This is a genomic window from Bacillus sp. ISL-45 (genome assembly GCF_018613195.1).
GTDB lineage: Bacteria > Bacillota > Bacilli > Bacillales > Cytobacillaceae > Mesobacillus.
The window spans coordinates 1-40,706 of sequence record NZ_JAGGQQ010000022.1; the positions used below are offsets into that span (position 1 = coordinate 1).

The window sequence follows — 40,706 nt, forward strand, 5'->3', positions numbered from 1 at the left end:
AATTATATGGACTTAATCCGAAGTTGCCTTGGGTTCGGACAAATTCCCTTTGACTTGCTCCGATTTTGTCCGAAGTTGCCCGGGGTTCGGACAAAAGTCCGGCGGTTTCCTCCGATTTTGTCCGAAGTTGCCTTGGGTTCGGACAAATTCCCTTTGACTTGCTCCGATTTTGTCCGAAGTTGCCCGGGGTTTAGACAAAAGTCCGGCGGTTTCCTCCGATTTTGTCCGAAGTTGCCTTGGGTTCGGACAAAAGTCCGGCGGCTTCCTCTGGTTTTGTCCGAAGTTGCCTTGGGCTCAGACAAAAGTCCGGCGGTTTCCTTTAGTTTTGTCCGAAGTTGCCCGGGGTTCGGACAAAAGTCCGGCGGTTTCCTCCGATTTTGTCCGAAGTTGCCTTGAGTTCGGACAAATTCCCTTTGACTTGCTCCGGTTTTGTCCGAAGTTGCCCGGGGTTCAGACAAAAGTCCGGCGGTTTCCTCCGATTTTGTCTGAAGTTGCCTTGGGTTCAGACAAAAGTCCGGCGGTTTCCTCTGATTTTGTCCGAAGTAGCCTGGAGTTCGGACAAAAATCCGGCGGTTTCCTCTGATTTTGTCCGAAGTTGCCCGGGGTTCAGACAAAAGTCCGGCGGTTTCCTCCGATTTTGTCCGAAGTTGCCACGGGTTCGGACAAAAGTCCGGCGGCTTCCGTTGATTTTGTCCGAAGTTGCCTTGGGTTCGGACAAATTCCCTTTGACTTGCTCCGATTTTGTCCGAAGTTGCCTTGGGTTCAGACAAAAGTCCGGCGGTTTCCTCCGATTTTGTCCGAAGTTGCCTCAGGTTCGGACAAAAGTCCGGCGGTTTCCTGCGATTTTGTCTGAAGTCGCCCTGGGTTCAGACAAACCTCCACCGGTTTCCTCTAAACTTGTCCGAAGTCTAACCTACATAGAAATTTAACACGCCCAATAAAAACAAAGCCGCCCAAATTGGCGGCTCTAGTCCTTAACTATTATTTTGCTTAACAACTTGTCCTTCAACTGACACTTTCTTATCGCCGATCGACAGCCAGGTCACGAAGATGAGCATGATCATTGCTCCCATTAGCTGGACGCTTTGGAGCATCGTATCAAACCATATCACTGAAATGACCATAACCGTTAAAGGCTCAACACTTGATAGAATGCTAGTTTCAACTGCAGTAATATAGTTCATGCTGCCTAAGAATAGCAGGAAGGCCAATGTGCCAAAGAAAATCAAGATGGCCATGATAAAAATCATCTTCGGCTGAGCCAAGATGAGCCATTCATTGCTCATCCAAACCCGGTTCATTATTCCCAGGACAATTCCGCCAAACAGCATACTCCAGCCTACAATCACCAGTACGCTCCATTCCTTCATTAAGCGAGCCGGGTAAAGGGTATAGAAAGCAAATGTCAGCCCAACCGCTATTCCCCATAGCAACGCAGCAGGACTGACTAGCAGACTGCTAATGGAACCGTTCGTCAATAACAGAAACAGCCCGGCCAATGTACCAGCTATCCCCAGCATCTGATAGCGCGGCGGCCATTTTTTATGATTAAAAGAGACATAGAGTACAACAAAGATTGGAGAGGAGAATTGCAGCAAGGTTGCTACGACAGCATTGCTTGCTTCAATGGCCATGGTAAAAGTATACTGCAACCCGACCATTCCAAGAATGCTGAATACGATTAGCTGATTCCGCCAGTATGGCGTTTTTGCCACTGTGAAAATATCTTCTTTTTTGATTGCCAGGAACGCCAGGATACTGCTTCCGGCAATCATCATCCGGATTGTCAGAATAAAAGGAACTGATAATTCAGTATTAGCAAGCACCCACTCCGTGATCGACCCCGTCATTCCCCAGAGCATGGCTCCAATGACAATCATGAGTATTCCTTTTAAACGTACCATTGCCACCGCTCCTGTCTTTGACTTGAAATATATATAAATCTACAAGACCGGAAATCTACCTTTCCGGGCACCGTCTATCTCATTAAATATTATCTTACCATAAAAAAACAAATGCCATTCATAAATAGCCATCCAAACTAGAGTTGCTGCACCTTATTTTACCAGTCCATAATCGACAGACACTCTATTAGAATGTCATTACTTTGGGTAAATAATAAAAAACTCAAGGTGGTGGATGAATGAATAGTCAGACCCAATTGCAAACTTTAAAACAATATCGGACTGGCAAGATATTACCGATTGCTGCTCTAGGAATTGCCGGGACACTCTATGCTGTCAAATGGAATCGCCGGCGCAAGACTGCCGCTTTTTCCCACTCAAGGATGCTTAAAAATATTGAGCAGGACTCTAAACATATCAAGCTTGAATGGAAGGGTATGAACAGGCCTTATCGTGTATTTAGAGGTAATGAACTCGTATACGAAGGATTGGAGCCAAAGCTGGTGGACCAAAACCTTGTTCCAGGAACCCTTTACACCTACTGTATAGAAACCCTTGATGACCAAGACAATGTATTGGACAGAATGCGAATCCAAACAACTACAGCAGTTGATTTCAGGGAAAGAGAGAATATTCTTGAGGATTTGCTCATAACAACAATAGTTACTCCTGGTCAAATCAGTTTTGAATGGGAACCGATCGAGGGTGTTACAGAGTATAGTATTTTCAGGAATGGCGTAAAGCTGGAAACAATGACTTCCTGTGCTTTTATCGATAAAGGGATTGATGATCACGAGAATTATATTTACAGGATTGAAGCCAGACGGCCTATGCAGCGTTCCGAACAGGTAAAGTGGGAGCTGAAATCGGTTATCGCCAATGCGGTGGGGGCAATCAAGAAAGATTCTTCCACTGAAATGGCTGCTGATGAGGAATTTACTATCACAAAAAGGATTGGACCAATACAGGAATTGCTGAAATCCCCGCAGGAAAGAAAGCTTAAACCAGGAAACTGGCAGTTTAGGTACACAACTTTTTTAAAAGAAGAATGGCTTAAAAATCCAAATGCCGCATCACAGGAGCAGGTTTTCAAAGGCGACCACCGCTTATTCGATCCTGAGTCCTCTGAATTCAGGACCAGAGGCGACGTATTTATCGACACTGAAAATCCATCTGCCCTTCTTAGCAAGGCTACCGGGAAAACAGAAGCATTTAACAGTGAACAGGAACCTATAGAAACCGCGAGCGCTTCTGACGAAGGAATTCAATTGGAAAAGGTTCTTACAGACGATGACAGAGTCAAGTTTCACCTGAACCATTCTGTCAGCAATCCGCTCGTGGTCTCCCCTGCCATTGACTACCATGTTTGCGGAACCTTTTATAATGACAACGAATATGACCTTGTCGGAATCCACGATCAGGCGCCTGAGCATGAGGTATATCTTAAGGAACCAGGCACAGATGAGTGGCATGTCATCCACCAGGCTCACAGCAAAGGTCTCGAAATGATGGCAGAACCAATGGCCAATCATTACTGGCGCTACTCTACTTTCACTAACTAAAAAAACGGAAAAGCTGACTGCCAGCTTTTCCGTTTTTTCTCTTATAAAAATCTCTTTCGCACATTAGGCGGAGGCAGCATACAGCTGTCCTTCTGGCCGAACCATTTGAATCGGTTTTTGGCAATGAGATCATATACAATATTCCTGATTGGCGCTGGAACGATCATAAACACATAAAGCAGCTTCCATGCTCCGCGCAAATGGCGACTGATCCGCAGTGCAGCGGACGATTTATAATAAACCTTCCCATTCTCGATCAGAATCATGCTGTCCACATCATCAGGCACATTATGTTTCTTCAGCAATTCCTGTCCTGCATCACTCTGGAGCGATGCGAAACGGAACAGCTCTTTGTCGTCACGGTCGAGGATAAATTGGACACTGGCATCACAAAAGTTGCATACACCATCGAATAAGATAACAGGCTGCATGCTTCATCCCTCCTCAATTGAGATTGAGTGATATCTCTATTGTACCATTTATCCTTTTTGAGGAAGATAAAACAACGCTTCAGAATTTTCTCAGGATTTATCTCTGGTTAATTCTTCTCCAGTACGCTACTTCTGACCATGAGCCTGTTTAAGTATTTCATCCCTGCCAAACTGAGGCGCATCCAAATAAAGCTGTACAACAGACTAAAAACAATAACTCCTATCGTAACACTAACACTTATTTTGCTCGAGATCGCAGGACCCAACACCGGAAACTGGAACAAGTACAGCAAGGTTAAGATTCCAGATGCCAGGGAAAGCCCTCCAGTGATTGTAACTGAGGTTTGATTTTTTGCCAGTTTAAATCCGGTACCCAGCGAGACGCCAAGCAATCCTGTCGTAAATACAAAGATAAGCACTTCTGACGGCTGGAGGAAAATTAATAGCATGGCAGTGACCACATAAGTGAGAAAACCAATGCGGGCCGAAATGACAGTCGCCAGAACAATAGGACCTGTAGCTGCAATGCTGAAAGCATAACCAAGTCCTCCGAATAATCCTGCTGATTGAAGAATCGCCGCAATCGCCCCCAGCAGGCTACCGGTGATCAGCTTGACATTCTTGGAACGATGTCCAGGAATGGCTTGATGCTCTTTTTGAAATAAATTGATTAAACCCACAAGCATATCCCCCTGCTTAAATCATCGATTTTGTCTAAGAAAGGCTTCAAACATCCTCTTTGTAAAGGAATCAAATTGGATCCATCTCTAACATGTATTCCTGAAGAAGTATTTCATGTATTATTTTTTCATGGACAATCGCAAACTCGATGCTAACAATCCCCTTTTTATTCCAAAAAATAGCCGATGAACTTTAAATGGTATTAAAGAATCTTGAACAGACCTTTACTATGATATTTTTAACCGATGCATAAACATTATGGCCAGGAATAACGCTTGTGAATTCTGGGTGACTGCCCATTTGCCCCGGGACATCTATCCTATTCTCCTTGCTTTGAATATAGTGTAGAAGCTATGGGAGGTGACTGTGATGACTGGCTTGTATACACATGGTTCCTCACCGCTGGGAGATCTGCAGGAGTGGGAAAAGCAGGCACTTGAAAAATTCTTCGTTAAAATGAGCGATAAAGAAAAGCCCTTCCCATGCATCCCGGCAACGATTGGATTTTCGATGAATCAGCTGCGATATGGATTTGTTGGCAATCCAGGAATGGAAACAACGATTAACGAACTTGCCAGCTTACTGACAAGCTATACAAAGCATTCAAAGGAGATAGGAAATTATACTTCTTTGGTTATTTTTTATGAGACACCTGAATCAATGAAGAATGAATCCGTTGAAGAATTTGAACAATTATTCTGGAATCATTTAAGTGGTCTAAGCACACTGGATGAATTTGATTGGCCAGAGGATATTCCTACTGACCCACATGATCCTATTTGGGAATTTTGCTTCAGTGGCGAGAAATATTTTATGTATTGTGCTACCCCTGCACACAAAAACCGGAAAAGCAGGCATTTTGACGTGATGATGCTTGCGATTACTCCGCGCTGGGTTCTGCAGGAATTTAATAAGTCACAAAGTTATGCAGGGAGAATTAAGGCCCAGGTGAGAGAACGGCTTGCGAAATATGACAGCATTGCGATTCACCCAGACCTGAACACATACGGAGCTGAGGATAATTTTGAATGGCGGCAGTACTTCCTCCGGGATGATGATACTTCTTTATCAAAATGCCCATACCATAGGGTGCTTAGATTCCTTGGCATCGATAAATAAGCGCAGAAAGCTGGCTCCTGCGCTTTATTGTTCATTCAACTGGCTAATGATTTCAGCCGTATTCTTTGTCACTGCTGGACTTTTTACTCACAATCACTCTATATCATGGAAATTACTTCAAATCTCATTGCTAATCATGGTAAACTCTATGAAGATGTTTTTTACATAGGCGAAAACTTGATGAGGAGGATTTTTGTGAAACGGTATTCGCTGTTTTTCTTGATATTCACGTCACTCGTTCTTTCTGCGTGCAGGAGTGATGAACCGGATGAAGAAGTCGGAGCCGAACAACCGGCTAAGGAAGTTGTTAAAAAGGAAGTAACAATGCAGATTAAATCTGAACATTTGAAGAATATAAGTATAGAGGTTACAGAGGAAAGCCTGATGGACCTGGAGCCCGGCTCGATGATGGGCGACCTGACCTATGAAAAGGACATAGAAGACATTGGTTTCAATACACCTGAATTAGACTCCGAGCTAAAAAATCAACTGCCGGCGAAACTCGAAGAACTCGCCAATGGCGCAGCTGACTTGGAGACAATTAAAAAGGGACTCGTTTCCCTGCTAGCCAGTCCACATTATAAACAGATTATCGAAAATGCTAAAGCTTATGAACCGCATTTCGAAGAGCCTTTCCTGCCAGACCCGACAAAGTCTGTAAGTGAAGAAGAGGAAACGAAGGCTTCTGATAAAGCGATCATCCTTCTTGATGCAAGCTCAAGTATGCTTCAACAAACAGATGGCCGTATCAAAATGGAAATCGCAAAAGACGCGGTAAAAAGCTTCGCCAAGACGATTGGCCAGTCCAGTGAGGTTTCACTGCTAGTGTACGGTCATAAAGGCTCCGATTCAGATGCCGATAAAGGAGCTTCCTGCTCAGGAATTGAAGAAGTATATCCTATGGGCAAATACGAAAAAGAAGTTTTCCACGGAGCGGTCGATTCATTTGATAGCAAAGGCTGGACTCCACTTGCAGGTGCCATCCAAAAGGCCGCAAAGATGAGCAGCAGCTATGACGGCAATACAACGATTTACATTGTCAGTGATGGAGCCGAAACCTGTGATGGCAATCCCGTCGGGGCCAGCAAGGATCTGGTGGCCAAGAATGCTGAAACTACAGTGAACATCATCGGATTCGATGTAGATGGTGGAACAGAGAATCAGTTGAAGGCAGTTGCTGAAGCCGGAAACGGAGAATACTTCAAGGCTGACAACCCTGAGGAATTGAAAAATACAATCCAATACGAGTGGCTCCCTTCCACCCTCGACCTGGCATTTGCATTTACAATGGCGCCAGATGGATGGGATATGGTCGCAGAATACAAAGTCGCAGAAAAGTACCCTCTTGAACTTTGGACCGTTGGAAGAAAGGAAGCACATCGGATCATCGACGCAGCCGCCATCATGTCCGAGAAAGGCTGGATCAGCGATGAACAATATTCCGAGTTAAGAGATTGGGGCTTTGAACGCAGTGAAGCCATGAAAGAACTCCATTACGCCATGAGCAAAACCAATCGTGAAAAAGCAGAGACCGAAAGCAAGGAAATCAGGCAAAGAGTCGACGACTGGGTGGAGAAAATGAAAGAACTGAAAAAAGAGCGCGGCGATACGTGGTAATGCGCCTCGTTTTAATTGTACATTTTAAACAAAGGGCCCTCAGATAGAGGGCCCTTTGTTTCGACTTATACTTTGTCCAGCAAGAGTTTCTATTCTCTCACCACACCATGGTTAGTAATCATTAGTTTGATTTTCTTGTATTGTTGTGCACCGTCATAAACAGATTTGTTCACAACCATTTTTTCTCCGTTCAATTTGATCCAGTATTGCCGTTCCTCTGCAAAATTCCCATAAATATTCCTGGTTGCTATACTGATCCCTTTATCTTCAACAATTCCCACTGCAGAATCCACCTTAAAATTTGAATAGAGATAATCCTCATACGCGAACGCCAGTAGAATAATGCAGAAGACCCAAATTACAAAATAGAGTATTTTTTTCATCTTTATCACCTAAAGGTAGTTTGCGTTGAATTAGAAAGAAATACTCTTGAAATTTTGATTGTATGTATATTTCCAACAGGTAAAATATGCTAAAATCACTATGAGCCCACTGGGGAGGATGAGAAGTTTTATGCATGCTGAGCAATTAAAGTCAGAACTGACAAAATTAGATTTTCAAAAACCTGAAACTGTTAAGAGCAAGGATCTTAATCATCTTATTCAACAAATGGTTGAGCATATCGGTTCTACTGACCCCGTACTAAGGGATAAATTGATTTACACTTCATTTTATTATTTAACGAAAGATAATTATTTAAATCATCAACAAATGACATACTTAATCGAAACCTGTCTTGGCAAAAACCACTTATATAAAGGCATTGATCTGACAGACGATGATTCGGTATTCACGAGAGCATTTTCTACCCTTGTGATTGCGCTTATTTTAGACAGGGACCGTGAAGAACGATTTCTTTCGGAAGAATTAGCCCTTAAAGCCATAGAGAGCAGCATTCTTTATTTAAAAGAAGAAGAAGATACTCGAGGATACGTCGAGGAAAAAGGCTGGGCCCATTCTATAGCACACGGAGCTGACCTTTTGGCTGAGGCTATTAAGCACCCATTATTTGACTTATCTTTAGCAAGCGAATGCCTTAATACAATCGGCGGTTGCATCCTAAAAGAAACAGCTTATATCGATGAAGAAGATGAGCGTCTTATCTATGCGGTGATTGCCCTATTAGAAAAGGGGATGAATGAACATCTATTAAAAGAGTGGATTGTGAATCTATCAAACAAAGTAATGGATATTAAAAATACAGCTGGGTATACCCCTTACTTCTTCCGGATGAACACGAATGTAAATCAATTCATAAAATCGCTTTACTTCCGGCTGCTGTTTTTAAACACCGGGATGAATACAAGACAGGAGATTGAACGTATTTTAAAATCTCAAGTCACAGTATAAAGAAATTTTTGGCGACTAAAAAGAACGCAAAGGTGCTTTGCGTTCTTTTCATACTTATAACATTTGTTTGGCCAATGAAATGGTGTCTTTCTTAATCTGCTCTTCGGAAATATTCGGATTGTTGTAACCAATATTATAATAGACCCCATCCTTTTCAAAAGAAAGAGTTCCGTTATAGTACCCTGCGACTCCTTCAGTTATTTGAACTTCATCCCCTAACGACTCGGCGTATTCCACTTTAAAGTTATGGATAGAAATCATAAGAATGATGTTATCTTCTTTGTTTTTTGAAACACTCATAAAATCGACTCTTAACTCTTTCCCATCGTGCTTGAAATCCTCAATCGTCATTTTCAGCGGCATAGCGTCAAAAGGAAGTTCCTTAGGCGGGTATACTTCAAATGGCAATGCATCTAAGCCTACTTTCAAGGATGGTACATTATATAAGATCGGTATTCTTTTCAACTGTTCCTCGGTGGCATTCCCGGTTTGTTCCACTTTCTCGAGTTTACTAGTATCGAGCGCTCCATTTTGTTTTTGCTGGCAGCCGAAAAGCAATAGTATTAGGATTATAGGAATAAATGATAACTTTTTCATTTTTTCTCCCCCTTTACCTTTTAATACGGAAGAACGTTGGAAAAGTTTCAAAATTTACCCAAATACTCAAAAACTAAACAAACATTCTTTCTTATTGTTCCAAACGTTTGCTCCAAAGCCCACCGCCAGGACACTGAAGATACTTCCAATCAAGATAGATTATCATATTTTACCTCAGAAAAAACAAAAAAGCAGGGGAATCCCTGCTTATCTTGTCACAGCCCCGTACTCGGCAGCCAGCTTTTCTCTTAAAAACTTTGCCAGCTCAAGCATGCCAAATTTTCCTGCCTTTGCCTCTGCATCGGAATTGTAGTTCGTATTTGTATTGATATCGTAAGTGAAGATTTCCCCTGCCTCGTTTCTGATGAATTCAATTCCGGCAACATGAATTTTATTTGATTCAAGTACTCTTTTATATTTTTCAATAATGGGATCATTAAAGCCTTCAATTACCTGGAATTTCGGCTTTTCTTCAACCTCTTCACCTACCGGGCAGAACAGGTCTCCAATCTGGCATGCATCAGCCGGGCATAATTCAAAACCTTCCGAAGTATCGACTTTCACTGCATAAACAAACTGGCCGCCGACAAACTCGCATCTGGTAATATAGCTCTCCGGGGACTGGATATATTCCTGAATCAGTGTCACACCATCTACCGGTTCTTCAAAAGAAGGTCCGTCAACATATGCCTTCAGTGCTTCGATTGATTGAAACAGCTGGACCCCAAGACCTTTTCCTGCTCGATTATGCTTCGTGATAAATGCCTTCCCGTCAAATTCCTTCGCAGCATCCAATAGCTGTTTTTTCCCGACAGTCGCAATTGTCCTCGGAGTTTCTACTCCCTGCTTGGCCAGCTCGAGGTATTGCTTGACCTTGCTTACTTCCAGTTCCAGCGCCCGGGATCCGTTGTATACCTTCCTGCCGTTGTTCTCCAGCCACGATAGAACCTGCGCTGTATATTCAGGGGCGAAGCGATGGCCTCTTGTGTGAGAGGAAGCGCTCATCCTGCTGTAAAAAATACCTTCTGGCGGTTCCTTCGATAAATCCAGCAGGCCTTCGTCCAGATGCCATTCCTCAAAAGGAATCCCCAGCTCCTCAAGCCTCTTAGTTAAATGAATGGTCCATTCACTATTTTCATGTATGATGTATACTTTGCTCATTATTTCTTCCTCCCCTTAGTTTAACGTAGATTATACAATCGCTTGCTTTCTTTTTGCCTCAACAAGCGGCATTACTTGTTTTGCGAAACGTTCCATTTCTTCGAGCTGCGGAGAGAATTGCAGTAATAGCAATCCTAAACCGGCATCTTCATACTGCAATATCCGCTCGGCGATTTGTTCTGGTGTCCCTACTAAATTTGGCCTCAGTCCACGGTTTGATACCGAGTAATCCTGGAGCTGAATTTGCTGTTCAAGCTGGGATTTGCTTGTAAAGTCCTTAAAGCCCGCATAGGCACTTGATTCTTTTACAGTCGTGATCCGTTCCAATTCTGCAAATGCTTCTTCTTCAGTATCGCGGCAAATGACATAGGCAGCCATTCCGAACTCTGACAGTCCTGGATTTGACGTGGCAGCTCTGCGGTCTTTCATATCTGTTATTTTCTGTTCAATTTCTTCTACTGTTCCGCCATGCATGACATAGGCATCGCATTTTTCAACAATAGTCTGTTTTCCCTTTGGACTTTCCCCTCCGGCATAAAGAATCGGATTTGGCCGCTGGACTGGTTTCGGGAACAGCTTCGTATCCTTCAGCTGATAAAACTTCCCTTCATAAGAGAAGCTATCTTCACTCCATAGTCCCTTGAGTACATCAATGAACTCCGTAGTCCGCTCATATCTTTCATCATGTTCGGTAAAGATCCCGCCGTACTGACGCGCTTCTTCCTCCCACCAGGCAGAAACGACATTGAGGGTAAATCGCCCGTTGCTGATTTGGTCTATGTTTGCCGCCATCTTTGCTGTGATTGCAGGATTGTGGAAACCCGGCCTAACAGCAGCCATGATCTCGATTTTTTCAGTCACAGAAGCCAAAGCAGCAGCTGTTGTCCAGGCTTCTAGGGAGTCATGCTCCGGGCCTTTGATATCATTAAGATACAATTCGGCGATCAAAGTAGTTGAGTAGCCCCATTCTTCTGCTGACTGAATCACCTGCTTTGCATAATCAAAGGTAGGCGGCATGTTTTCATCCTCTACATTCCTTAGCCATCCGCCAAATATCGGCAGCCAAAATCCATACTTCATCATCATCTCTCCTCTGCTCATTTAAACTCAACTTAACCAACCCGATAAGTTGGTTTTATAGGAAAAACATTAGAGACTTAAAATTAAGCCTCCTAAACACAAAAAGCTCCCTTCTTTAAGAAGAGAGCCATAGAATACTCTCTTCTCATCTTTCAGACAAAATTGTCCGCAGGAATTGGCACAGTATTCTTTCAGAACCTGTTGCCGAGGTTTCGCAGGGCCTTTCCCTCCACCTCTCTTGATAAGAAGACATCATGTATTAAATTTTAGTTTAATAAAGTGATAATATTCTAAATTCAAACAAAAGTCAATTCGTTTATCGAAATATTTTTATATTTCTATCGGAAATCCTGACAGAAATTTATTTACCCTCCGAGATGCCTCTATTAGTCTTTCTGGAGGCTGAACCATAGCGATCCTGACATACCCTTCGCCTTGTTTGCCAAAAGCATCACCAGGAACGACGGCAATCCCTTCTTCCTCAATTAGCTTGAAGGCAAAATCACGGGATTTCCAGCCGGCAGGAATTTTAGCCCACACAAACATCGTTGCCGGAGAATTAGCCACTTCCCATCCGCTGTCCCGAAAACCAGAAACCAAAGCATCCCGCCGTGCTTCATACTGCTTTAGCTGATTCTTCAGGAAAGAATAATCAGAAGTAAGTGCGGCAATCGCTGCTTTTTGGATTGGGTAAAAGATGCCGTAATCGATATGTGATTTAAAGGAAGCAAGAATATCGATGACCTGTGAATTTCCTGCTACATATCCAATACGGCAGCCTGCCATATTGAAAGTCTTTGAGAGTGAATTGAACTCTACTCCAACTTCCTTTGCACCAGGAACGGATAAGAAACTGATTTGCGGGTTATGATCGTAAATCAATTCAGAATAGGCAAAGTCATGTACGACTAGGATATTATGTACTTTGGCGAATTCGATCACCTGTACAAAAAAGCTGGTGTCCGCAAGAGCAGTGACAGGATTTCCAGGATAGCTCAAGATCATCATTTTTGTTTTTTGTAAAATTTCAAGAGGAATCTCATTAAGCTGCGGCAGGAATTGATTCTCCTCCAGCAAAGGCATAGGATAAATAGTTCCGCCTGCGATGGTAACACTCGCTTCATAGATCGGGTAACCTGGATCTGGAACAAGTACAAAATCACCAGGATCAATGATTGCTGTAGCAAGATGCGCAAGCCCATCCTGCGAGCCCATCAGCTGCAGGACTTCACTTGCAGCTTCCAGTTCAACCGAATAACGCTGATGGTAAAAGTATTTTACCGCCTCGTTAAATTCACTGATTCCCTTAAGCGTGTACCCATATTTCCCTGGATTCATCGAATATTTAGCAAGCTCCTCCATGACAAAAGAAGGCGGTCCAAAATCCGGGCTTCCAATACTCAGGTCGATCACATCTTTCCCGTTCATCAAGGCCGCCTGCTTACGGTCAACCACTTCCTGAAAAATACTGGATGTCATTTTTCTAATCTTTTCTGATCCGTAGATTTTCATGGACATTCCCCTTTACTGTTCATTCATTCATGATGTTTTCGTCGAGGTTGATTCATCTGAATTTTTAAAATATAAATTCGATTATAGCATTTTCGTTTGATCAGTTCTAGAAAAAAATAATATGAGCTGCTATCCACCTTAACTTGCAACTGATTAAGCTTTTATTGCGGATAATTCCAGTTGGTGGCGATTTTTAATGTCAGTTTGATTTTTTTTAACATTGATTGAAAGCCTTTTAATACCTGTTACCAACAATTTAATACCAGTTGGGATTTCGGGTAACCGGATAGGTTAGATTAGCGAATATCGATGTTAAAACACAAAAAGAGCTGCCCAGGGCAGCTCTCCACTATTCTCGTGTGATGATTTTGTCGATAATCCCATATTCGAGTGCTTCGTGGGCACTCATGAAATAATCCCTGTCTGTATCCTTTGCGATTTTTTCCACTGGCTGGCCTGTTCTCTCGGATATAATCTTGTTCACATGATCACGCAGCTTAAGGATTCTTTTGGCTGAGATCTCAATCTCCGTCGCCTGGCCCCTTGCACCGCCCAGCGGCTGATGAATCATGATTTCACTGTTTGGCAATGCAAATCGTTTCCCTTTTGTACCGGCAAGCAGCAGCATGGCTCCAAACGATGCGGCCATTCCGATACAGATTGTGCTGATATCGGGCTTGATGTATTCCATCGTATCAAAAATAGCGAAGCCTGCTGTGGTTGAACCTCCAGGACTATTAATATAGATGGAGATATCCTTTTCAGGATTATCTGCTTCAAGAAACAGAAGCTGAGCAATAACGCTGTTTGCCACCTGGTCATTGATTTCATCTCCAAGCATGATGATCCTGTCTTTTAAAAGCCTTGAATAAATATCGTATGAACGCTCTCCACGGTTGGATTGTTCTATGACATAAGGAATTGTACTCACTTTGGTCCTCCCTTTCCTGCTTACGCAGCCATTCTGAAAGTAGAGAGTGGTGAACGGGAGTGCAGAGACATTTCCGGTGAACACGGAGCAAGTGCCGGAATCTCCTGGATATTTTCAAGCAACACAGTGGGATCCTCAGACTGAAGAGATTCGCAAAGCAGGTCTGACAGCAGCTTTTCTTCTTCGTCATTCAGTTCCTGATCCACTTCACGCAGGCTGCCTTCCCTCTCAAGCCTTTTCCTTGCACGATGAAGTGCTGCTTTAACCGCCATTTCTGTTGAGTCCAGCAGTTCGGCAATTTCACGTGATTGAAAACGAAATGCTTCCTTCAGGATAAAAATCACTGCCTGCTTCGGCGTCAATTTGGACATGACCATCTCGACTGTATCCCTTACGCTCCCCTGAGTGAATGAGGCGAGATTTTCTGGTATGCCCGTTATCTCGCGGCTTTGCTTCCTGATTGTATCCACCCATTGGTGATAAGCTATTTTTTTCAGTAAGGCCGCGCTGATTTGAGACGGCTCATAATGGCGAATTGCCTTTACCGTTACTTCCTGGACAAGGTCATCGCCGTCCCAGCTGCTCTTGGTAAGAAAACGGCAATATTGCTGCAGACTTTTATAGTGGATCATGATTCCGGAATCCTCTGCTCTATTCAAACTCCTGAGTTTATTGATCGACATCCTGTTCACTCCTTTGAACCTCTCTGCCCCTTAAACGGCTGGAGGGAGAGAAAAGATACGGCCTTACAAAATAAATTTATTCTTTCTTCAGTATATGCTGGGAAACAACTTAGCCAGCTTTTTCATACCGTTTATTTTTTCTAAGTACTACTGCTAATGGTATTAAAGTTGGTATTAAAGCCAGCAAATAAGTCTAAATGGATTCATCCCTTTTCCGTCTGAGGTCAGAAAAAAACATCACACTTAGTTATGAAATAAATACGCATTAATTATTGTTTTTATATTCTTATCATTAAAGGTATCTTAATCTTTTTGAAGGATTTTGAAATGGATTTGTAAGGCTGTTCGTAAAGATTGTTGTTAAAATCCTAAAGCCGATTTTAACGTATTATAAGGCCATTTTGCAGGTCGGTATTAAGTTGGCATGCTCTTTTCTTACAAAGGAGTCAATTTTGCGAAGAAAAATGGGTCATTTAATTTTATTTTGTAGTCAAAAGCAACAAAGTTTGAGAAAAGAGCCATTTGTAAAAACCAGGCAGCGATTTTACATTCAGAAAAAGTGACGAAACTTATGAAATCAGCCTAGCCATTTAATGGTTTTGCCACTTTATCTATGTCACCCTCATGATTCCCTGTCCCCTTTTTAAACGTCCAGTTCACCAGAAAAATCCCTATGAAAATCAGCGCTCCGCCTGCATACACATACCACTCCACGACTTCATCGAGCAGAACCCAGCCGGTTAGTACGCCAAAAAAAGGCGCGAGGAAAAGGAACGCGCTTGTTTTCCCTGGGTCACCTTCATTTAAAAGGTAAAACCAAATCGCAAACTGAACGATAGATGCCATTATCGCCAGCCAAAATATGACCGTAACTGACACCATATTGATCGTCAGACGCGGAACTTCTAGAGTCACACCCAACAATAATAGGATGCTTCCGCCAAATAGCATTTGATAAGCGGTCAACACCCAGACATTGAAGCGGCTGCCCCATTGTTTGATCAAAATGGTCCCGATCGACCATGACACCGCTGCTCCAAGTCCCAGAAGCGTTCCGGTTGTCAGCTGCAAATGGAATCCGAGCGTAATGAATACACCGAAAAAACCGACAACAGCCCCAATCCACTGAAGAAGCCTGTAACGGATTCCCAGGAATACCGTTCCCATTACCACAACCATCAAGGGATTGGTAAAGGTTAAGATTGAGGACTCTCCAGCAGTGATTGTTCGCAAGCTAAGAAAAATACAGCCCATGACCCCTGCCGTCTGCATCATACCAATCGTGAAAATCCTTCCCCAGTCAGCGAGCTTGTCCGGCTTACTCCTTTTTCTTACAAGTACCGCCATCAGCAACCCGGCAATCGTGAATCTTAATCCAACCAATAGCAAGGGCGAGACATAATTTAAACCAATCTTTCCGACGGTAAAAGAAGAGCCCATGAGAAATGTAGTGACAACAACTAGGACGATGAACATGAGTGGATGAAGATTTGTTTTTTCCATAATGGCCCCCTTTTACAGAAAGTATATTCTGCTTAATAAGTGAATTTCCCTTTAAGATGAAGCCTCGAAAAAACTTAGAGGATTTCCCCTCTAAACTTCTGTTTAAGGTTCAGAAGGTTTCAGTGTTCATTCTCAGGCTTTCGGGCTTAATCGAATCTCATCGCTAGACTTCACATCTGCAAACCAGCGCAATGCTTTATTATGATGGTTGATGATTTGCTGTGCTGTTAGTTCGGAGCTTGTCCAAGTGCTATGTAAATCGGAAACTAAAGTAACTTCATATCCCTTGCTGAATGCACTTCTGCATGTCGTATCAACGCAAATCTCCGTTTGTATGCCAACGAGAAAGAGGTGTTCGATTCCCTTTTTTCTTAACTTCTGGTCCAGGGTTGTTTTTAAAAAGGAGTCCGGGGTAGTTTTTTGAACAACTATTTCTCCCTCTTCCGGGCTAATTTCTGAATGGATTTCCCAGCCATATGTACCGTTTTCCAATGGATATCCGGTTGTTTCATTATGTTGGATATATACGACAGGTATTTTTGCCAAACGTGCCTGTTTGATCAGCGCCTTGATACCTTGCAGCAGTTCATTCCCATTGAAAACTTCTTCTCCTTCCAAAAACATCGTGTTTTGAACATCAATGATGACTAATGCTTTGTTTTCCATTTTCATTCCCCCAGTATCTTCTCCAGCTTCTTTACGTTTTTTTCACTGGCAAAAGCATTAAAATGATTCAAAATTAATCGTCTACATTGTATTTCTATAACCTGATCCCATTCCCCTTTCCCGAAAAGAGAAAACGGTACTTCAACTTAGAAGCACCGTTCAAAATTCACCTTGTTTTTTCAACCAGTTCATTATTTTCAATCGTAATCAGCTTTTTAGCCAAATTTACAAACAAACCGTTCTCAACCACGCCCGGAATCATATTCAGCTTCCTTTCTAATTCCTCAGGTGATTCTATCTGTTTAAAATCGCAGTCGAGAATATAGTTCCCATTGTCAGTAATGATTGGCTGGTTCCCTTTTAGTCTTAATTTCGGTTTACAGCCAATCTCAGCGATTTTCTTCGAGGTCATTTCTGCGCCGAACTTTACGATTTCAACCGGCAGTGGGAAAGTTCCCAATTTATTTGCTCCTTTGGATGAATCTGCGATAACAATAAAGGCAGAAGCAGCATTAGCGATGATTTTCTCCCTTAGCAGTGCCCCTCCGCCGCCTTTAATCAAGTTCAAATCAGCGTCAAATTCATCCGCTCCATCAATTGCGACATCGATCCCTTCCACATCCTTAAAATCCACAAGCTGGATACCATGCTCCACAGCTAGTGCAGCAGTTTGCTCCGATGTTGGGATTCCTTTAATCTTTAGACCGTTTCTCACTAACTCACCCAATTTTTTGATTGTATAATAAGCGGTTGATCCAGTTCCAAGTCCAACGACCATTCCATCTTTTATGTATTCTACAGCTTTCTCGCCAACCATTTGTTTTTCATTCATTGCCCACACCTCTGCTGAAATTAAATACATCTTTCATTTTACCCTTTTAAAAGAATAAAACTCGCATTTAACCCGAGCCTATATACACACAAATATAATAACCTGGGCATTGGGCTAATTAAAACGGGACATTTGTTTGGGATAACTTACTCTTTAACCTTTACACCAACTATGTCCTTAAATTTAATACTTATCACACTTCCATCTTCACCGACCATCCGGATCTCTTTCCGTATTGGATCAAGAAAATGGACATGGCCTTTTTCTTCATATGTAAATCCATCTTCCCACTTCGTAATTTTAACTGGGTATGTATATTCCATGGCGTAACAAACCCGATTTTCAAACTCCTGAATTTCGTATTCGTCCAGCAGCGGCCTGGCTTGCCGCAGTTCGTCACGTGCCAGTTCGCGCAGTAATGCCCGGTGCTCAGGCATAAAGTGTGCAGGCATGAATTTGATTTTTCCTCTGTCTCGTATTCTCATGCTGACCATCCTTTCGGGAGTACTTAAAGCTATTATATCCCGAACAAACGTTCGTAAACTAGAGAAAATTAATTTTTAAATAAAAAAACTGGCCTAGGCCAGTCTATGCAATCACTTCATGATATTTAAAATAAGTAGAAAGCTTGGAATCAACGTGGTCCTTCCACCCGTCTAAAGGAACATTCAGTTTCTTCAGGATTTTATAGGCGTGTACCCATGCGCTCATTTCAGCAGTAATTCTATAAGACCAATCATTCAGCCATTTTTCATAGTCAAGATCGTCATTTACAAAATCAATACAGTGGCCAATCTCGTGTGCAAAGGCATATACATTTTCCAGTGTAGTCGATAATGGAATCGTTATGGACATGTTTGGATTAAAATTGATTTTTTTCTTAGAGTCGTAAATCACCTTGCAGTTCAACTTTTCCGCCTCTTCTACTAAAAGTAAAAAAGCTCCGTACGTAACCATACCATTTTCCCCTTTTATCTTTATAGTTTTTCTCTCTATTATATCGGTATTTTTTAAAATATATACACTTATTCTAAATATTCTGAAATAAGCCGTTTTACAGATAGGACATCTTTGGCTGGCATATCATGATAAGAGGCACCATAACTTGGAGGATGATTTAATATGAAAATACATGTTGTAAGACCTGGTGACACTTTATGGGCCATTTCACAAGGCTACCTAACTGCCATGAACCAGATTATTTTAGTGAATGAGATGGATAATCCCAATATATTAGTGGTTGGACAGTCCCTTGTGATTCCGGAAACTAACCGGGAGTATATCGTACAGCAGGGTGACAACTTATGGGGAATAGCCTCACGGTACGGAGTAACTGTACAGGAACTGGCTAGCTATAACAATATCGCAGATCCTTCGCTGATTTTTGTCGGCCAGATGCTTCAGATGCCATTCTTGAGTCACACCGTGCGTTCTGGTGAAACCTTATGGGCAATTGCCCAGCGATACGGTGTAAGTATTAACCAAATCACAGAAACTAACAGTATATCGAATCCTTCACTCATTTATCCAGGAAGTGTTTTAAGAATACCTGCGCCTCCAAAACCATTAATTGAAGTAAATTCCTATATAACGAGAATGAATGAGACAGGCAGAAGAAATGTTTTGTCACGTGGGCACCTTTTCACTTACCTTGCTCCTTTTTCCTATAAGATGGGTGAAGATGGATCACTCCTGAATCTACAGGATACAAATGTTCTTCAAGCGGCAAACATGACCAACACCTCACCATTATTGACGATTACGAATGAAGCGGAAGGCTCCTTCAGTTCGGATCGGGCAGCCGCCATCCTGCGAAATCCAGCTGTCCAGGACACATTGTTGAGCAATATCGTCGCTAAAATGAAAGAAAAAGGCTATACCGGCTTGAATATCGATTTCGAATACGTCTATCCGGAGGACCGCGAAAACTATAATAACTTTTTACGAAAAGCCGTTGCGCGTTTGCATCCGGAAGGGTATACCGTTTCGACTGCACTGGCTCCTAAGCAAAGTGCAGGTCAGCAAGGTTTGCTGTATGAAGCGCATGATTACGAAGCACACGGAGAAATAGTTGATTTTGTCGTGATCATGACATATGAATGGGGCTGGTCCGGCGGCAGGCCATGGGCCATCGCACCGATCAATGAAGTAAGGAAAGTTCTCGACTATGCCGTAACAGCCATCCCCCCTGATAAAATCCTGATGGGCGTGCCTTTATACGGAAGAGACTGGCGCATTCCCTGGGTGCAGGGAACCTATGCGCGAACGGTCAGCCCCAAAGGAGCAGTGGATCTTGCGGCACAACAGGGCGTCAATATTCAATTCAATGATACTTACCAATCACCATTCTTCCGCTATACCGACGCAGACGGCCAGCAGCACGAAGTCTGGTTCGAAGACGCAAGAAGCGTTCAGGCCAAGTACGATACAGTGAAAAATTATGGATTGCGCGGTGTCAGCTTCTGGACATTAGGGCCATCATTTCCTCAAAACTGGCCAGTCCTGCATAATAACTTTAGGGTGAGGAAGCTATAAATATGAAAAATCCTGCGATTCCGGGATCGCAGGATTTTTATATGCCATCAAATATAAACCTTGCAAGAAACCTGAACAAATAGAAAACCAGCCGGAACGGAAGAATGATCAATTCCGGAATCCAAAACAGCACATCAAAAACAAAGTCCCAAAAATTATAGCTGCCATCCTGCTTCTTTTGCCTTCTTTTTTCAGACCGTTTTTCTACAAACATTTCAGGTTCCTCCTATTTATTGTTGCACTCTTCGCAAATGATCTTACCCTGATACTGGATAAAAGCTTTGATCTCCGTCATACCCTTCTTTTCCGGGTACCTCATTTTTACGTAAATCTCTTCATTTGCTTGAATTTCCTTCTCGCATTCCGAACACCGTGGCGTGATTTTGAACATGACCTTCACCTCGGTTTTAAATACGTTTTTTAAGTATTAAAAGTTTCAACCTTTTTATTGGTACTGCTATAAAACATGTCAACCGTTGATAAATTCCCTCTAACCGTTGATAAAACTGCGACAACCGTTAATATATTCTCTCTAACCGTCAAAATAATTGCTGCAACCGTTAATATAACCCCTATAGCCGCTCATACATCTCTCTAACAGTCCATTCACACCCCTCAAACCAATAGAATCATTAAAACCCTGACCAATATTGGCCAGGGTTCTCACAATTCAATAGATATCCTGCCTGATAAACACGGTAAATGAAACAATCAAAGCAGCCAATCCCCACAGCGCCAACACGACAAGAGAAAAACCAAGGGTCATCCCTTCAATTGGCGGCGCCTGGCCAGAAAGATAGCCTGTCAGATTCAAATTGATCATAAACAAATATTTTGCTGACTCCCAGGATGAGACCATATTGCTGAGGATTGCTCCGGAAATCAGCGCAGCGAGCATGACGCCCATCCCTGCAGGTGTGTTCCGGATCAAAACTGACAGCATGAAAGTGATTGTTCCAACAATCAGGGCCACAAACCACACAAGGCTGAACTCCATTAACAAGTATTGCCACTGGGGAATCATCTGAATCGTATTCGTATTCAATTCATTTCCTTCGACACTGAACCCGGTTATAACAGGAGCAGCCCAGCCTTGGTACCCAAAAATGAGGCCGGATATCAAATAGGACAGCACCCCAAACAACACGACAATGATTGATACGGATAGAATCAAAGTGATATATTTGCTCATCAGAATCTTCCAGCGCTTCACCGGCCTTGTCAGCAAAAGCTTTACCGTTCCTGCGCTCCGTTCGGAGGAAACAATATCAGCTGCCACCACCATAATCATCAATGGCAGGAACAAGTTGATCGAGTGCTCCGCGAAAACACGTGCAAAGCTAGGCGCGCCTGGCTCCATCGGATTCACATTGTTATCAAGATAGTATTGCTGCTGCTGGATACGGAGCTGGAGTTCGCTTTTCCACTCATCTGAGATTCCACTGCTCGTGATCCGATTTTGAGTATCGATGATTTGCTGCTGCAGAGTCGTCCGCCAATCAACATCCCCAAAGCGCTCGAGCCTTCTTTCAATTTCCCTGTATTGAGAATAGGTAAAAAGTGCGACCAGCACCGCTATGATTCCAGCGACAATCAGGATTCTTTTTTTGCGAACAATCTTCAGCATTTCATTCCTGACGAGGTTAATCAATCGACTCACCTCCAGTCAGTTCAAGGAAAAGGTCTTCAAGTGCAGGCAATTTCCTGTTCATTTCATTCACCTGGACACCCTTTTCCACCAGCATCCGGTTCCATTTAGCACTTTCATTTTCTAAATAAGGAGTAACCAAAGCTCCATCTGTCCCATCCGCAACCGTTGTCACTCCATTCAGAATCTCTTTCGCAGTATCACGCGGTTCCGCTTGCCAGATGACTTTCTCCTGCAATGCCAAAAGATTTTCAACATAGTCCACTTTGATAACTGAGCCTTTCGAAATGATCGCGACCCGGTCACACATCAGCTGGATTTCACTTAATAAATGGCTCGATACCAGCACCGTCAATCCTTCTTCTTCGGCCAAATATCGAATGAAGTTCCTCATCTCCCTAATTCCCATAGGATCCAATCCATTCGTCGGCTCGTCCAGGATCAAAACCTTTGGCTTTCCCAGCAAAGCCTGGGCAATCCCAAGACGCTGCCGCATTCCAAGGGAATATGTCCTAACTGGATCATGGATACGTTCTTCCAATCGCACGAGCTCCACGACATAATTCATATGCGTCCAGTCCACTTCAGGAAGCATCCTCGCAAAATGCTCAAGATTCTCCCAGCCTGTCAAATAGGAGTAGAGTTCGGGGTTTTCGACGATACAACCCATTTGTGACATTGCCTTCGTAAAATCCTTTCTGACATTGCAGCCGCCAATTTCAATTGTCCCGGAACTTGGCTTGATCAATCCCACAAGCATACGGATTGTTGTCGTTTTACCAGCACCGTTCGGACCAAGAAACCCAAAGACCTCGCCTCGTCTTAAATCAAAATCGATTCCTTTGATGATCTCTTTTTTGCCGATCGTCTTTCTCAGCCCTTTTACAGACAGCGTGATTTCACTCATTGTTCTCCCCCCTTACCATGTAATCAAAGACGCGACCCGTTCTGCAATCAACCTGTAGCCCTCAGCATTCGGGTGGAATTTATCTGTGTACAAGTAATCGTTCACACTCAGCTGGAACAAGTCGAAAGTAGGCACATAAACGGCTTTCTCATTCTTGTCAAGCAGCTGATTTGTATCGTAGTTCCAATCTCGGACGATCTTCGTTGTCTGCTCGGAATCATTCAAATCGATGAACGGATTATATAGTCCAATATGAAAAATGACAGCCGAGTCATTAATTGTCCTCAACTCTTTTAAAATCGAATCAAGGTTTTTCAAATAACTTTTCTTGGCCTGTGCTATTTGCTGCTCATCCATTTGCAAAAACGTTTGCCCGCTCTGGAACAAATCATTGCCGCCAATCGTTATGAGGATGTAGTCTGCACTTTGAATCTTCCTCTGGATTTCTCCTTGCTTCAGCTGATCCAATAGCTGATTGGAACGGTATCCTTTAACCCCGAAATTATGTATTGTGATCTTTTCCTTTGATTTTTCCTCAAGCTCATCAACCAGATAGCCAATATAGCCTTTGCCTGTATCATCCCCGGTTCCCCGAGTCAGTGAATCCCCAAGGGCCACAACCACCTTGCCGTCCTTTTCCGTATCATCTTCTACTGGCTTTTTCTCTTCGGTGACTCCCGACGCTCCATTGCTGAAAAATTGATTCTGAATCGTCCATCCAAGACCGAACAGCATTAATAATAATGAAAGCACTGAAAAAACCAGTGTTAAACTAAGCGAATACCTTTTCACCAGACCACCCTCGTTCCACTAATTGGTAAGCTTTATTTTATAATAATTTCGATCGGAATAAAAATGATAATAGTGGGGCGAATGTGCTGGAGTGTGCTTTTGCCAATTAAAAATGCAAAAAGCTTGTTTTCGTAAGGATTGTTGTTAAAATCTTAAAGCCGATTTTAACGTAATAAAACGCCATTTTGCAGGTCGGTATCAAGCTTGCATGCTCTTTTCTCACAAAAGATCCATCTTTCCGAAGGTAAATAGGTCATGTTATGAGGTCAGTAGCAACAAAGTTTGAGAAAAGAGCCTAAGCAAAAAAGCGCGCAGCTTTATATGCTGTACGCGCTTTTAGATAGCAAATGCATGCTTTCCAATTTTTTTGACGACATTTCTAGTGAAAATCCATTGGCTTGTTGCTGTCTCAGGATTATAGAAGTAAAGAGATTTTATATTATTCTCATTTACAAGGGCATCTTCTACTGCTTTAATTGCTTCTTCACCTGCAGGTTTATTGATCGCACCATTTTGGACCGGCTGGAATGCGTTTCTTTGATAAATGACTTCTTTTACAGTATCAGGAAATTGTTCATGTTCCACTCGGTTCAGTACGACTTCTGCAACAGCAACCTTTCCTTCATATGGCTCGCCTTTTGCCTCCGCATGGACCAGGCGGGCAAGCAGTCTCACTTCTTCTTCCTTGATGAAGCGTTTGTCTGTAACCGAAGATTCCTTCGTATCAACATCTACCTTTTTGGCTGTCAAAGTCTCAGCCGGCTTGGTCGTTTTTGTTGATTCTGCATAAACTGTATATGAACCAATTACTAATGTAAGGATTGAAACTAGCATAAGAATTTTTTTCATTGTAGACCTCCTGTTTTGTATTAGACTGAACAGGCCCTATATTAGGCTAACAGGTTTACAATCATACCACACTAGTTAATCACTGGGTGAATTTTAAACTTCATACCAACACGGGTAAAAACTGTAATTATTATTACGTAATAAGAGGTATTCGTAACCTTTGTTACAAAATTAAAATATCATTATTTCGAATAAGGCCTCCGTTTATACAGTAAAAAGTGTTCTCAAATTTTTAAGGATATGGATTCTAGCTGTCAGGATAAATAAGTCTGAATGATGATATTCAACATAATCATCTATGATCACCAGCCCTTTCCAAAACCGCTCCACCAGCAATAATGTATATTTTTCATCCCACTCAAACATGTTGATTCTCGCGAGCTCCTCAGCGAGCTGGTTAAATTTATACTCCTCCACCCAGAGCTTCACCTGGTACAGCTTATCATGATTCAGAATCAACCCTGATTTGTTGTCAGAACATTTCTGGACAAACTCCGCAAAACCCTTGATATTCTCCGCCAGCAGGTTGGCTTTCTGCATTTCGAAATTCATTTACACCAACTCCTTCTATAAAACAAATATGTTTTAAGAGGGATTTTTAAAACTCCATCATTCTAAATGGATATTTATGTTAAGATGAACATATGGGGTGATTCTTAATGAAATCCAATTTTCAAACAAGGAGAATCCAAAAGAAGTATCAGGAGAAAATCAGTAAAAAAGCAGAAAAAAATCGCTCCTCTTTATGGATCAATATTATTGCTCTTGTAGTCATTGTCATTTTTATCTTGAATCTGTACATTGATTGGTTATAGACGGAAGGAGGAATAAATATGCTGTGGTTAGCTTTGCTGTCCCCGTTAATTGTTTTGGTTCCCCTGGCTATTTATATGGATAAAAAGAAAGGAACCGGTGATCCGAAGCTCGATTCTGAAAATCACCGAATTGAACAAGATCAAGCCTTGCATGACAAGTCTTTCATTTTCCCAGGCGGAAATGGACCCACTGACGGTCAGTAATATAAAAAAGCATCGACTTTTTCGATGCTTTTTAATCTATATATTCAGCCATTTTCTTAAGCAGTTCGTCCGAATCCTCTGCGGTTACAAAATCACCATTGACCATAGCATACGGAGACACTCTGCATTCCTTGCACCTGCTCTGGCATTCAAATTCCTTATGCTCTACATTTTTGCGGCTCATGAATTCATTATAGTCGGCAAAGTTCTCTTCCGGTAAAAACTGCTCCAGATTACGCTGGCAGAATTCAACCTTCACCTTCTTTTTTTTTGAAAAAAACTTCTGGATTACATTCATTTATGAGGCTTCCTTTACTGAAAAAGTCCGCTGTAAAAAGCGATCCAAAACGATATTGCCAAAAGGAATGAACGCAACTGCAAACGCACTCACAACCCATAAAATGGACCATCTGACCTTGAAGGTCGTATAAGCAATTGTAAGCACATATAGAACAAACAAGAAACCGTGCAAAGAACCTGCGAACCGAACAGCCTCAGGAAAACCAGCCCAATACTTAAGCGGCATCGCAATGAACACAAGCAGCAGCAATGATCCACCCTCAAGCAAACCCATCATACGAAAACGACTAATAGCAGTATTTTGCATACTCAACACCTACTTCCTAACCAAGAAATTATAACATTTTTTATCAATGACTAGAAATACTAAATTCTAGCATATAACCACCTATTAAAATATGCTAGGTATAAAGGGGTGATATGAAATGATAATCCATGAACGGGATCATGAATTCGTCATGGTGGCCCAGCATGACCATGCCCTTGTATCTCGCGATGCTGCACAATGGTGGAGAGATGATTATTTTTTCGGAATAGACAAGAAAGACTCGGTAGTCCTCGCCGTGCGGGAACATGATCGCTGCTGGATCGAGCTCGATAAAGAACCATTATGGAACGAACATACCAAGCAGCCCTACTCCTTTATGAATTACCCGGGCAGTCCGAAGCTTGCCTTTTACAAAAAAGGAATCGATGAAGTTGTACAGATGGACCCATATGCCGGCCTTCTGTGCAGTCTCCATTACGCTTCATTTTTGAAGGAGGCAACAAGCACGATCGGGAAGGATTTTTGGGTCGCGGAAAAACAAAGACAGCAGAAGTTGCTGAAGGAATTAGGGATTTCTAATGACAAGATCCTCTCCTTCCATTTAAATCTGTTAAAATTCTGCGATAACCTGTCATTGTATATTTGCCTGAATGACCCTGGAACGCCAAAAGAAAAAGAACACTATTTTTACCAAAATGGCTTTCCGCAGAAATTCACATTTGCTAATGACCAAATTATCCATGCAAAATGGTCAGACCAGAAAACCGTGTCCCTGTCGATTTCCCCCTTTAAAAAAGAGCTTCATGTCACTCTGCCTTATAAAACAGTGGAAAAGGAACAAATCAAAGAAAAAGGATTGGCACCAGCTTATCGAAACAGCCCGATTTTGTATAGAGATGTAACATTCCTTTAACCGTACAGAATAACTCGCTGTGCGGTTTTTCTATACTATTTTTTAGCATTGTAAAGAGAATTTCAAACAACTGTAACCTCATCTACAAAAACCTGAAATGAAGTTATGGGATAATGACCACTTCTGGTAAAAAGGAAAGTTCAGCCCGGGTGGTGTAAAAATGAAAAAAAAGAGAGACAAAAGAGTAAGATGGGGAAGAGTTTTCAGCGCCCTGCTGCTCCTAGGAATTTTCATGGTTGGTCTTTTTACCGTATTTCAGTACATAGAAGGAACGTTTAAAGCAATCAATCAACCATTTCAAAAGGCAGAAGCAGATTCCTTTCAAGGAGAGGAAAACACGACAGAGGAAGTGAATGTTCTGTTATTGGGCAGCGACTCACGCGGAGAAGAAGGTGCGCGAACCGATTCAATCATGGTCGCCCATTACAACCCACAAACGCATAAGGTAAAACTGATCTCCCTTATGCGCGATATGTATGTGAATATCCCAGAACACGGACAGCAAAAATTGAATGCTGCCTATTCCTTTGGAGGTCCCGAATTACTCAGGGAAACGATCAAAATGAATTTAGGCCTGGACATCCACCATTATGCGATAGTCGACTTTAAGGGCTTTGTTAAAGCAGTCGACCTCCTCGTTCCCAATGGAATTGAAGTAGAAATCCCATACGAAATGTCCGAAGGAATCGGAATGACATTGGAGGAAGGAACCCAACAACTGAATGGCGAAGAACTGCTGGGCTACGTCCGCTTCCGCCAGGACCGACTTAGTGACTTCGGACGAGTCCAAAGACAGCAGGAAGTCGTATCCAAATTAAAAGAAGAAGCCGTATCCCTAAACAGTGTAGCCAAGCTCCCCGAACTGTTAGACCTGTTAAGTACATACGTCGATACCAATATCGAAACACCCACAATCCTGACCATCGGAAAAGACATACTCACCAATGAAACCGGGGACATACAAACCCTTCGCCTTCCTGCAGATGGCAGCTTTGAGAATGAAAGTTATGAAGGGATTGGTGAGGTTTTAGAGGTGGATTTAGATTCTAATAGAGAAGCATTGAAGAAGTTTTTAGAGGAATAACGTAGCCTGACAAGCAAAAAACCGCACCAAGTGTGCGGTTTTACTATTTATGAATGGCGGGAATGCGTGGGAATCAAACCCACCTGATCTGGCACGCATGTCACAAGGTGGTTTGAAGTTTGGCTGGCTTCAGCATTAAAGAGCCTTATCATCAACTGTATTCAAATAAGCATCAATCTCATCAATAACAGATTTCACACAACCATCTTCGAATGGAGAAATTAAGTTCGCTTCTTTGACTAGCTCTGTGAATGACTGGCTTCCACCTTGCTTACAAAGGTGCAGATAATCTGTCCAAGCATCCTCTGTATTTTCTTGCGTACGTTTCCAAAATTGCAGCGCACAAATTTGAGCTAGTGTGTAATCAATGTAGTAGAAAGGAACCTTGTAAATATGTCCCTGCTGCTGCCAGAAACCACCGTTTTCCAAGAAGTCATTTCCTTCATAATCGCGATGTGGCAGGTACTTCTTCTCGACTTCTCTCCATGCTTGCTTGCGCTCAGCTGGGGTTGCCTCGGGGTTGGCATACACAAAATGCTGGAATTCATCGACTGCTACACCATAAGGAATAAATAGAACCGCTTCACTTAAATGAGAGAACTTGTACTTATCCGTATCTTCCTCGAAGAAAAGATCCATCCATGGCCATGCAAAGAATTCCATACTCATCGAGTGGATTTCACACGCCTCCAGTGTAGGGAACCCGTACTCAGGCACTTCAAAAACACGACTTTCAAATACTTGGAACGCATGTCCTACTTCATGCTTTAATACACGAACATCGCCTTTTGTTCCATTAAAGTTTGCGAAAATGTATGGTGACTTATGTTTGCTAATATAGGTGCAGTATCCACCGCCAGCCTTACCTGCTTTACTTAATAGGTCCATAAGATTGTTTTCTACCATATAAGTGTAAAACTCATTCGTTTCAGGAGACATTTCCTCGTACATTTTCTTCGCCTGATGGACAATCCACTCCGCATCTCCTTTTGGATCAGGATTTCCTGTCTTAAAGCTGAAGCTGTCATCGTAGTATTTAAATGTATCGACACCAATTCGTTCCTGCTGTCTTTGTTTCAGTTTCGTAGCTAAAGGGACGATGTACTCTTTCACCTGGTCACGAAACTTTGCTACCATTTCAGCATCATAATCAGTACGAGAAAGTCGAGCATAGGCTAACTCTGTAAAAGAAGAGAATCCTAGCTTCTTAGCAATACGAGTACGTACTTTTACAAGCTTGTCGTATAAATCATCTAATTGATCGGCATGCTCAACGAAAAAGTTGTACTTCGCTTCATTTGATTCCTTCCTAATGGTACGATCAGGTGATTGGTGATAAGGAACTAACTGAGCAAGATTTTTTACTTCCCCATCAAACGGGATTTTAGCTGAAGCAAGTAAATCAACATACTCACTAACGAGCTTGTTTTCTTCCTGCATGTCTTTCAACACATCAGGAGAGAACGTCTTTAATTGACTGTCAGCTAATAAGAATAATTGTTTACCCCACTTTTCTTCTAACTGAGAGCGGAATTTAGAACCTGTAAGTGCCTCGTAATATTTTGTGATCAGACCCTTGTATGCCGGTCCTACTTCATTGAAAAAATCCTTTTCTTTCTTATAAAACTCATCCGTTGTATCAATCGTCTGACGGATTTGAACAATCTGCCTCATGCTTTCAAACTCTGAGCGTAACTCATTGATTTCTTTCATTACTCCGTCCTGAACCTCAAAGGACTCAGCAGATTGGAACCTCTCGAGTAATTGGTTAAAGTTCCCCTCCACCTCTTCAATATTTGGTCTTGCATATGGATAATCGTTAAACTGCATGGAAGAATCCCCCTTATGTAGTAAAAATATCGTATAAAGTACCTATTTCGACAAAATGAGATAATCTCCTTTTAATTTCAGAAAAAAATTTCGTTATTCGAAATATAATTTCTGCCGTTATTCTTAAGAGAAGCACAGGCACGTTAAAATATATCCTAAAATTCCCACCTTTGTTATAATAATCAAATAAGATCGGCTACATACTTTTAAGGGGGAAACTTTATCATGAATAGCACTGCATACAGAGATATCTTTGATAAATGCAAAACCAATCAAGGATATTTCGGTGATTTTAGGACTTCTGGAGATGATTATTTTATTTCTCCAGTAATCGATTCAATACCAGGTCCGACAATTCAATATGATGGGAAAGAAAAAGTGATGTGGGCAACCAATGACTATTTAGGTCTTGCCAATCATCCAGATATCCGAAATGTTTCCATTGAAACAGCTGCCGAATGGGGAGTTAGCGGTCCAATGGGTTGCCGAATGGTTAGTGGCAATACGCGAGAGCATGAAGCGTTAGAAAAAGAACTTGCTGCTTTTGCGGATAAAGAAGCATCTATTCTCTTTAATTTCGGCTATTTAGGTATTATTGGCACTATTAGTTCCCTTGTTGGAAAAGATGATGTAATCATCATGGACAAATTATGTCATGCTTCTATTGTTGATGCGGCAAAACTTGCAGTATCGAATCCTAGAAACATCCGAGTATTTCGACATAATGACATGAATAGTTTGGAAAAACTAATAAAAACAGTCAATAAAACACGCAAAGGCGGTATTTTGATCTTAACAGAAGGTGTATTCAGTATGACTGGGGATCTTGCGAAACTCGATCAAATTTGCAAACTCAAAGAACAATACGGGGCAAGATTGTTCGTTGATGATGCACACGGCTTTGGTGTTATAGGAAAAACGGGAAAAGGGGCTGCTGAACATTTTGGTGTTCAGGATAAAGTCGATATTTATTTAGCCACTTTTGCGAAGGCTTTTACAGCAATAGGCGGGTTTGCAGCAGCTAGTCAAGAAGTTATCGACTGGATTCGTTACAATGCGAGAACGCAAATTTTCGCCAAAAGTCTTCCGATGATTTATGTAAAAAGTCTTCGAAAAACATTAGAAATCGTCAAAGCAGGAGACGAGAACCGTAATAGATTGTTTGAAGTATCGATGAAACTGACAGAAGGACTTAAAAATCTTGGATATTTTGTGGCGGATACGGAATCACCGATTCTCTCAGTTTATGTTCCTGGAGGCGATCTTTCTATCGGTCTTCCTTGGATAAAATTTTTAAGAGAAAACGGAGTGTTTTTGCAGGCTGTCATGTACCCTGTGATTCCAAAAGGAATGTTGATGTTCCGAATCATCCCAACCGCTGCTCATAGTGATGAACAAATTAACTTTACGGTAGATGTATTCCGTAAACTCCGCGATCACCAAAAGATGCAACTAGATATCAATTTAAAAGATGTGGATCGTATTTATTCTAATTCGTAACAATAAAAGAAACTAAAAAATGCTTCTCTTTTATGAGAAGCATTCAGACTGTATACAACTGCCATAAAAATCCGTTATAGCTTTGAGAATTATAAATGGCCCCTAGAGGGCACCCGGTAACAAAAATTCACTATATACAAATTAATCTTTACGAACTGAACTTAATGTCCATAAAAACTTTGATTTAATTGAATTGGCGGGACCGCCTGGGAATCGAACCCAGCTAACCTGGCACGCAGGTCACAAGCGGTTTTGAAGTTTGCTAGCATCTGTCTTTCTAGTACCTTCATGTACCCAGAGGTACTTTTAAATCAAGGTTTCTTACTCTCCGATATTCCCTTGTGATTTCTTATTTTAAAAATTCGGGCACCAAGCATGGCACCAATTAGCACCTATATAATGTTTGAGTTGGAACTTCTGAATTTGTAGGTTGGAACTCCAACCTGTCCGAGCTTTAGTATTCTTGTGAGAGATAGATGTTCCCACAGACTTAGTGTGGGACTGCTGATTGTAGGTAAACTTAATGGATTTCGAGTGCCTTAGTTGCTAGGTAAGCGGCTCTGTCCTAAATTGCATATTCGTCTCAGACATCTAAATCAAGATATGCTGAGAAAGTTTCAATACAAAAGGAATTGAAGGTCGGAGAAAAAGCGTATGTAGTTGATAAAGGCAATAATTTCGAGGACTACAAAATTACACGAAGACAAGATGGGGAAATATTTTGGTCAAGCTTTGGAATGGGCACAACACCGCTTAATCCTAACAGCGACTCTGAAAAAGATTTAAATTTTAAAATTCTTTTTTAAATAATAGCACGGGCAAGCATTAAGCAAGCCCGTTTTTTTGTACCTTTATTCGTAACCATGTTTAAGCCTATGTTCCTGTAAATATACGCTTTCAGGATAATCCTCTGTCGGCATTGAAAAAGAAAGGTTTGTAGATATCCTTTGCCCTTCAAAATCATAATCGAGAGAGTACAGAACGTTATAGTCATCAGAAAGGCTAATATTGCCGTTTTCAAAAAGACCATCATGTAACTTACAAAGCAATATTGCGTTTGTTGTATCTATTCTTTCTTCAGCAGAAGCTGTAGACCACGTTTTAATATGGCTTGTAACCAACAATTTAGGATCGTTAATACTGCACAAGGCACACTTTGAACGGTAATATTGTAGTAATGCCTTACGCAGCTTGTATTGTCCTTGCCGTGCTTTTATTGTACGAAATACGTCTTTGCCGTCATTTTCAGAAAAGGTAATTTTACGGGCAACTTCATTGCCGTCATAATTAGCTAAATGGAACTCTTCCAAATCTTCAACGTTAACATTTAATATGTTTTCCTCTATCTTTTTTAACGTTAACCTCGGGTATTTAGCTTTGCTATTGCTGTCAAATCCGTAAAAATGAATTACAGACCAGGCCTGCCAACCGTCCTCTTCTGCAAGCGCATCTATTAGCCCCTCTATTTTACGGTTACTTATACCTTCCTTTAAAAAAAGATATAATACTTGCGCTCTTACTTTAATGGTTAAACTTTTAACAAAATTAATTCGTCTTTGGTCTAATTTTGCCATTAAAAAACCTACTCCTAATTCTTAATTAAAACAAGCGGTACATTTCCTCCAACCGTTCGGTTTACTAATTTCATCTACTTCTGCTAATAAATCGTTAAGATTTATGGAACAGTATTTAGGGTAATTAGTGTACGTCCCTTTGCGAGAGGGTACGTTTAAATGGCGACAGCCAACCGTGTGCAGTACGTTACCAGTTGGACCTCCCGCCCTATTAAATACATAACCTTTTTTATTGTTATTGCACCACTCTTCGTATTCACGTTCTTTATGTTTAAACTCATCAATCATACGCTCACCTACTTTTAACGGTGTTCAATATTTGTTTAAGTTCGCTAATCGAAAGCCACGGTCTTTTACGGTGTAGCATACGGTGACAGTTGGAGCATATAATTGCTATATCTTCAACCATTGTAAGTCCGGTTTCGCCCATTTCCGATACAGGCTTTGTATGGTGTCCTTCTATATAACCTTCACCTATTTCGCCGTAATGCTCCACAAAATCAAATCCGCATACCTCGCAAAAGTATTTACCGTGCATTTGTAGAAAGCGTCCCTTTGCTAGATTAATAACTTCGGGGTTGCGTTCCCTTATTAAATGTTGCTTTAATACCCGGTTACCTTCAGGAAAACCTTCGTCATCCTCCGTAAAGCCAATACTTTCGGCTTCTGCTAACCTTTTAACCGTTTCACGTTGTTTTATAAAGCCGTATTCCATAATGGCGTTAGATTCTGTATCCGTAATACCTTTGCCCGATACAACACTATTTTTAAAAGCAACCCCAATTTCGCTTAAATATACGGGATTATCGAACGCTTTAAAGTCGGATAAAATAATGCCACCAATTTCACCCGTATGTGCATCCGTTTCAAACATATCGTTCATACGGTTTATAAACTCTTCCCTAACTTCATCGCCGTTACCATTATGGTATCTATCCCATGCCTCGTTAACGGATAATCTCACAAACCTTTCGTATGTAGCCGTACCCAATACCGCTCTTTCCCCTCTTACGCCTTTTTCATTTTTAACAAGGAAAAAGAATGGTTCACCTTGTTTTAAAACGTTAAAACTATTGGTATTTTTACGCCAAAAATTAACCTCATTTATGCCGTTATAAGATGATAAAAACGTAAACCATTTCCTTGATGTAACACCGATATACCCTGCCATTGTACGCACCCTTTCAGTCAGCTCTATCTGTAAAATATTGTATCAAGTACTATAAATTTGCTAGTTTTATAGGTTGGTAAACTGTGATTCCTCGTATTTTAAAATTTTTTAGGCAAATTTTACGGGCTAGGCAAGCGGAGGCCTCTTACCACATACGCCTTGCTATTACTGCCTAACCATTACCCGTATATTTTACCGTAGCTTAAGCTGTTACATCCGTTACGATCACTACGTTATAGCCGCTATGCCAGTAATGCTTATTCGTTACATTACAACCTTATTTTACCGATAATACGGGTAGTAAGCGGTACTTTTACAGGCTTAATATCCTCCCCCCCGAAATCGCTATAACGTTAACCCTGCCTTAATGCTCTTTTCCGTTAAGTAGTTAACAAACGCAGAGCAGGCAACTAACATAAATTTAGCATCCTCGAAATCTACTTGTTTATCGCTCTTTAAGAAATGGCGGATACCGTCATCGCTCGTATAGCCGTACAGCTTATCGAAGGCTTGCTTTAACGCAGGGTGCAATTCGATATGGCTTTCCTTTTCGATAACCTTTAACGCTGCTCCTAACGTTGAGGCCTCGTTTCCACTGACTTTTGTAATTGCCGTACAAATTGCTTCAACGGCGGAAATAGATTCCTTAATGGAATTTCGGAAATCAGGGTTCTGTTTATCCGCTAACAACCTTAAAGCCTCTTTAATATGAGTTGCGGCGTAATGGGTAGCTGAAGTATTAACGGTTGCCTGTTCTATCTCTTCTATTTCTTCATCCCCAGTTATTTTTACAAGTTCATTGCCCACAAACCTGTACCCAGACATTTCACTTGTTAAAATGGTATTAAATTTATCAGGAAGGTTTATTTGACGAAAATCTTTAGCCAAAAATTCTATTAAATCATATACTTGATACCACTCACTCTCAAAGACATATTCTTCTAATTCTTCCGCTAGAGATCTAACCTTTGCTGGCATTTGGTTTATTGGTCTTTTCAAGTGATTTGTCCACACCCTAACGGCTGTTTTAAATGCATCCGAACTGCTATTCATGTATCCTTCACTCGAACCTCCCTTTAGGCATTGAATGTAGTGTACATATATAACGTTCCATATTCCAACCCTTAAAGCATGATCCATAGATTCCGTTTGTAGTATCGTTCTTACTTGGGTTATCCCCATCCTTTGAGAAAAACTCTGCAATATTATCCCTCCCAATCTCTAATGTCTATTTTATCCAATAGTAGTTAAGGAAGTAAATATAAGAGCATAAAAGTAAAAGCCTACCGTAATTGGCAGGCTATTACGCTTAAAACTTTATGTTATTTCACGGGCTAAACCGCTCACGCATATCATTAACATTTACGTTAGCCATTTGTAAATAACGCCGTGTCATGGGTACATCGTTATGCCCTAATATCTTTTATAAAATATATTAATTGAGAAAAAAAACGTAACTCTCTTTGAAACAAATCACTCTATAAAATCAAATAATTACCATAACTGTAATTATTTTTGGTATACTTTTCTATGTGAAAAGGGGGTTAAATTATGCTTAAAACGGTAGAAGTAGAAGATTTTTACGAGAAAGACAATCCAGTTTACTTAGATTTATCGGAAGGTTTGACAATCCTTACGGGAGACAACGGAGCAGGCAAGACAACACTATTAAATTTAATTTTTAATATTTTAAATGGTGACTTTGAAACGGTAATTAAGGCAAGATTTTCAAAGGTTATTTTGAAACTTGATGTAGAGGAAATTTCAAACAAGAAGATTAATATTGTTCATAGAATTGAGGTTAGCAAGAAGGAGGAAACATTAGAAGTAACTTATTTTCTTAAAACTAAACGCTATGTCATTGGGCTGACCAAGTTAAACCTACCTTATATTCAGTATGACTATACATATCATCTTATTCATCCTAAAAAGGAGGAAAAAAAATCAGAAAATTGGTTTTCCAACCTTACTTCACCATTTCAAAAAAATATTAGACATAATTTATTTGAATTAATAAAAGATTATAATGAATTGAATTTTATTCAACTCCTAAGAGAGAATATTATCTACTTCCCTACTTATAGAAGAATTGATAGCGATATTATTGAACTATTAGAGCAAAATTATCCGGTTCTAAATGAAGAAGAGCTCTATGAAATCAATAGAACTATCAACTCCTTTCCAAGGGATAGAAGAATAGTTGGGGTTAATGATAACGACATCGCTTACCTATATCAAAGTTATTCAGAGAAATGTAGAAAGTTAAATTCTGAGGGTTTAGACAGAGTTCTTAAAACATTTGTAGAAGAAATGATTGTTAACACCTATAAAAATAATTCGAACAAGTACAAGATGAAGAACCCTATTAAACTATATGATAAGGCTCCCGATCAACTAATCGATTTGTCGAGGCAATTAGGAATCGAAAATATAAATGAAACAGAGATTAAAGAGTATTTTTCAAAACAAAAACAAGTTGTGGAATTTTCAAAAGGCGGTGCTTCTTTTAATCTAACAATCAAGCCTAAGAATGAGACTCACACTATGGAAGAAGAAAATATGAGTGATGCTCTTAAAGATGTACTGCTAAGCAGTCTGCTTTCTGTTGGTGAAAGCAATAACTTGGTAATGCGGCTAATAAATTTATACGATGAGCATATGAAAAATGTAAACAGGGAGCTTGAACCTTACGAGTACCTTAAGAAAAGTTTTAATAGTTTCTTTAAGAATAGGATTACTCTTAACTTAGAAAATTATAATTTAAAGTTATCAAAACCCTTAGAAAGTCTTTCAACAGGAGAGAAGCAGTTAATAACAATTCTCTCCTATGTTGCTCTGTCATTAAAGAGAACAATTTATAAACCACTGATTATAATAGATGAACCAGAACTGTCTTTGCATATCTCCTGGCAGTTAAACCTAATTGATAAATTACTGGATTTACCTAGTGATAAGAATATTTTATTAGCAACTCATTCTCCCTATATTGCTAATAGTGATTATGAGAATTTCATTTGGCAGCTAGGTGATATTGATGGGTATTAGAAGAGGGAGCTCTCTAAAGGAAAATGTAAAGGCTGTATTAACCGAGACAAGATTCACAAAAAGAGAATTATCAGAAGATAAACTTCTATTACTGGAGGGACCAGATGATATAGAAGTTATAAGAAATTACTATTTATATAAAGGTAAAGAAGTAACAAGAATTTTTAGATTAATAAAGGCGAATGAAGATCAAACAGACGGAGTCGCGGGAAAGAAAAATGCCTTAAAATACTATCAAAAGCTCAGGTCTGAAAACAGAAATGTTATTTGTTTGTTAGATAGGGATTATGATTTTTATTTAGATGAAAAGAACGATGATCCTCGCATAAAATACTATGATTATTTTGAGCTGGAAAATTATCTATTTGATGACTCTTTGTTTAGAATCATCCTAAAAAATGTATGTGATTATCCTGATGTTAATTATTATAATGAATTGGTTCTTTTATTACACGGAATAGAAGAATCATGTAAACCCTTTATTTTATTATGCTTCCTACGTGAAGTTAATTACAGAAAAGATATTCTGACAGAGGAGCAACTCAAAAAAGTCCTAGAAATAATTAGATTTAATCCAATGAGTATTATGCAAATGACCAATTTGAACACCGAAAATGTACTAGATAGAATTCCAACCTTTGTTAATAATGAATTACAAAAGGTTGGGTTAAATATCCAGTTAGTTTGCCGATTATTACAGGATAATAATTATGACCCACGTTACATTACAGATATAACAGAACCTTTATACCTATTCAGATATACTATCAAGGGTAAAACAATATCAAACTCTTTGGATTACTTCTTTAAATACATCCTAGAACAAAATCCACATTTAAAAGAAATAAAATCTAAAGGAAATCTTTCAAGCATTATAGCTAGACTTAAGATAGAATGGATACCTAGTTTATCTGAGAGGTTTACAGAATTAATAACAAAGATTGAAAACGAATACCAAACCCTCACAAGTCAAGAATCCCCTCATACTTAATTATTTAGGTTTTTAAAAGGGGATAAAATTGGCTGTAAACGTAGGAATGGAGACAGAAGCGGGTTCCCGCTTCTTTTTTTATGCTAGTTTTTTGGATAATAGAATATTTATACTCAGACCTTTTAGGAATTAACTTACATCGCTAGCAGGAATAAAAAAGCTGCGATAAAAGGAGACGAACAAAAAAAATATAAATGGTCCCCGTTATCTTCTACTATTAGTATTTATTTTAAGAAACAATACTCTACTTGTTTGGAATGGCTGATTGTAGTAATAAAGCGAATGATGTAGCCTTAGTCACCCTTTCCGCGTTTTTTACATCATGCAATCCATTCTTCTGAAAGTTTCAAAAGGGTTTGAAATATGCTTTATTGTTTCGAAAGATTCAGAACTGTATGCTGAGCAAAAAAACCGCACATAACTGAACGGCCTTTCGGTTTGCTCTTATTAAGGTACTTTTTGAAAGTGTCTTATGGAGGAGGGAGTCCCCCCTGAGTACATTCATTTAATAGGACTCAAAGAACTTCCATAAGTTTAATTATCCCTTGTTTTTTCCTCTTTTAAAAAGCTTACTACATTTCTTTTTAATACTAAGTTTATTTACCGCTTCAATCAATCCTTGAGGAACAGTCACATCTTCTTTGATTACAAGTACAGGTATCATATCAAAGTACTTCTTTGATACCTCTGCTCGGTGTCTTCCTTCCTGCTCTTTTGAGATATAATCAAGATAAGGCAGTGGAAGTTTACTTTTACTTTGTATAGCATCTTCAATCATGTTCATTCGGGTTAGGTCAAGTGCATAGGTGTTTTCATTCCAGTTCATTAGCTTATGGCATTTTTCAAAATACTCGTCAGGAGTCATTTCTACAACTTCAAAAATATACGGTTTATTTTTGTAATAATGTCTCCCCTCAGCAGGCTTATGTAACCTAGAATCGTACCATTCATAATCTGTCCTAGTTGTATCAAAGTAATCCTTATAAACTAAATTCATTTAACTCTCCCATTCTAATATCATCTGTTATGTTTTTCTTTGACTAAGCTAGGTATTCAAAGAATAAATGATGTAAGGATTTCCACGATTGTGACCTTGCAGCAAATATTACCTTCTGAATCTCCAATCTGTACCTTGTACGTATGAGTCCAACCTTTTGACAAGCTTTGGAAGAAGCTGTCTTTCTACGATTTTTATTAGTTTCTCATCTGTTTGATTATGTGCCTCCCTCTTATAAGTTACAATGCCATTGGACATTTCAAGGAGTTTTATATCCTGCATCCAGCCTTTATACACGTAAACAATCCCTGTCCACCTTTCTCCGTTCATTTTAAAGCCAATTTTAAACCTTTCAGATTCTATTACTCCCGAGTTGTGCTTGGCGGTTATCCTGTCGTGGACAGAGATTAATTTAGGATAGGTAGGTTTGAATTCAAGTATTTTAGGATCAATGCCATATTTCCTAGCGTATTCCTGCCAACGGTGCCGTTCATTCCATCGGCTTGCAAGAAAAAAAGACCAAACTCCAATAGTCAGACAGCGATTGCATTCAGGATCGATTCTTGAAATAGAATAGCTGTAGGCTACGTCTTCAAATTCAATCCGAAAGTTTTTTTTCAACTTGTCCTTCCGCCCGCATTTGGGACACTCTTCAGATTTCATAACCATAACCTCCATCACATTTACTTCGACTGTACTATCCGTCTTTAACAATAAACAGAAAGCTTCTCTTGAGTTCTTCCATGAACGGGTTGTTGTTGTTCTCCAGGACAATGAAGTGGTGCCAATCATAAGTATCATGAATGATATTTATAGCACGTTGGTGGCGATCTTGAACCTTTGAAAAGACAACGGTAACGGACTTGAAATCTTTATGTTGCTTGTGACGTATGTTGTCAATGCGATGAAAATCCACTATACCATTGTTACACACCTGATTCGGTCCATTCTTACTCATTAAGTGTTTAACCACTTCACTCTCTTTTTCAAAACCCTTTGGAGAGTTTGTTGCTAGGGCATTTTTAATAGATAATAAGTGAGTAATAACTCCATTGCTTTCTATCACAATATCAGGATCTTGATATCTCCCGTTCTTCCCCATAAATCGCTTCCCGATTGATAGTTGATGGTTTCCGTCTGAGACGGACTTATTAAAGATCGGGGCGGTCATTCCAAGAGCGTGGTAAAGGTAACGAAAGATAAGTAGTTCAGTTATACCTGTAAAATTCGAAGTACTGCCAGTGAGGAAACTAACCATTTCATAGAAATCCTGCTTTATCCTAAATAGATTGTGGCATGTGATAGTGTGTAGGTGTTTCTTAAGGTAAGTATCTAAGTCATTAAAGGCATTAGTAAATATCAAGGTTACTCCTACTTTCTCATCTGCAAGTATAAATCTCACAATTCATAAAAAAAGTCCTTCGATACTGCCCCGTTCAATAAGGAATTCAACAAAAAAGGGGTGAATCCTTCCTGGATCAATGCAACGGTTACTTTAGGTAGATTATTTCGCAATCTTTCTAGTAAAAGAGCGTGATTGTGATTTTAAGTTTCAGGGAAGTGTTGCTGATTTAATCATTGTAGACAATATTCAGACGTACAATTTAGATGAACATCTTTAACAAACCTGCCGCGTTCGTATTATAAGGTCATC

General features: G+C 40.5%; 43 protein-coding genes and 1 riboswitch. Of the genes, 12 read left to right on the forward strand and 31 right to left on the reverse strand.

Annotated elements, in window-relative coordinates:
* Nucleotides 1–974: 974 nt before the first annotated feature.
* On the reverse strand, nt 975–1,904 hold the full coding sequence (locus tag J7E35_RS21495) for a DMT family transporter (RefSeq protein WP_214783935.1): 930 nt from the start codon (nt 1,902–1,904) through the stop codon (nt 975–977).
* 239 nt (nt 1,905–2,143) lie between these two features.
* Between J7E35_RS21495 and J7E35_RS21500 the strand changes: the two genes are divergently transcribed.
* On the forward strand, nt 2,144–3,466 hold the full coding sequence (locus J7E35_RS21500; protein WP_214783938.1) for a DUF3238 domain-containing protein: 1,323 nt from the start codon (nt 2,144–2,146) through the stop codon (nt 3,464–3,466).
* A 41-nt stretch (nt 3,467–3,507) separates the two neighbouring features.
* Here J7E35_RS21500 and J7E35_RS21505 read toward each other — a convergent pair whose 3' ends face one another.
* Both J7E35_RS21505 and J7E35_RS21510 read right to left on the reverse strand, forming a co-directional pair.
* Entirely contained in the window at nt 3,508–3,897 is a 390-nt protein-coding gene (locus J7E35_RS21505) for a thiol-disulfide oxidoreductase DCC family protein (protein ID WP_214783941.1), read from the reverse strand.
* A 107-nt stretch (nt 3,898–4,004) separates the two neighbouring features.
* Nucleotides 4,005–4,577: a hypothetical protein gene (locus J7E35_RS21510; RefSeq protein ID WP_214783944.1), complete on the reverse strand. Its 573-nt coding sequence runs from the start codon at nt 4,575–4,577 to the stop codon at nt 4,005–4,007.
* A 370-nt stretch (nt 4,578–4,947) separates the two neighbouring features.
* Here J7E35_RS21510 and J7E35_RS21515 point away from each other — a divergent pair, with 370 nt between their 5' ends.
* Nucleotides 4,948–5,697, forward strand: coding sequence for a YqcI/YcgG family protein (locus J7E35_RS21515; protein WP_214783947.1), 750 nt, complete (start codon nt 4,948–4,950; stop codon nt 5,695–5,697).
* A 195-nt stretch (nt 5,698–5,892) separates the two neighbouring features.
* On the forward strand, nt 5,893–7,314 hold the full coding sequence (locus J7E35_RS21520; RefSeq protein ID WP_353050391.1) for a vWA domain-containing protein: 1,422 nt from the start codon (nt 5,893–5,895) through the stop codon (nt 7,312–7,314).
* Between the two features lie 89 nt (nt 7,315–7,403).
* Here the strand turns inward: J7E35_RS21520 and J7E35_RS21525 are convergent, their stop codons facing one another.
* The gene (locus tag J7E35_RS21525) at nt 7,404–7,595 is read right to left on the reverse strand and encodes a hypothetical protein (RefSeq protein ID WP_214783950.1); all 192 of its coding nucleotides are present in this window, start codon (nt 7,593–7,595) and stop codon (nt 7,404–7,406) included.
* 220 nt (nt 7,596–7,815) lie between these two features.
* Here J7E35_RS21525 and J7E35_RS21530 point away from each other — a divergent pair, with 220 nt between their 5' ends.
* Nucleotides 7,816–8,664 (forward strand): DUF2785 domain-containing protein, encoded by an 849-nt coding sequence (locus J7E35_RS21530; protein WP_214783953.1) that lies wholly within the window; start codon nt 7,816–7,818, stop codon nt 8,662–8,664.
* 54 nt (nt 8,665–8,718) lie between these two features.
* Here J7E35_RS21530 and J7E35_RS21535 read toward each other — a convergent pair whose 3' ends face one another.
* The 11 genes from J7E35_RS21535 to J7E35_RS21585 form a co-directional block, all read right to left on the reverse strand.
* Nucleotides 8,719–9,261, reverse strand: coding sequence for a hypothetical protein (locus J7E35_RS21535; protein ID WP_214783956.1), 543 nt, complete (start codon nt 9,259–9,261; stop codon nt 8,719–8,721).
* 207 nt (nt 9,262–9,468) lie between these two features.
* The gene (locus J7E35_RS21540) at nt 9,469–10,422 is read right to left on the reverse strand and encodes an ATP-grasp domain-containing protein (RefSeq protein ID WP_214783959.1); all 954 of its coding nucleotides are present in this window, start codon (nt 10,420–10,422) and stop codon (nt 9,469–9,471) included.
* Between the two features lie 30 nt (nt 10,423–10,452).
* Nucleotides 10,453–11,502, reverse strand: coding sequence for an LLM class flavin-dependent oxidoreductase (locus J7E35_RS21545; protein ID WP_214783961.1), 1,050 nt, complete (start codon nt 11,500–11,502; stop codon nt 10,453–10,455).
* A 142-nt stretch (nt 11,503–11,644) separates the two neighbouring features.
* A riboswitch (SAM riboswitch) is annotated at nt 11,645–11,750 on the reverse strand.
* 82 nt (nt 11,751–11,832) lie between these two features.
* Nucleotides 11,833–13,014 carry an LL-diaminopimelate aminotransferase gene (locus J7E35_RS21550; protein WP_214783964.1) on the reverse strand — a complete coding sequence of 394 codons (1,182 nt, stop codon included), beginning with the start codon at nt 13,012–13,014 and terminating at the stop codon, nt 11,833–11,835.
* A 349-nt stretch (nt 13,015–13,363) separates the two neighbouring features.
* Entirely contained in the window at nt 13,364–13,945 is a 582-nt protein-coding gene (gene clpP / locus J7E35_RS21555; protein ID WP_214783967.1) for an ATP-dependent Clp endopeptidase proteolytic subunit ClpP, read from the reverse strand.
* A gap of 20 nt (nt 13,946–13,965) precedes the next feature.
* Nucleotides 13,966–14,628, reverse strand: coding sequence for a sigma-70 family RNA polymerase sigma factor (locus J7E35_RS21560; protein ID WP_214783970.1), 663 nt, complete (start codon nt 14,626–14,628; stop codon nt 13,966–13,968).
* Nucleotides 14,629–15,210: 582 nt separating this feature from the next.
* Nucleotides 15,211–16,131: a DMT family transporter gene (locus tag J7E35_RS21565; protein WP_214783973.1), complete on the reverse strand. Its 921-nt coding sequence runs from the start codon at nt 16,129–16,131 to the stop codon at nt 15,211–15,213.
* 132 nt (nt 16,132–16,263) lie between these two features.
* Complete coding sequence (locus J7E35_RS21570) at nt 16,264–16,797, reverse strand: cysteine hydrolase family protein (protein WP_214783976.1); 534 nt, start codon at nt 16,795–16,797, stop codon at nt 16,264–16,266.
* Nucleotides 16,798–16,963: 166 nt separating this feature from the next.
* Nucleotides 16,964–17,629 (reverse strand): ribose-5-phosphate isomerase RpiA, encoded by a 666-nt coding sequence (rpiA, locus tag J7E35_RS21575; protein WP_214783978.1) that lies wholly within the window; start codon nt 17,627–17,629, stop codon nt 16,964–16,966.
* A 146-nt stretch (nt 17,630–17,775) separates the two neighbouring features.
* A complete protein-coding gene (locus tag J7E35_RS21580; protein WP_214783981.1) occupies nt 17,776–18,114 on the reverse strand; it encodes a YolD-like family protein in 339 nt (112 codons plus the stop codon).
* Between the two features lie 103 nt (nt 18,115–18,217).
* The gene (locus tag J7E35_RS21585; protein ID WP_214783984.1) at nt 18,218–18,586 is read right to left on the reverse strand and encodes a hypothetical protein; all 369 of its coding nucleotides are present in this window, start codon (nt 18,584–18,586) and stop codon (nt 18,218–18,220) included.
* A 165-nt stretch (nt 18,587–18,751) separates the two neighbouring features.
* On the opposite strand from J7E35_RS21585, the gene J7E35_RS21590 reads away from it, so the two are divergent.
* Nucleotides 18,752–20,164, forward strand: a complete 1,413-nt coding sequence (locus tag J7E35_RS21590; protein ID WP_214783987.1) for a LysM peptidoglycan-binding domain-containing protein — start codon at nt 18,752–18,754, stop codon at nt 20,162–20,164.
* Nucleotides 20,165–20,201: 37 nt separating this feature from the next.
* Here the strand turns inward: J7E35_RS21590 and J7E35_RS21595 are convergent, their stop codons facing one another.
* From J7E35_RS21595 to J7E35_RS21620, 6 genes are all read right to left on the reverse strand, one after another.
* The gene (locus tag J7E35_RS21595) at nt 20,202–20,378 is read right to left on the reverse strand and encodes a hypothetical protein (protein ID WP_214783990.1); all 177 of its coding nucleotides are present in this window, start codon (nt 20,376–20,378) and stop codon (nt 20,202–20,204) included.
* 456 nt (nt 20,379–20,834) lie between these two features.
* Nucleotides 20,835–21,815 carry an ABC transporter permease subunit gene (locus tag J7E35_RS21600; protein ID WP_214783993.1) on the reverse strand — a complete coding sequence of 327 codons (981 nt, stop codon included), beginning with the start codon at nt 21,813–21,815 and terminating at the stop codon, nt 20,835–20,837.
* A complete protein-coding gene (locus J7E35_RS21605; protein WP_214783996.1) occupies nt 21,808–22,719 on the reverse strand; it encodes an ABC transporter ATP-binding protein in 912 nt (303 codons plus the stop codon). The genes J7E35_RS21600 and J7E35_RS21605 overlap by 8 nt, the downstream gene beginning before the upstream one ends.
* Nucleotides 22,720–22,731: 12 nt before the next feature.
* Entirely contained in the window at nt 22,732–23,511 is a 780-nt protein-coding gene (locus J7E35_RS21610; protein WP_214783999.1) for an SGNH/GDSL hydrolase family protein, read from the reverse strand.
* A gap of 336 nt (nt 23,512–23,847) precedes the next feature.
* The gene (locus J7E35_RS21615; RefSeq protein ID WP_214784002.1) at nt 23,848–24,360 is read right to left on the reverse strand and encodes a cell wall hydrolase; all 513 of its coding nucleotides are present in this window, start codon (nt 24,358–24,360) and stop codon (nt 23,848–23,850) included.
* A gap of 204 nt (nt 24,361–24,564) precedes the next feature.
* Complete coding sequence (locus J7E35_RS21620) at nt 24,565–24,912, reverse strand: hypothetical protein (RefSeq protein ID WP_214784005.1); 348 nt, start codon at nt 24,910–24,912, stop codon at nt 24,565–24,567.
* Between the two features lie 107 nt (nt 24,913–25,019).
* Between J7E35_RS21620 and J7E35_RS21625 the strand changes: the two genes are divergently transcribed.
* Nucleotides 25,020–25,175, forward strand: a complete 156-nt coding sequence (locus J7E35_RS21625) for a hypothetical protein (protein ID WP_214784008.1) — start codon at nt 25,020–25,022, stop codon at nt 25,173–25,175.
* Nucleotides 25,176–25,193: 18 nt separating this feature from the next.
* On the forward strand, nt 25,194–25,379 hold the full coding sequence (locus J7E35_RS21630) for a hypothetical protein (RefSeq protein ID WP_214784011.1): 186 nt from the start codon (nt 25,194–25,196) through the stop codon (nt 25,377–25,379).
* Between the two features lie 31 nt (nt 25,380–25,410).
* Here the strand turns inward: J7E35_RS21630 and J7E35_RS21635 are convergent, their stop codons facing one another.
* Together J7E35_RS21635 and J7E35_RS21640 are read right to left on the reverse strand one after the other, a co-directional pair.
* Entirely contained in the window at nt 25,411–25,677 is a 267-nt protein-coding gene (locus J7E35_RS21635) for a DUF1450 domain-containing protein (RefSeq protein ID WP_214784015.1), read from the reverse strand.
* Nucleotides 25,678–25,986: a DUF3817 domain-containing protein gene (locus J7E35_RS21640; protein WP_214784058.1), complete on the reverse strand. Its 309-nt coding sequence runs from the start codon at nt 25,984–25,986 to the stop codon at nt 25,678–25,680.
* 118 nt (nt 25,987–26,104) lie between these two features.
* Between J7E35_RS21640 and J7E35_RS21645 the strand changes: the two genes are divergently transcribed.
* A complete protein-coding gene (locus J7E35_RS21645) occupies nt 26,105–26,860 on the forward strand; it encodes a DUF3891 family protein (protein WP_214784018.1) in 756 nt (251 codons plus the stop codon).
* Between the two features lie 160 nt (nt 26,861–27,020).
* Complete coding sequence (locus J7E35_RS21650) at nt 27,021–27,944, forward strand: LCP family protein (protein ID WP_214784021.1); 924 nt, start codon at nt 27,021–27,023, stop codon at nt 27,942–27,944.
* Nucleotides 27,945–28,079: 135 nt separating this feature from the next.
* Here J7E35_RS21650 and J7E35_RS21655 read toward each other — a convergent pair whose 3' ends face one another.
* Nucleotides 28,080–29,774: a M3 family oligoendopeptidase gene (locus tag J7E35_RS21655; protein WP_214784024.1), complete on the reverse strand. Its 1,695-nt coding sequence runs from the start codon at nt 29,772–29,774 to the stop codon at nt 28,080–28,082.
* Nucleotides 29,775–29,999: 225 nt separating this feature from the next.
* Between J7E35_RS21655 and J7E35_RS21660 the strand changes: the two genes are divergently transcribed.
* The gene (locus J7E35_RS21660) at nt 30,000–31,274 is read left to right on the forward strand and encodes an aminotransferase class I/II-fold pyridoxal phosphate-dependent enzyme (protein ID WP_214784027.1); all 1,275 of its coding nucleotides are present in this window, start codon (nt 30,000–30,002) and stop codon (nt 31,272–31,274) included.
* An 851-nt stretch (nt 31,275–32,125) separates the two neighbouring features.
* On the opposite strand, the gene J7E35_RS21665 is transcribed toward J7E35_RS21660, so the two are convergent.
* The 4 genes from J7E35_RS21665 to J7E35_RS21680 all read right to left on the reverse strand — a co-directional run bounded on the left by J7E35_RS21665 (nt 32,126) and on the right by J7E35_RS21680 (nt 35,222).
* Nucleotides 32,126–32,848 (reverse strand): HNH endonuclease, encoded by a 723-nt coding sequence (locus J7E35_RS21665; protein WP_214784030.1) that lies wholly within the window; start codon nt 32,846–32,848, stop codon nt 32,126–32,128.
* A 21-nt stretch (nt 32,849–32,869) separates the two neighbouring features.
* The gene (locus J7E35_RS21670) at nt 32,870–33,136 is read right to left on the reverse strand and encodes a hypothetical protein (RefSeq protein WP_214784033.1); all 267 of its coding nucleotides are present in this window, start codon (nt 33,134–33,136) and stop codon (nt 32,870–32,872) included.
* Nucleotides 33,137–33,140: 4 nt separating this feature from the next.
* Entirely contained in the window at nt 33,141–34,019 is an 879-nt protein-coding gene (locus tag J7E35_RS21675; RefSeq protein ID WP_251041183.1) for an HNH endonuclease, read from the reverse strand.
* Between the two features lie 345 nt (nt 34,020–34,364).
* The gene (locus tag J7E35_RS21680; RefSeq protein ID WP_214784036.1) at nt 34,365–35,222 is read right to left on the reverse strand and encodes an AbiJ-NTD4 domain-containing protein; all 858 of its coding nucleotides are present in this window, start codon (nt 35,220–35,222) and stop codon (nt 34,365–34,367) included.
* Nucleotides 35,223–35,570: 348 nt separating this feature from the next.
* On the opposite strand from J7E35_RS21680, the gene J7E35_RS21685 reads away from it, so the two are divergent.
* Both J7E35_RS21685 and J7E35_RS21690 read left to right on the forward strand, forming a co-directional pair.
* A complete protein-coding gene (locus J7E35_RS21685; protein WP_214784038.1) occupies nt 35,571–37,064 on the forward strand; it encodes an AAA family ATPase in 1,494 nt (497 codons plus the stop codon).
* A complete protein-coding gene (locus J7E35_RS21690) occupies nt 37,054–38,055 on the forward strand; it encodes a DUF4435 domain-containing protein (RefSeq protein ID WP_214784041.1) in 1,002 nt (333 codons plus the stop codon). The genes J7E35_RS21685 and J7E35_RS21690 overlap by 11 nt, the downstream gene beginning before the upstream one ends.
* 538 nt (nt 38,056–38,593) lie before the next feature.
* Here the strand turns inward: J7E35_RS21690 and J7E35_RS21695 are convergent.
* From J7E35_RS21695 to J7E35_RS21705, 3 genes are all read right to left on the reverse strand, one after another.
* On the reverse strand, nt 38,594–39,052 hold the full coding sequence (locus J7E35_RS21695; RefSeq protein WP_214784046.1) for a hypothetical protein: 459 nt from the start codon (nt 39,050–39,052) through the stop codon (nt 38,594–38,596).
* Nucleotides 39,053–39,160: 108 nt separating this feature from the next.
* Nucleotides 39,161–39,673: a hypothetical protein gene (locus J7E35_RS21700; RefSeq protein ID WP_214784049.1), complete on the reverse strand. Its 513-nt coding sequence runs from the start codon at nt 39,671–39,673 to the stop codon at nt 39,161–39,163.
* Between the two features lie 76 nt (nt 39,674–39,749).
* Entirely contained in the window at nt 39,750–40,154 is a 405-nt protein-coding gene (locus tag J7E35_RS21705) for a hypothetical protein (protein ID WP_214784052.1), read from the reverse strand.
* Nucleotides 40,155–40,706: the final 552 nt, after the last annotated feature.

Excerpts from the sequence above, each read along its gene's own strand:
- J7E35_RS21500 (WP_214783938.1), top strand. The coding sequence starts at position 2,144 with ATGAATAGTCAGACCCAATTGCAAACTTTAAAACAATATCGGACTGGC.
- J7E35_RS21605 (WP_214783996.1), bottom strand. The coding sequence starts at position 22,719 with ATGAGTGAAATCACGCTGTCTGTAAAAGGGCTGAGAAAGACGATCGGC.
- J7E35_RS21595 (WP_214783990.1), bottom strand. The coding sequence starts at position 20,378 with ATGTTTGTAGAAAAACGGTCTGAAAAAAGAAGGCAAAAGAAGCAGGAT.
- J7E35_RS21515 (WP_214783947.1), top strand. The coding sequence starts at position 4,948 with ATGACTGGCTTGTATACACATGGTTCCTCACCGCTGGGAGATCTGCAG.
- J7E35_RS21705 (WP_214784052.1), bottom strand. The coding sequence starts at position 40,154 with ATGGGGAAGAACGGGAGATATCAAGATCCTGATATTGTGATAGAAAGC.
- J7E35_RS21620 (WP_214784005.1), bottom strand. The coding sequence starts at position 24,912 with ATGAATTTCGAAATGCAGAAAGCCAACCTGCTGGCGGAGAATATCAAG.
- J7E35_RS21585 (WP_214783984.1), bottom strand. The coding sequence starts at position 18,586 with ATGGTTACGTACGGAGCTTTTTTACTTTTAGTAGAAGAGGCGGAAAAG.
- J7E35_RS21535 (WP_214783956.1), bottom strand. The coding sequence starts at position 9,261 with ATGAAAAAGTTATCATTTATTCCTATAATCCTAATACTATTGCTTTTC.
- J7E35_RS21630 (WP_214784011.1), top strand. The coding sequence starts at position 25,194 with ATGCTGTGGTTAGCTTTGCTGTCCCCGTTAATTGTTTTGGTTCCCCTG.
- J7E35_RS21670 (WP_214784033.1), bottom strand. The coding sequence starts at position 33,136 with ATGATTGATGAGTTTAAACATAAAGAACGTGAATACGAAGAGTGGTGC.
- J7E35_RS21675 (WP_251041183.1), bottom strand. The coding sequence starts at position 34,019 with ATGGCAGGGTATATCGGTGTTACATCAAGGAAATGGTTTACGTTTTTA.
- J7E35_RS21580 (WP_214783981.1), bottom strand. The coding sequence starts at position 18,114 with ATGAGAATACGAGACAGAGGAAAAATCAAATTCATGCCTGCACACTTT.
- J7E35_RS21635 (WP_214784015.1), bottom strand. The coding sequence starts at position 25,677 with ATGAATGTAATCCAGAAGTTTTTTTCAAAAAAAAAGAAGGTGAAGGTT.
- J7E35_RS21545 (WP_214783961.1), bottom strand. The coding sequence starts at position 11,502 with ATGAAGTATGGATTTTGGCTGCCGATATTTGGCGGATGGCTAAGGAAT.
- J7E35_RS21615 (WP_214784002.1), bottom strand. The coding sequence starts at position 24,360 with ATGAAAAAAATTCTTATGCTAGTTTCAATCCTTACATTAGTAATTGGT.
- J7E35_RS21590 (WP_214783987.1), top strand. The coding sequence starts at position 18,752 with ATGAAAATACATGTTGTAAGACCTGGTGACACTTTATGGGCCATTTCA.
- J7E35_RS21665 (WP_214784030.1), bottom strand. The coding sequence starts at position 32,848 with ATGGCAAAATTAGACCAAAGACGAATTAATTTTGTTAAAAGTTTAACC.
- J7E35_RS21645 (WP_214784018.1), top strand. The coding sequence starts at position 26,105 with ATGATAATCCATGAACGGGATCATGAATTCGTCATGGTGGCCCAGCAT.
- J7E35_RS21685 (WP_214784038.1), top strand. The coding sequence starts at position 35,571 with ATGCTTAAAACGGTAGAAGTAGAAGATTTTTACGAGAAAGACAATCCA.
- J7E35_RS21655 (WP_214784024.1), bottom strand. The coding sequence starts at position 29,774 with ATGCAGTTTAACGATTATCCATATGCAAGACCAAATATTGAAGAGGTG.
- J7E35_RS21690 (WP_214784041.1), top strand. The coding sequence starts at position 37,054 with ATGGGTATTAGAAGAGGGAGCTCTCTAAAGGAAAATGTAAAGGCTGTA.
- J7E35_RS21550 (WP_214783964.1), bottom strand. The coding sequence starts at position 13,014 with ATGAAAATCTACGGATCAGAAAAGATTAGAAAAATGACATCCAGTATT.
- J7E35_RS21540 (WP_214783959.1), bottom strand. The coding sequence starts at position 10,422 with ATGAGCAAAGTATACATCATACATGAAAATAGTGAATGGACCATTCAT.
- J7E35_RS21695 (WP_214784046.1), bottom strand. The coding sequence starts at position 39,052 with ATGAATTTAGTTTATAAGGATTACTTTGATACAACTAGGACAGATTAT.
- J7E35_RS21495 (WP_214783935.1), bottom strand. The coding sequence starts at position 1,904 with ATGGTACGTTTAAAAGGAATACTCATGATTGTCATTGGAGCCATGCTC.
- J7E35_RS21530 (WP_214783953.1), top strand. The coding sequence starts at position 7,816 with ATGAGAAGTTTTATGCATGCTGAGCAATTAAAGTCAGAACTGACAAAA.
- J7E35_RS21505 (WP_214783941.1), bottom strand. The coding sequence starts at position 3,897 with ATGCAGCCTGTTATCTTATTCGATGGTGTATGCAACTTTTGTGATGCC.
- J7E35_RS21625 (WP_214784008.1), top strand. The coding sequence starts at position 25,020 with ATGAAATCCAATTTTCAAACAAGGAGAATCCAAAAGAAGTATCAGGAG.
- rpiA (WP_214783978.1), bottom strand. The coding sequence starts at position 17,629 with ATGAATGAAAAACAAATGGTTGGCGAGAAAGCTGTAGAATACATAAAA.
- J7E35_RS21565 (WP_214783973.1), bottom strand. The coding sequence starts at position 16,131 with ATGGAAAAAACAAATCTTCATCCACTCATGTTCATCGTCCTAGTTGTT.
- J7E35_RS21640 (WP_214784058.1), bottom strand. The coding sequence starts at position 25,986 with ATGCAAAATACTGCTATTAGTCGTTTTCGTATGATGGGTTTGCTTGAG.
- J7E35_RS21650 (WP_214784021.1), top strand. The coding sequence starts at position 27,021 with ATGAAAAAAAAGAGAGACAAAAGAGTAAGATGGGGAAGAGTTTTCAGC.
- J7E35_RS21560 (WP_214783970.1), bottom strand. The coding sequence starts at position 14,628 with ATGTCGATCAATAAACTCAGGAGTTTGAATAGAGCAGAGGATTCCGGA.
- J7E35_RS21660 (WP_214784027.1), top strand. The coding sequence starts at position 30,000 with ATGAATAGCACTGCATACAGAGATATCTTTGATAAATGCAAAACCAAT.
- J7E35_RS21570 (WP_214783976.1), bottom strand. The coding sequence starts at position 16,797 with ATGGAAAACAAAGCATTAGTCATCATTGATGTTCAAAACACGATGTTT.